Origin of the sequence: Terrabacter sp. 2YAF2 (genome assembly GCF_052114705.1) — a bacterium.
In the GTDB taxonomy this organism is placed as follows: Bacteria; Actinomycetota; Actinomycetes; order Actinomycetales; family Dermatophilaceae; genus Terrabacter.
This window is the reverse complement of sequence record NZ_JBFRFG010000015.1, coordinates 1-57,671: the sequence shown is the minus strand read 5'-3', so window position 1 is coordinate 57,671 and position 57,671 is coordinate 1. Positions and strand designations below refer to the sequence as shown.

Below are 57,671 nucleotides of genomic sequence, written 5' to 3'. Positions count from 1 at the left end.
CCAGCACGGCCTCGAGGACCTCGACGCCGTGCTCGGTCAGCGCGAGGAGCACCCGGCTGCGGCTGTGCGGATCCCCCGTCCGGGTGACGTGGCCGGACGTCACGAGCCTGTCGGCCAGCCGCGTCACCGACGAGTTGCTCACGCCGAGCACGTGCGCCAGCTCGGTGCAGGACGCCTGGCCCTCGTCGCGCAGCGCGAAGAGCAGGCGCATCTGGGGCAGCGACACCTCCCCCACCTCGTCGACGCTGCGCACGGCCAGACCGAGCAGGTCGCGGGTCACCTGCTGCAGCGCCTCCACCGCGGTCGGGAAGGATCGGGATCTTTGCATGCGACAAGTCTTGCATGCGACAACACGTTGGCGAAAACGTCGAATGACGAACAGGCCCGCCCACCGAGCGGCCCTGAGGCCGGTCAGTCGTCGGCCGCCGCGGCGAAGGCCTGCTTGGCGTCGCGGTACCAGTCCATGGACTTCTTCGGGTGCCGCCAGCGGCTCTTCATCGCATCGCGGGCGTCCTGGTGGGTGGCGTCCCCGGCCGTCTCCGCATCACGGAGGTGGCGGTCCTGGGCCTTGATGACGTCGTCGGCGGTGTCGCCGTGGTGCTCGAGGTCGCAAGGCCCTCCGAGGGATCGGCAGGTCATGGTCTTCATGGTCGGCTCCTTGATCGTTGGGGTGTCCTGCCGTACTGACGATCGAGCCGGGCCGGATGTGACACGCACCCGCGACCGACTGCGACGTCACAGGGTTCACTCGCGCGATGACCCGGGTGGCGTCGGCGCGTTGAGGTCGAACCGGATCCCGATCAGTCGGATGGCGAAGCAGGCCAGCCCGGCCACCGACGCCGGGACCCAGCCGTGGAGGCCGATCTCGACGCTCACCACGGTGATCAGGGCGCCGACCAGGGCGGGGATGGCATACAAGCCGCTGCTCAGCACGGTCGGGACGCGCCCGATCAGCACGTCTCGAAGAGTGCCTCCGCCCACGGCGGTGACAGCGCCGAGGATGACGGCCTGCAGCGACCCCAGGCCGGCATCGAGCGCTTTGGTGGCTCCGGTGATGGCAAACAGGCTGAGGCCCACGGCGTCGAGGACCTCGATCGGCAGGGCCAGTCGGTCGAGCTTGCGCCCCCAGGCGAAGGCGATGAGGGCCCCGGCCGCAGCGACCACGAGGTAGCGCCAGTCCCTGAACGTCGCCGGCGGGAGGGAGTCGATGATGACATCGCGGATGATGCCGCCGCCCACGGCCGTGACCATGCCGAGGGCGAGCACCCCGACGATGTCCAGCCGCGCCTTTCGGATCGCCGTCAGCGCGCCGTTGAGCGCGAAGACGGCGGTTCCAGCGAGGTCGAGCAGCAGCAGAGCGCTACCGGCGGTCACTCGGGCTCCCACCGGACAACTGCGCTCGCCATGCGGACACGGTACGCCGAAGGCGTGCGCCAGGGGTCCGTCGCCGGGACAGCCCCGGGCGGCGCCCGGACGGCCTCACTCAGGGCTTCGTCACAGCGCGGCTGGGTACGGTCAACTCGGCGGTCGAACAGGACTGGTGGATTTCACGAGGGGCGAGGCGATGACATCTGCTGACGCGGTGCTGGCCGGGTTGGACCGAACGCGCGGCTGGAGGGAGGACTTCTATCGCGACCTGCACGCCCATCCCGAGCTGAGCGGCCAGGAGTCCCGCACCTCTGCGGCCGCCGCTGCGCGACTGACCGCGTGGGGCTTCGATGTCCAGCGCGTGGGCGGGGGCGTCGTCGGCGTCCTGGCGAACGGGCCCGGGAACACCGTGCTCAGCCGCGCCGACATGGACGCGCTGCCCGTGACCGAGATGACCGAGCTACCGTACGCGTCGACCCAGACCGCGACCGACGAGACGGGGGCCACCACCGGGGTCTCCCACGCCTGCGGCCACGACGTCCACGTGACGTGCCTGCTCGGCGCCGCTGAGCTGCTCGCCGACCAGCGTCAGCACTGGAGTGGCACCTTTGTCGCCCTCTTCCAGCCGGCGGAGGAGACGGCAGCGGGAGCGCGGGGGATGCTCGATGACGGACTCGCACGACGCATACCGCGTCCCGACGTCGCCTTCGCCCAGCACGTCCTCGGACTCGACGCCGGCACGATCGGCACCCAGGTCGGGCCCGTCATGTCTGCCGGCGACAGCATCCGGATCACGGTCTTCGGCAAAGGCTCACACGGCTCGATGCCGCACCTCAGCGTCGACCCGGTGGTGCTCGCCGCCTCGATCGTCCTGCGGCTGCAGACGATCGTGGCCCGCGAGACCCGACCGGGAGAGTTCGCGGTCGTCACGGTCGGCAGCAGCGTGGCCGGGACGAAGAGCAACATCATTCCCGACCGGGCGGTGCTGCTGCTCAACGTGCGGACCTACGATGACGCCACACGTCGCCAGGTGCTGGAAGCGATCGAACGCATCGTTCGCGCCGAGTGCGACGGCGCCGGTTCCCCGCAACCGCCCACCTTCGAGTACTACGACCAGTACCCCCTCACCCACAACGACTCCGGCGTGGGTGACCGCGTCGACAGCGCGTTCCGAGAGCACTTCGGGGACCAGGTCGTCGAACTGGGCCGGGTCACGGCCAGCGAGGACTTCAGCCGCATCCCCGACGCGTTCGAGACACCCTACTTCTATTGGGGCGTCGGAGGATTCGCCGCGGGCACCTCAGCGCCACCGAACCACTCACCCTTCTTTGCACCCCTCATCCAACCGACCCTCGACACAGGTACGGAGGCGCTCGTCGTTGCCGCACTCGCCTACCTCGCCAAGGACCCCGGCTGACTGGTGTGCGTGAAACGCACCCCCGTCAGCCGGAGAGCCCGCGCGCGGCCTACTTCAGCCGGAAGAGCGTGTCGTCGCGGATGGAGGACTTGCCCGGGTCGCCGGCGTGGCCCAGCAGCTGGGTCTGACCGACCATCTGCTCCATGCCCTTGAGCACCGAGTAGTGGTCGACGGCGACTGAGGAGACGCCACCGGCAGTCGTGTACGGGGTGATCACGATCAGCGGCACGGTGTACGTGCTGCCGTTGCCCTCGTCCCAGGTGATGATGATGGCGGAGCGGCCGGCCTGGTACGTCGCCGAGTTCAACAGACCCGGAAGGTAGCCCTTCAGCCAGTTGTCGCCGTTCTGGATCCGTTGCGAGATGGTGCTGTTGGGCACCAGGTGCATGATGTCCTGCTTGTTCGGGATCACGAGGTTGAACTTCGCCGACAGCACGTCCGCGCTGTTCGCTGGGAACGGCTTGGCGTACTGCGGACACAGGTTGTTCTGGGTCCGCGTGTAGTACGGGAAGGGGGTGTGGGTGACCGTGAACAGGCCGGCGCCACCGGTGTAGCAGTTGCCCAGGCTGCCCTCAGCCCACTCCACCGCGCTGCCCGGCGCCGACGCATTCATCAGCTCGAAGATGCTCTTCGAGGCCTGCGGCCAGGAGCTCGGCGGCTTGTTCGCCGTGATCGGCAGCTCATGGCTGCAGATGCCGTTCGTGTCGGCCTTGTCGCAGCCGGTGTACCCAGAGGTGAGCGCGATGTAGTTGGCCAGGCTCGTGGTCGACAGGGAGAGGTCGTTCTTCGAGTAGCTGCACGCCTTGGCGATCGCGTTGATGTACGGCGCGTCCGCGGTGTTGCCGATGATCTTCTTCAACGGCTTGTTCTCGAACATGATCAGGGTGACGTGGTCCCACGTCGCCGGGGCGGTACCGGCCGCGGTGCCGCTGCAGGGAGCGGTCGCCGTCGTCGTCGCTGCTGCAGTTGCAACAGGGACGGAGCCGGTGACGGTGAGAGCGGAGGCAGCGAGCAACACCGCTGCAGAGATCGGGACGTACGTTCGCATCGGCATGCCTTCCCTGTGGTTTCAGTCGACGCAGGCACTGCACGCGCTGAGCCGCGTTGACACCGTCGGCGCCAAAGATACGGCGCAACCGTCGTCTCGAGAGGGGCTTCCGAGAACTTGGTCCACTCAGCTCGTCAGCAGTCCCGTCAGAGGCGATCGGCCGGGACTCGCAGGCGCTCAGTCGCGGAGCGGTCCCCCGTTCCGAACGGCTGCGACCACGTCGAGGATCGCCTGACTGGTCGCGTCCGAATCCTTCTCGTCGGCAGCGTGGGCGGGCACGCCCACACGTCTCGTACTAAGTACGCTAGATTGGCATACAAGGTACGAGACCGACCGGACGAGGGAGCACTGTGCACCAACCAGCCGCTGACAGCCGCGAGCGAAGGGCCCCGTTGAGCCGCGAACGGGTCCTGCTCGGCGCTGTGGCCGTCGCCGACTCCGGCGGCCTGCCCGCCCTGACGATCCGCTCCCTCGCGCAGCAGCTCGGCGTCAAGCCGATGTCGGTCTACCACTACGTGGCCAACAAGAGCGAGATCCTCGACGGCATCGTCGACATGGTCTTCGCCGAGATCGACCGCCCGCCGCGCGATGGGGACTGGCAGAACGAGATCCGACAAGGGGCCGCCTCGGCCAGGCGGGCGCTCCGGCGTCACCCCTGGGCACTCGGGCTGCTGGAGTCACGAAAGACCCCCGGCCCGGCGACGCTGCGCCACCACGACACGATGATCGGCACCTTGCGAGCCGCCGGATTCTCGGTCGAGATGACCGCCCACGCATACGCCCTCATCGACAGCTACGTGTACGGGTTCGCCCTGCAGGAGGCCGCCCTGCCCTTCGACGGACCGGAGACCGTCGCCGGCGTCGCGGAACCCATTCTGGGCGGCTTCGACGACGACGAGTACCCCCATCTGGCCGAGATGGCGACAGAGTTCATCCTCCAACCCGGCTACGACTTCGGCGACGAGTTCGAGATCGGACTCGAGGTCATCCTCCAAGCCCTCACCCGCTCCCTCCCTCCCGCCCGGCGACGGCGCACGCATCGACCGGACTGAAGGGGCGCCGCAAAGACGTCGCCACCGAGGGGATGGCCTGGACATACTTTGTACGCTAGCCTGAACGTACTTAGTACATCCACCGCCGGCGCGCGGGCCACACTCGCCCCGCCCATGAGATCCCCGCTCTTGAGGACTGTGTCGGTGCCGGTCCCGTGAGATCTCGATGCTCGCGATCCGCAATCGAAGGCGCGGTCACGTCGCCGCTCCAAGCGCAGTCCCGCTCCGGACGACCACGCGCTCGCGCGCCCGAAGCCTGAGGATCCCCACCGAGGAGCACCCATGTCCACCGCCTCGAACCCCGCCCTCCCTCAAGAAGCCGACAAGACCAGCGGGACAACGCCTTTCAGCTCCGGAAGCTCGATGCGAGCAGTCGTGCAGGACCGTTACGGGTCTGCCGACGTGCTGCACCTGGCCCGGATCCCGCGACCGAGTGCCGCCCCGCACGAGGTGCTGCTGCGGGTGTGTGCCGCCGGCGTGGCACGCGCGACCTGGCACGTGATGACGGGGCTGCCGTATGCCGGCCGGCTCGCGTTCGGGCTGCGCCGACCCAAAGAGCGGGTGCCTGGGATGGACGTCGCTGGGATCGTCGTGGCGGTGGGCTCAGCGGTGACCACCTTCGCCGAGGGCGACGAGGTCTTCGGTGTCGGCCGCGGATCCTTCGCCGACTACGCCGTCGCCCGCGAGGACAAGCTGGCCGTCAAACCCGCGAGCCTCACCTTCGCGCAGGCTGCGGTGGTCCCCATCTCGGCGTCGACCGCCCTGCAAGCCCTGACCGACGTCGGCAAACTCCAGCAGGGTCAGAGCGTGTTGGTCATCGGCGCCTCCGGCGCCGTCGGCGGGTATGCCGTCCAGCTGGCCAAGGCCCTCGGAGCGACGGTCACCGGAGTGGCCAGCGGCGCCAAGCTGGACTGGGTCCGATCCCTCGGGGCCGACCACGTCATCGACTACACCCAGCAGGACTACGCCGACGGCACGGCCCGCTACGACCTGATCCTCGACCTCGCCGGAAACCCGTCTGTGTCCCGGTTGCGACGGGCGCTCGCGCCTGCCGGCACGGCCGTGCTGGTCGGCGGCGAGGCGGGTGGCCACCTCACCGGCGGGATGAACCGGCAGCTGGGCGCACTGGCCCTGTCCGGGCTCGTCCGGCAGCGCCTCACCATGCTTCTCGCGAAGCAACGCTGCAGCGACCTGGAGCGACTCACCGACTTCATCCGGGCCGGGGTGGTGACCCCGCGCATCGACCGGACCTACCCTCTGGCGGACGCGGCGGACGCGATGCGCCACCTCACCGACGGCACGGCGCGCGGGCAGATCGCGATCACCATGGGGCTCCCGCGATGATCCGGGTCGAGTCCGTCACCAAGAGGTACGGCCCCTTCACCGCCGTCGACGACGTGACGTTCACCGCCGCGCCTGGCCGGGTCACCGGCTTCCTCGGCCCGAACGGAGCCGGCAAGTCGACGACGTTGCGGATCGTCGTCGGCTTGACCCCGGCCACCTCGGGTACTGCGACGGTGGTGGGTCGTCTTTTCGCCGACCTGCCCAACCCCGGCCTGGAGGTCGGCGTGCTGCTGGACGCCTCCGCGCAACATGCCGGACGTACCGGACGAGAGATCCTGACGTTGGCCCAGCGGACGATGGGCGTGCCCGCTGACCGCGTCGAGGAGATGCTCGACCTGGTCAGCCTCACCCCCACCGAGGCCGGACGCCGGGTGCGGAACTACTCCCTCGGGATGCGGCAGCGACTGGGCATCGCCGCAGCACTGCTCGGGCAACCGGAGGTGCTGATCCTGGACGAACCCGCCAACGGGCTCGACCCGGCCGGCATCCGCTGGATGCGGGACCTGCTGCGCGACTATGCAGACCGGGGTGCCACTGTGCTGCTCTCCTCACACCTGCTGCACGAGATCGAGGTCATCGCCGACGACCTCGTCGTCATCGGCAACGGTCGCATCGTCGCCAAGGGCACCAAGGCCGAGCTGCTGCAATCCGCCGGGACCCTCGTCAGAACGACCAGCGTGGACACCCTCGCCGGCGCGCTCAGCGCCGCCGGCGTCCTGTCCAGCCACAGCGGTGCAACCGGGCACGGCGACGCCCTTCGGGTGGAGGCCGAGCCCGACGTCGTCGGCCGGATCGCCCACACGGCCGGCGTGACGCTGCTCGAGCTCCGTCCCGCCGAGGGCGCCGGACTCGAGGACCTGTTCCTCGAGCTGACCGCCGACACGCAACGCGAAGGAGCAGTCGCATGACCGCCATCCCGCTCGAGCCAGTCCTCGCAGGTTCCCCCTCCGTCGAGACGGACCCCCGCCAGGACGTCGCACCCCGCTCGGCGCGCACTGTGGCGCCGGCGCGCATCCCCCTCGCACGGATCGTCTCCGTCGAGCTGCGCAAGTCCTTCGACACCCGGTCCGGGTTCTGGCTGCTCGCCAGCATCGGCATCGCCTCGTTCCTGGCCACGGCTGGGGTCGTCCTCTGGGCGGCCCGCGACCAGCTGACCTACAGCACCTTCACCCTCGCCGTCGGCTTCCCCATGGCCGTGATCCTGCCGGTCATCGCGATCCTGTCGGTCACCGCCGAATGGACCCAACGCAGCGGCCTGACCACCTTCACGCTCGTCCCGCACCGGGGCCGTATCGTCTTCGCCAAGGCCATCGTCGCCATCTCGATCGCCGTCGCCTCGATGCTCGTCGCCTTCGTCATCGGAGCGCTCGGCAACCTCCTGGCCGCGGCCCTCGCCGGCCGCGACGCCGTCTGGGACCAAGGCGTCGCCACTCTGGCCGCCATCGTGCTGGGCAACACGCTCGTCGTCCTCATCGGCTTCATGCTCGGGGTGCTGATCCGCAACTCCACGGCCGCCATCGTGGCCTACTTCGTCTACGCGTTCGTGGCCCCACCACTGTTGGAGCTGCTCGCCGCCAACCAGGCGTGGTTCCACGACCTCTACCCCTGGGTCGACCCCAACGTCACCCAGAACCTGCTGTTCCACGGTCCACTGGTCGGCCAGCAGTGGCTCCAGCTCGCGGTCACCACAGCCGTCTGGCTGGTCGCGCCCCTGCTCGTGGGCCTCTGGACGCTGCAGCGCTCGGAAGTCAAGTAGCCGACTCCGGGGTCTGAACCCGACACAGGGAAAGCAGGAAGCCATGTCACCGCGAACACGCACCGTGCCGCCGCCTCTGCAGGGCGAGCCGATCCCGCCGCCGCAACGGACGGCCGACGCGGCCGACCCCGCCCGGGCCCTGCGCACGGCCAGCCTGGTCGCCGGGATCGGACTGGCCCTGCTCACCGTCCTGGCAGTCTTCGGCAACTTCGTCGTCCTGCAACGACTCATCACGCCGGGCGACGCGACCACCACGACAACCGCCATCGCGAACTCCGCGGCGCTCTTCCGATGGGGCGTCGCCAGCCTGCTCGCGGTCGCCGCGCTCGACGTCGTCGTGGCCGCCGCGTTGCTGCGGCTGTTCACCCCGGTGAACCCGGACGTCTCCCGCCTCGCCGCCTGGTTCAGACTCGCCTACGCGGGCGTGTTCGTCGTCGCGGTGAGCCAGCTGGCCGGCATACGGCCCCAGCTCGACACCCCTGACCAGGTCCAGCGGTCCATCGACTCCTTCGATGACATCTGGCACGCCGGCCTCATCCTGTTCGGCGTCCACCTGCTGCTGATCGGCTACCTGGCCCACCGGTCCGGCTTCATCGCCAGGGTCATCGCGGTCCTGCTCCTCATCGCCGGGATCGGCTACCTCGTCGACGGTTTCGGCACCGTGATCGTCGCCGGCTACTCCCTCGAGGTCGCGCGCGTCACCTTCGTCGGCGAAGCGGTGCTCATCTTCTGGTTGCTCATCCAGGGCCGACGCCTCACCGTTCGCGGCGACGGCACGATCACGTCCCGGCCCTCACGGGCGCCTCGATCCTGACGCGTCAGGATCGGGGCTCCCCTCTCCCGCGCCGCCTCCGGAGACGCGTCGCAGTTCCACCTCGATCAAAGAAGCCACCATGTCAACAGCAACGATCGACCCCGTCTCCCCCGCTCCAGCGGGCACCCCGGCGCGAGCCCCGATGACCTCAGTGCGCAAGACCGCGCTCGCCGCGGGTGTGCTCTACCTGATCAGCTTCGTCTCGATCCCGACCCTCGCCCTCTACAGCGGGGTCAAGGACCCGAACTACCTCCTCGGCTCCGGGCCGGACACCCCCGCCCTCGTCGGCGGACTCCTGGAGGTCATCGTCGCCCTCGCGGGCGTCGGCACCGCGGTCATCCTGTATCCCGTGGTCAAGCGCCAGCACCAAGGGATCGCACTGGGCTTCGTCGGCACGCGGACCCTCGAGGGCGCCGGCATCATCGCCGGCGTCGTCGCCCTGATGACGGTGGTGTCCCTGCGGCAGGCCGGAGTCGGAGCCGCTGGACTGGTCACTGCCCACGCCTTGACCAGCATGTACGGATGGGCGTTCCTCTTCTCGCAGTCCCTGATGCCCGCTCTGAACGCGATGCTGCTCGGCTCCCTGCTGTATCGGTCCCGCCTCGTGCCGCGGGCCCTTCCCACCATCGGGCTCATCGGAGCCCCGCTGCTGCTGGCCTCCGTCATCGGGGTCCTGTTCGGCGCCTTCAGCGCCGTCTCCGCCCCAGCCTTGCTCCTCGCGATCCCGATCGCTGTCTGGGAGTTCTCCCTCGGCGTCTACCTCGTCGTCAAGGGCTTCAGGCCCTCCCCTCTCACGATCGGAATGACCACAGCCGGCGCAGAACCCGCGACCGTGTGACCCACCGCTCGAGCCCGGAGTTGAGAGCACCCCTCTCAGCCGGCCCACCACCCCTGGAGGACACCGTGACCAGCAGCCCTGCGCGCTACATCGCCCCGTCCGGATGGGGTGACATCGCCTTCATGAAGGCGGTCCGGTGGCTCACCGAGCGCGGGATCAGCCTGCTCGGGTCACGTGTCCTCACCGTGGCCGGGCGCACCTCCGGCACGCCGCGCAGCGTCCCCGTGAACCTGCTCGCGCTGGGCGGCGAGCGCTACCTCGTCGCCCCCCGGGGCAACACCCAGTGGGTCCGCAACGTCCGCGCCGCGGTCGGCGCCGAGCTCCGCGTGGGGCGTCGGGTCGAGCAGGTCCGGCTCATCGAGCTTCCCGTCGCGGACCGGGTCCCCGTGCTGCGCGCCTATCTGCAGCGCTGGGGCTGGGAAGTCGGACGGTTCGTCGAGGGCCTGACAAAGCGGTCCACCGACGCCGAGCTCGCTGATGCGGCACCAGGCATGCCTGTGTTCCGGGTCGAGCCGACCACCGGGCCCAGCGTGAGTTGAACGAGGCATGGCGCCCCCGACGATGTCGAGGCAGTCGATGACGGGGTGAAACGTGGCCGCAATGACCGCTCCCCACGCGAGTCGCTCCGCTGACAGGGACGTCGTCGTCGACACCCCGGTGCAGTTGCATGAGCTCGCGCAGACGACGACCGTCTCGCGCTGGTTGGCGATGCCGCAGGCGGACAGGTCGGCAGCCTGCAGGCCGGCCTGGCCGAGCGCCGCCTCGACGACGCGCACGTTGTTGCCCGGGGCGGCGGTCACCAGGCGAGGAGTCCCTTGACGACGGTGAAGACGGCACCGGCCAGGGCGAGACCGATGGCGAGTCGTCGGGCGACCTCGTGGTCGACCCGCCGCGAGAGCACCTCTCCGCCGACGAGCCCCACGGCGAGGGCGCCGAACGAGACGATGAGCGCAGCCGGCGAGACGTGGGGCAGCCCGCCCTTGGCGGTGAGCGAGGCGAGGTTGACGAAGATCGAGTAGAACTGGAACGTCGCGACGAACTTGCGGTGCTCCCAGGCGGTGCTCACGGCATACAGCACGATGGCAGGCCCGCCGACGCCGGCGGTCACGTTCATGAAGCCGCTCGCCCCACCCGCGACCACGGCGCCGCCCGTGCCGCGGAGCACCCTCGCGCGGTCGCTCAGCACGACCGCCGACAGCGCGACGATCACGGTGAGACCGATGATGACCATGAGGGGCGCGGGCGGCACGTTGCGAGCCACCCACGCGCCCAAGGGAATCGTGGCGAGGGCCGGCACGACGAGCAGCAGGGCCTTGCGCCACTCGGTGTCACGCCACAGGGTCACGAAGACGACGCAGCTCACGACCAGTCCGAGGAGGTTCGACAGGACGACCCCCTCGAAGGGCCCGGCGACGAGCACGAGCAGGGGTGCGCACACGAGGGCGAAGCCGACCCCCGTGACGCGTTGGGTCAGGGCGCCGGCCACCACTCCCAGTGGTAGCAGCACGAGCTCGGTCGTCATGTCCTCGGTCTCCCCGCATCTCGTCTTCGGGTCAGAGACCGACCGACAGGTAGCGCACGTCCTCGAACTCCTCGAGGCCGACGGACGCCCCCTCACGGCCGAGCCCGGACTGCTTGACCCCGCCCATGGGGGCGAAGGCGACCGACGGCAGGGCGTTGTTGACGCCGACGATGCCGGCCTCGAGTCGCTCCGCCGTGCGCCAGCACCGCGACAGGTCGCCCGACCACACATAGGCCGCGAGCCCCATCTCGGTGCGGTTGGCGCGTGCGACCGCCTCGTCGAGGTCGCGGAAACGGAAGACCGCGGCCGCGGGTCCGAAGACCTCCTCGGTGGCGATGGCGGCCGAGTCGGGCACGTCGGCGAGCAGGGTGGGCGCGACGAAGGTGCCGCCCTGCGGCAGCTCCCGCTCGCGGGTGAGTCTCCGCGCCCCCTGTGAGATCGCCTCGTCGACAAGGGAGTTCACGGCCTCGACCCTCGCGGAGTCGATGACCGGACCGAGGTCGGGGCAGTGGTCGGCCAGGCCGTCGCCGATGCTCATGGCGTCGATCCTGGCCACGAGCCGCTCGACGAACTCGTCGTGCACGTCCTCGTGCACGACAAAGCGGTTGGCGGCGATGCACGACTGACCGGTGTTGCGGAACTTGGCGAGCATCGCCCCCTCGACGGCGGCGTCGAGATCGGCGTCGTCGAGCACGACGAAGGCCGCGTCACCGCCGAGCTCGAGCAGCGGTCGCACGACCCGACGGGCTGCGCTCGCCATGATCTCGCGACCGACGAGGGTCGACCCCGTGAAGGTCACGGCCCGGACGGCGTCGTGGTCGAGCAGGGTCTGAGTGATCTCGCGCGCAGGTCCGTGCACGAGGTTGACGACACCCGCGGGAACCCCGGCGTCGTCGAGCGCGCGGATCATCTCGGTCGCCGCGAGGGGCGCCTTCTCGGAGACACGGGCCACGACGGTGCAGCCAGCCGCCAGCGCGGGCGCGAGCTTCCGGGCCTGGATCGAGCACGGGAAGTTCCACGGCGTCAGGGACGCGACGACGCCGACGGGTCGGCGCACGGTGACGTGCCGTCGGTCGCCCGCCTCGTGCGGAATGACCTCGCCGTTGGGACGCCGCGCCTGCTCGGCGAACCACCGGAAGTACTCGGCGCTGAAGGCCAGCTCGCCGACCGCCTCCGGCAGGCGCTTGCCGGCTTCACGGGCGAGCAGGGCGCCCAGGGTGTCGGCGCGCTCGGCGATGAGCCTGGAGGCGTCGAGCAGGATGTCGGACCGGCGCCGGGCCGGCAGGTCGGACCACGCGCCGAAGGCGCGCGCGGCAGCGTCGGCGGCGCGCTGCGCGGCCTTCGGGCCTGACCATGCGACGTGGCCGACCACCGACCCGTCGACAGGGTTGGTGACCTCGAGGGCGGAGTCTCCGTCCTCCCAGGCGCCGTCGATGAGCTGGCTGGGCATGGTGGTCACTGCGTCTCCTTGATGGGTCTGCTTGTGGAGCAAGCGGATCGGCTTTGTCGGCTGGGAGTGAGTCAGGGCACGAGCACGTCGGGGCGGCTGCGACCCCCGACCTCGAGGCTGGGCCAGAGCTCGTCCGTGACCAAGGTTCGTGGGCCGTCCGGCAGCACGAGCGTCGTGTCCTCGACCTTCCAGCCGGCGGCGCTGGGATTCCAGGCGACGACGGCGCCGTCACCGAGCACGACGTCGCTCGATGGGTGCGCCGGGAACTCCCGTGGCTGGAAGCCGCTCAGGCCGCCCTGGTGGTGCCGGTGCCACTCCTCGGGAGCGAACCCCTGTCGGGCGTATGCCGCACAGCCGTCCGACACGACGTCGCCGAGCCGAGCCCCGACCCGTGTGGCATCGAGGAAGGCCTGCTCCACCCGCAGCAGCCGGGCGTAGGTGTCGCGCTGCTCGTCCTCGAACGGCGTGAACGAGACGATGCGGGTGACGCTCGCGACGAGCCCGTGCCGTCGGCCGCAGGCGACGAGCATCGCCCGCTCGCCGACCGCCTCGGCCAGCGGCAGCGGGTGGCGGTGGGTGTCGAGGTGGTCTGCGCCCCCGACGAGGAGGACGATCGGGTCGAGCTCTCGCTCGAGCAGCTGACGAGCGAGCTCACCGGCAGCGGCATAGCCGGTCGTGCCCGGCGACAGCGTGAGCGCGGCGGCGGTCGCTGCGGCGGCCGTGTCGCGGCACACGGCGGCGAGCAGGTCCTGCTGGCGCTGCGTCAGCTGTCGCCGCAATGCGGCGAGATCCGCACCCACCCCGGTGCCGTCGGCGAGCGGACGGTCGCTCCCGACCCGATGGCCTGTGGGCAGCTTGCCGTCGCGCGACTCCCACCAGGGCACGACCTCCCAGCGGAGATCACACACGGTGTCGAGCCCGGCCAGCTCGCTGTCGCGCAATCGAGGGGCCTCGATGGCGTTCGTGACTACGGTCAGGCCAGGCCGCACGCTCGCGCCGTCGACGTCGTCACCGAGGTGCACGACGACGTCAAGGCACGCGGAGTCTAGGGTCTGCGGCACGTTGACGCGCGCCCCGAGCAGCCAGGTGAGGGTGGCCGGCTCGCGCAGGACGAGCGTGTCGAGGTCCAGGGCCCGCGCGAGGCCGCGCAGCCGGGCGAGCTTCTCGCCCAAGTCGATCCAGCGGTCGGCCGCGGCACCGGAGGGCGGTCGCACGTCGAACCCGACCTCAGGCGCCATGGCGGATCACCTCGTCCGCGATGACCGCCGGCTGAGAGTCGAAACCGACGAGGGTGGTCCCGGCAGCCTCGGCTGCGCCGTAGGCGTGCAGGGTCCACGGGCGACCGTGGAGGTCCTGCACGGAGCGGACGCCCTCGTCGACCTCGACCCGGGGGATGACGGCACCGCCGCGCACGAGGACCGGCATGCGCTCCAGCGGGACGTCGACGGTGTGGAAGCCGGGACCGGCATACCGGGTGTCGTCGTGCAGGTCGAACCACTCGCCCTCGGGCACGTAGAACGTGCGTCGCACCGGTGCGGCGCCGTCGTCGAAGACCGGCACGACGAGCAGGTCGCTCCCGAGGAGGAAGCTGTCGTCGACACTGCGGGCCACTCGGTCGTCGGCGTGGTGCAGGCCCAGGGGGCGCAGCACCGGCCAGCCCTGCGCCGCCGACTCGAGCGCCACCTGCCACAGGTAGGGCAGCAGCGAGTAGCGCAGACGCACCCACTCGCGGCAGATCTCGAGGGCCTCGTCGCCGAAGGCCCACGGCTCACGGGGACGCAGGCCGTGCGCCCGCATGAGCGGTGACAGCGCGCCGAGCTGAGTCCAGCGCACGTAGAGCGCCGGCGTGAGCTCGGGTCCGAAGAACCCGCCGATGTCGTGGCTCCAGAAGCCCGGCGCACTCATGGCGTAGGAAAGGCCGCCCCGCACCGTGGCCTGCATGCCGACGACCGTCGACTCCGCATCGCCGGCCCACTGGCCGGGGTAGCGGTGCGAGCCCGCCCATCCACTGCGTCCCCACACGAGCGGGGGCCGGTCGGTGAACTCGGCGATCGCCTCGGAGACCGCACCGTTGTAGCGCAGGGGGTAGAGGTTGTGGGCCTGGTTGGCCGGGGTGCCGTCGAAGAACGCCACGTCATCGGGCAACGCCTCGCCGAAGTCGGTCTTGAAGACGGCCACGCCGTCGTCGAGGAAGTCCTGGTGCATCTGCTGCCACCACCGCTTGGCCGCCGGGTTGGTGAAGTCGATGAGCGCGCGCATCCGGCCGTCCGGGGTCGGCGTCTTCTGGATGGCGGCCAGGCTGCCGTCGGTGCGGCGGACGAGATAGCCCTCCCGCTCGGCCTCCTCGAAGATCGGGGAGGCCGGGTCCAGATAGGGCAGCTCCCAGACCGACAGCCGCAGGCCGAGCTCGGCGAGGTCGTCGACGAACTGCTTGCGCTCGCCGAAGCGGCTCGTGTTCCAGATGAAGTCCGTGTTGAGCCGGTCGACGACGAGCCAGTCGGGGTCGAGGTGGAGCACGTCCATCGGCACGCCGTGCGCGCGGGCGGAGCGCCCGACCTCGAGCATCTCCTCGCTCGTGTGGTAGCGGCATCGCCCCATCCAGTAGCCGAACGCCCACGGCTGCGGCGCCTTCGCACGTCCCGTCAGGGCCGTGTATGCCGTGAGGCGGGTTCTCGGGTCGGCGCCGGCGAAGACATAGAGGTCGATCGCGGAGTCGTCGAGCCCGAGGGAGAGCACGGACGGCATCGAGTGGCCGACGTCGGCCGTGACCACCGCGCCCGTGTTGACGAAGCCGGTGTAGCCCTGCGACGAGTGCCACACGGGGACCGGCTTGTAGGCCAGTCCGGTCCCGGTGCCGCAGGCGTCCTCGCTGCGCAGGCGCAGTCGCTGGCCGTTCTTGACGAGCCGCCCGAACTGCTCGCCGAAGCCGAGCACGTCCTCGTCGGGGCCGAGCTCGAGGTTGAGCGTCGTCCCCCCGTCGTCGACCACGACTGAGGGAGCCGTCAGCAGACCGGCTACCTGCCGGAGGCGGTCGGCCGTGCGCAGGAGGGTCGCACCAGTGGCCCGCTCGACGAGGCGCAGGGTGAAGGGGGCACGGCCCACCTCGAGACGCAGGTCCGTGGTCGTCACGACGACATGGGTGTCGGTCTGCTCGACCTCGAGCGTCTCGGGTGCGGGTGACGGGTCGACGACGATGCCGAGGCCGGTGCCGTCGTCGCCCAGCACGGCCGCGCCTGCCGGGGCGAGGGTCAGTCGCAGGCACGAGGGCTGCGGCGCGCTGACCCGAAGCTCGAAGGCGGTGGCGTCGGTCGGGGGCAGCTCGATGTCGGGCAGGTTGGGCATCTGCGTTTCGATGCCCTGGGCCTCGAGGGGCTCCCCCGTGAGCCAGCCGGGCATGACCCCGAGCTTGACCCCGGGCAGGGCGTCGACCGAGAGCGTCACGCTCCGGCCGGTCGCGTCGGCTTGCGCGGCTCGCACCCGGCGCAGCAGCAGGGTCCCCGAGGCGGTGGGCGGGGTGGACGATGACGGGTGCACGGTCATCCCTTCACGGCGCCGGCGGTGATGCCGGCGACGAAGTAGCGCTGGAGGAAGACATAGGCGATGACGATGGGCGCGGATGCCACGACGACGCCGGTGAAGAGGAGCGGATAGTCGGTGAGGAACTCACCCTGGAAGGACAGCAGCGCCACAGGGATCGTGCGCTTGGCCGCGTCGCTGATGAAGAGGAGCGGGTAGAGCAGGTCGTTCCAGTGGATGACGAAGAGGAAGATCGCGGTCGCCGACAGTGACGGCACCGACACGGGCAGCACGACGGAGCGGTAGGTGCGCCACGGCCCGGACCCGTCGACGGCAGCCGCCTCGAAGAGCTCCTTGGGCAGCGTCTTGAGGAAGCCCGTCATGATGAAGACGGCGATCGGCAGCGTCGTCACGATGTTGATGAGGACGAGGCCGAGCAGCGAGTTGGTCAGGCCGAACGTCTCGAACTGGACGTACTGCGGGATCATGTTCGCCTGGGCCGGCACGGCCATGCCGAGGACGATGAAGCCGAAGAGCAGGGCGCTCTTCCAGCCCGTCGTCCGGGCGATCCCGTACGACGCGAGGCTCGCGACGAAGAGGGTCAGCGGCACCGAAAGGCCGGTGACGATGACGCTGTTGCGGAAGGCCACGCCGAGTCCGGACTCGCCGACGACCTTCTGGTAGTTGCCGCCCCGCCAGGTGGTGGGCGGCGCAAAGGGCGAGGCGAAGAGGTCCTGGCTGGTCTTGAAGCTGCCGAAGATCACGACGACGAGCGGCACGATCACGAGCACGGCATACACGGCGAGGACGGCGCGGCGGGTCAGTTGGTAGCTCATGGGGCTCTCCTCACGCGTCCGGGTTGCTGGCCTTGACGGCCCGACGCTGGATCCAGGTGATGGCGGCGATCAACGCCATGAAGACGAGCGACTCCGCTGCGGCGTAGCCGAACTGGGAGTTGGCGAAGCCCGAGTAGATGCGGGTCGACAGGATGTCGAGGGAGCTCTTGGGCGGGTTGCCGCCGAGACCGAGGATGAGGTCGAAGGCCTTGAACGACTGGACGGTCGTGTAAGCCATGACGATGGCGGTGGCGGGTGCGACCATCGGCAGGGTGATGTGGCGGAACTGCTGCCACCGGCTCGCGCCGTCGGTCTCGGCCGACTCGTAGAGCTCCTGCGGAATCTGCTGCAGGCCGGCGATGAAGATGATCATCATCTGGCCGACGTGGAACCAGACCTGCGTCAGCGCGACCCAGTAGATCGCCTGGTTGTCGTTGCCGAGGAAGGCACTCTGGAAGCGGCCGAGCCCGACGGCCTCGAGGACCGAGTTGATGAGCCCGAAGTTCGGGTCGTAGACGAACTTCCAGATGAAGGCGACCGAGACGCTGGACAGGATCGTCGGGAAGAAGAAGACCGAGCGCAGGGCCACCGAGGACTTCGAGTTCTTCGAGAGGAAGACGGCCAGCACCAGCGAGAAGATCGTCTGGAACACGACGACGACCAGCATGAACTTGATGTTGTTGCTCAGGGCGTTGCGGAAGAGGTCGTCACTGGTGAAGATCGTGACGAAGTTGTCGAGGCCGACGAACTGCGCGGTCGGGCTGAAGCCATCCCAGTCGGTGACGGAGTAGATCACTCCCTGGATCGTCGGGATGACGAAGAAGGTCACGTAGAGCACCAGAGCCGGCACGGGGAAGAGCCACAGCGCGGGGTGCGCCGCCATCGGGTTGCGGCCGGCCGGCTTCTCCGGCATCGGGAGGGTCGGCGCCTCGGGTGGGCTCGCTGACGTCAGGGTCGTCGACATGGGTCACTTCCGCTTCTGGTCGACGACGGCCTGGGCCTTCTCGGCCGCCTGGTCCGGAGAGGTGCCGCCCACGACCGCGACGCAGGCAGCCTCGACGGCAGCACGGATGTCGAGGTTGTTGAACTGGAACCGCGGCGCGAGGAGCGTCTTCTTGGCGAGCCACGGCGCGTTGTGCTTCAGGTCGGCGTTCGTGTAGTCGACGTTCTTGACGGTCACGTGCTGCGACGTCCCGTTGGCGTAGACGCCCGCGTTGACAGGGTCGGAAAGGAACTGCAGCCACTTGAGGGCGGCGTCCTGGCCGCTGCCTGCCGTGTTGACCCCGAGGATGAAGGTCGCGTTGTAGATGCCTTCGTACTTCGCCTTGTCGGCAGCGACAGTGATCGGGGCGATGAGTCCCACGGGGAACTTCGCCCCGAGCTTGCGCACGGCACCGATGTGGAAGGAGCCCGTCGCGAGCATGCCGGCCTTGCCGCTCGCGAAGAGCTGCTGCAGCGGCTCCGAGCTCGTGCCCGTCGAGTTGGCCTCGAAGTAGGGGGCGAGCTGCTGGTACTGCTTGAGGGTCGCGAGGAACCAGTCGTCGGTGACCTTCCGTGTGCCGGCCTCGATGTCGGCAAAGGCCGTGTCGGTCGGCATGTTGTTCATGACCATCGAGTTGATGAGTTGGCCGGAGTTGGCCGGCTCACCCCCCGGCCAGGCGATCGGGGTGAGGCCCTTGGACTTCAGCTTGTCGCAGAGCGAGAGGAAGCCGTCCCAGTCGGTGGGCGCCGAGCTCACGCCGGCGGACTCGAAGGCGTCCTCGTTGAAGATCGGCATGTTGAAGACGAGCTGGTAGGGCAGGCCCATCTGGGCCCGACTCGTCGCCTGTCCCGCCTTGATGAGTTCTGCGTAGTAGCCGTCGACGAAGGGCTGGGCGCCCAGACCGGCATACAGCCCGGCCTTGTTCATGTTGACGAACTGCGCGCCGCGGAAGGCGACGAAGGCGGTGCCGATCGTGCCGCCCTTGATCTTCTGCAGGGCGGTGCTCTGGTAGTCGTTCGAGGGCGAGATGTCCTGGACGACGGTGGCCTGCGGGTTGGCCTTGACGAACGTGGCGATCAGGGTGTCGAAGACCGCCTTGTCCTCGGCTCGCCAGTGGGCGAAGGACACCTTCCCCGTGGCGGGCGAGGCTTTGACGGCAGGGAGCACCTGCGCCGCCGCGCCGCCCGCGGCGGAGCCGCTGCCTCGCGAGGTGATCGTGGGTCCCACACAGGCGCTGAGCGCGCCTCCGAGGCCGACAGCACCGAGTCCGTGCAGGAGTCGGCGTCGGCTGATGGTGCTGTGCTGGTCAGACATCGTTGTCTCTCCTTCAGATCCTGCGGAACTACCAGTCGACGACCGCGATCCCCAGCAGGTCGGCGGCAGCACGCAGCTGCGGGCGCACGTCGGACCACGCGAGGACGGTGTGGTGCGGGAAGCCGCCGGTGACGAGACCGGTGACGAACTGCGTCGCGTCGCCGTCGAGGCGGACGGCGGCGGTGTTGCCCTGGAAGCGGTTGGGCTCGGGCACGGACTCGCCGGAGGCGAGCAGGAGCCGGAGGTTGCTCGGCCGTGCCGGGTCCTCCGTGAGGCGGGCCATGACGACGGGCCCCGTGCGCAGCGGGAAGTTGCCCGCCACGCCGATCTTGCGGTTGCAGTGGGTGAACTGCGTTGCGTCCGAGGGATTCTCGGCCAGAGAGGTGGCCGCGGCACCGCAGTGCCAGAGGCGCACGACGTTGCGCTCGCCGTCCAGGTCGACGGTGTCGACGAGGTAGGTGGTGCCCGAACCGAGCGCCTCCATCAGGAGCATCGTGACGGCGCCGTAGACGTCGCGCTCACACGCGGTCGGCGTGCCCTCGTCCGCGACGCGGGAGAGCGAGGAGCACGGGCAGGCGCCGAGCTGGGTCGGGAACTCCGGCCAGCAGCGGATTGCCATGCCCGACAAGGACTCCCGGTCGCGCCAGCCGCGCATGGCGGTGGTGATCCGGGCCGAAGTGAGCGCCTGACCGCCGTCGACCGCAGCCAGCGACGGTTGGGCATCGACGGCAGCGGCGTGCTCGGCCTCGGCCTCGTCGTCGCTCACCGCGTCAACGCACTCGAACATCGACTCGACGGGGATCTCGTCGATCTCGATACCGAAGAGGCGCTGGAGGAGCTCACCGTCGTACTGGCTCGGGGTGAAACCGGGAGGCGCGTCGCCGACGAGCCCGAGCCGGCGGCCGCGCAGCGAACCGAGGGCCACCTTCACACCGTCAGCGTCGGCTCGGGGCCCGTGCGTGGTGGGCGCCGGCACGACCGCGGGCAGCTGACCGGCGAGCGCCGCCTCGAGGGCGCGCCGCGTAGCGGGCTCGTCGGGGTTGCCGTAGACCAGCCGCGGGGTGCGCTGTGCGTGCACGACGAGGGCGTGGCCGAAGAGGTTGGCGCCGCACATCGAGTTGAGCCAGAGTCGGTCACCGACAGGGCCGGGCTCACGGAAGGACCAGAGCAGGACGGGCTGGTCGAGCTCGCCGTAGAGCTCGAGGGCAGGGGTGGCGTCGGAGAAGGACGCACAGACGTTGATGACGAGGTCGGCGTCACCCGAGACGAAGGTCTTGGCGGCCGCGACGTCGTCGGGCGTCATGACCAGCTCCTCCGGCCCGGTCACGTCGGCGCCGAGCTCGACGAGCAGGGCGCGTGCCTCGTCGGCCAGGCGGCGCGCCACGTCGACGGCGAAGGTGGGCCGCGCAGTGGGCACGAGGACGACGCGCGGTGCAGTGGCGGCGGCGCTCACGACTGCACGACCTCGTCGACGATCTGGCCGAGCCGCTGCAGGCGCGGGATCGAGACCTCGTGGAGGTCACGCTCGACGTCGTCACTGCCGATGACAGACGCCCACACGGCACGGCCGGCCAGGAAGCCCGAGGCGCCCTCGCGGCAGGCGAGCTCGACGGACCGCGGGAAGAGGTCGGCCGGCACCCCGGACGACAGGACGACCCACGGGGAGGAGACCGCTTCGGTGATCTGGGCGCAGGCGCGGCGGATCTCCTCCTCGCTGCCCTGTCCCTTGAACGGCACCTCCGCCTTGTAGAGGTCCGCGCCGAGGGAGCCGAGCTCGCGCGCGGCCTCGATGATGCAGGCTTCCGCGTCCCAGTTCCCACCGGAGCGGGGCGCCTTGGCGACCGGCTCGATGATGCTGACCAGGCCCGCCGCCCGGCAGCGGTCGACGAACTCCTCGACCATCTCGATGCGGCCGGAGGCGGCCTCGTCGGGGCGGTGGATGACGAGCAGCTTCATGGCCATGGCGCCCTGCTCGCGCACCGCGGCCGGGTCGACGGCGCGGTCGATCTCGACGGCGGTGACGAACTCGCCGTTGCCCGCGATGAAGTGGTCTGCGGCCGCGATGAGGCCGCAGGTCGGCGCGACGGCACCGGCCTCGACGACGGCGTCGAAGGCGAACTGCTTGTCGACGAGCACCGCGGAGGCGAACGGCGAGAGCACCCGCGTCGCGGCGAGCTTGAAGTCGGTCAGCTGGGCGTCCGTCACCGGGGCGCTCTGGTGCTCCGCGAACATGGCTCGCATCGCCTCGCGTTGGTCGACGGCGAGCATGGCGAAGCCACCACTGGGCCGTGCCACGTCCGCCAGCCCGAAGCGCCTGCTCGTCGGTGTCTCGTCGGTGATGTCGGTCATGCCTGCTCCTGGGTGAGGTGGTCGACCCACGGCGGGTCGAGGGGTGGTCGGAGATTCAGTGGGTGTCGGACGGCGCGGGCGCGGCCGCGCCTGCCGTCGACCCGATCGCCTGGTCGGCGCCGGTGTCGCGCGCCGGGTCGCGAGCCATGGTCGCGAGGACCTCGGCCGGACGGGGGATGCGCGAGCGTCCGTCGAGGCCGCGGCAGGACAGTGCCGCCGTGACGTTGGCGAAAGCCAGCTGCTCGGCGAGCGGCAGGCCCCGCACCACGGCTGCGACGAGCGCGCCGTGGAAGACGTCCCCGGCGCCGAGGGTGCTCAGCACCCGGACGGCGAGGGCGGGCGCGTGTGCGCCCTGCCCGGACGACGTGCGGCCGTAGGATCCCTTCGACCCGTCCGTGGCGACGACGGTGCGGCAGCCGAGGGCGATGCTCGCCTCGAGTAGCTCGTCGACCGAGCGGGCCTCACCGTGGATGCGGCGCAGCGCCTCGACGGTCGGCACGTAGAGGCCGACCCCTCGGGCGTCGAAGCCGGGGATGGGGTTGCCGGCGTCGACGCACAGCCGCGCGCCGTCGCGGACGAGACCGGCACGATGCACCGGCTCCCACCCTGCGTGGTCGACGTGGACGAGGGGGGCGGAGGCGATGAGGTCGGCGCCAGCCGAGACGTCGATGCGCGGCGCCGGTCGGTTGCAGATCGCCCGGGTGCCGCGGCTGCGGTCGACGATGACGACACTCGCCGCGGTGGACTCCCCCGCGGCGACGGAAACGCCCGTGACATCGACACCCTCGGCCTCGAGGCCGCTGATCACGGCGCGACCGTTGGCGTCGTCCCCCACCGTGCCGACGAAGGCACTGCGCACCCCGAGCCGAGCGGCGGTTACGGCAGCGGTCGCGGCGGGGCCCCCACCGGCATACGACACCTCGTCAGCCACGATGCGTTCGTCGGCGCCCGGGAAACCGGGGACCAACGCTATGGCGTCCAGCGTGGCCACTCCGACGAAGACCGCCTCGATGTCACGTGAGGTCATGCGCTCCAGCACTCCTTCGGGCTGCTTCGGTGGGGATGTTGATACGCTAACAGTCGATGTTGGAAAGTCAACAGTTTCGCGGTGAGAAGTCCACGAATTCCCGTATGCTGGGCGCGTGAGAGAAACGGTCGGGGATGCCCTCAGCGAGGTTTCGGCGCTGCGCTACGACACGGCTCCCGAGCGCCGGCAGAGCATCCTCGACGCGGTGGAGGGCGCCGGGTTCGTGTCCGTCACCGAGCTGACCCGCACCCTCGGGGTCTCCGACATGACCGTGCGACGCGACCTGCGCAAGCTGGCCCACGACGGCCGGGTGCGCATCGTGCACGGTGGAGTGAGCGCACTGCGACCGGCGCTGCACTCGCCGGAGTTCACCGGTCGCGCCGAGGAGCACGCCGAGGGCAAGCAGGCGATCGGCGAGACCGCCGTGGCGGCCCTCGACAGCCGGGCGACGGTGGCCATCGACGCAGGCACGACCACGTATGCCGCCATGCAGGCGCTCCCCGCGGACTTCCTCGGCACGGTGGTGACGCACTCGGTGCCCGTCATGCAGCTCGCCCTGACCCGCGGGCTCGGCCGAGTCGTCGGTCTCGGTGGTGAGCTGCTGCCGAGCAGCCAGGCGTTCGTCGGTCCGCGCACGGTCGAGGCCACGAAGGGACTGCGCGTCGACACCCTCCTGCTCGGCGCCGCCGCCGTCGGCAAGCACGGCATCTACGTGTCGACGGACAACGAGCGACCCACCAAGCTCGCCCTCATGGGCATCGCCGAGCGCATCGTGCTGCTGGTCGACGCCAGCAAGTTCACGACCTCGGCGCCCGTGCTGCTCTGCGGCTGGGACGCCATCACCGGCGTCATCAGCGACGCTGCCCCGCCACCCGAGATGGCCAAGCGCCTGGGCAAGCTCCCCGAGGGCATCCGCGTCGTCGGCTGATCACGCCACGAGTACCTCGATCGCCATCTCGACAATGGTTTCGAACGGCAGACCACCAACGATGATCGACCCCACCGCCTCGTCGTCGTGAACGACTCACGCCGACGTCCGGCGGTTGCTCAGCTGAACGTCCGCTGGTTACTCGTCGTGGGGGAACGGGCGGCTGAACACCTTCCGGGCTCGGCTGGGCGCGTCGAGGAGCAGGTCGACCACCAGCGCCGTCCATCCGGTCTGGTGGCTGGCGCCGAGTCCGGCGCCGTTGTCGCCGTGGAAGTACTCGTGGAAGAGCAGGTTGTTCCTCCACGCAGGGTCGTCGGCGAGGAGTGGCTGACCGCCGAAGACCGGGCGCCGTCCGGACGCGTCGGGCAGCCAGATGCCGATGAGGCGGTCGGCGAGGTCGGCAGCGACCTCGCGGAGCGTCTGTTGGCGGCCGGAGCCGGTGGGGTGCTCGACGGTGAACTCGGAGCCCAGCAGTTCGTCGTAGAGCAACAACGATCGCACCACCGGGCCTCGCCAGTTCGAGTTCCCGCCGTACATCGGGGTGGTGGACTCGGCCGGTTCGTAGTCGATGGCGGCGCCGGGAAGCCCGGGAACGACGTACGTCTCGCGGTGCCTGCGGGACAGGGAGCGCAGCCCGTGTGGCGACAGGAAGGCGTCCTCGTCGAGGAGATGGGTCAGGGTGCGGCGGGCCTGGTCCGGGGTCACCAGGGAGACGACGGCACGGTGCACTCCCCCGGACTCGCGGATCGGGAAGACCCGTCCCTGGTCGCTTTCGGATGCATCGAGGCGGCGAGCCGCGGCCTTGCGCACGGTGGCGAGCCGCTGCACCTGGTCGAGGGGCACGCCGACGGTGGCCAAGATGGGGATGACACCGACGAGGGTCTGCACCTTGATCGGGGTGCTGTTGCCGTCGGCGTCGATGAGACGGTCGTAGAAGAACCCGTCGTCTGCGTCGTAGAGCCCGGACCTCGCGAGCGCCTCGGAGATCATGACGAACTGCTCGAGGAACTTGACGACCATGTCGTCGTAGACGGGCTTCTCGGCCGCGAGCAGCAGGGCCAGGATCGACATCGCCAGCGAGTAGGCCGCCATCCAGGCGGTACCGTCTGCCTGCTCGATCCGGACGCCGTCGGGGAGGTGGGACCGGTCCACCGGGCTGATGTTGTCCAGGCCGAGGAAGCCGCCGCCGAAGAGGTTGTTGCCGTCCGGGTCCTGGCGGTTGAGCCACCACGTGAAGTTGAGCAGCAACTTCTGGAAGACCCGCTCCAGGAACGCCGTGTCGGTGGACCCGTCGATGACGAAGACGCGCAGGGCCGCGAGCGCGTGCACGGGCGGGTTGACGTCGTCGAAGTTCCACTCGTAGGCCGGGAGCGCGCCGTTGGGGTGCTGGAACCACTCACGCAGGAGCACGGTCAGCTGGTACTTGGCGAACGCCGGGTCGAGATGCGCCCAGGCGATCGCGTGGAAGGCCAGGTCCCATGCGGCGAACCACGGGTACTCCCACGGGTCCGGCATCGCGAGCACGTCGAAGGCGTCGAGGTGGCGCCAGCCGGCATTGCGGATGTGCCGGTGCGACTCCGGTGGGGGCGGGCCGGCCGGGTCGCCGTCGAGCCACCGGCTCACCCGGTAGGGGTACATCTGCTTGCTCCACACCAGACCGGCGGCCGCCTGCCGGAGTACGCGCCTTCGCTCCTCGTCGAGGTCGGGCCCGAGTGCGGCGTAGAACTCGTCGGCGTCGCTGCGCCGGGCAGAGAGCACCCGGTCGCATGCCTGCTCCTCCCAGGGCGACGCGGCCGGCGGCCGGTGGAGCCGGAGGCGAACCTGTCGCGTCTCCCCAGCTGGAACCGTCAGTCGGTACCAGAAGGCTGCCTTGGTGCCCTGCTGGCTCGGGTTGACGGTGTCGGCCCCGCCGACGACGTGGTCGTTGATCCCGTCCTTCGGGAACGCGGTGACGCCGGGAGCTCCGTACAGTCGCGCCAGATTGGTTTCGTTGTCGCAGAAGAGCGCTCGCGGACTCGTGCCGTCGGCCGCCGGCGCGGCCTGCAGCCGGTAACCACCGAGCCGAGGATGCTCGACCGCGATCGAGTCCGCGTCGAGCGACAGGCTGGGCAGGTCGGTGCGCTGTGACCAGCGCCAGGTGTTCCGGAACCAGAGGGTGGGAAGGACGTGCAGGGACGCCTCCTCGGGCCCGTGGTTCGTGGCCACGATCGACATGTAGAGGTCGGTGGCCGAGGCCTTGGCATAGGTCACGTCGACGGACCAGTAGCGCCCCTCGTCGAAGACGCCGGTGTCGATGAGCTCGAACTCGAGATCCCGGAGACCGCGGCGCGCGTTCTCCTCGACGAGACGCTGGTAGGGGAACTCCGCCTGCGGGTAGTGGTAGCGCCACTGGAGCAGAGCGTGGCTAGGCAGCCCCTCCAGATACCACCAGCACTCCTTGGCATCCTCGCCGTGGTTGCCCTGCGGCCCCGTGAGCCCGAACATGCGCTCCTTGAGGATCGGGTCGCGCCCGTTCCACAAGGCGAGGCCGAGGCACAGTTCGTGGCGGATGTCGGAGATCCCCGCCATGCCGTCCTCGTTCCAGCGGTATGCCCGCGACCTGGCGTGGTCGTGCGGGAACGACGACCACGCGTCACCGTCCCCGCTGTAGTCCTCGCGCACCGTGCCCCAGGCCCGCTCGGCGAGGTAGGGGCCCCACTCGTACCACGGATTCGCTGTGAACAGGTCGTCGTCGGCTCTGCCCGAGGCCTCGGCCAGACGGCGGTGTTCGGCGGTGTCGTCGCGAGTCATGAAACTTCTCCTCCGATGCCGCGGGGCGCACGCGACGCGGAGCAGGTGCGGGCCCCAGGCGGCAGCTTGACGCGAATCGTAGAAACGCTGGTGGACTTTCGTCCGGCGAATGCCGGTTCCCGGGGCCCAGCGGCTGCACTGGGCTAGACGACGTCGACGTAGTGAACCTCTACGGCGTTGTTGCCGTAGCCGAGGCGATTCCAGGGAGGGACGTCGGGCTGGACGTTGTCAGCGGCGTCGGTGGCTCGCGCGCGCAATGAGTGCCGCCCCGGGGTTGCCTCCCAGGTGAAGGTCCAGCTCTGCCACTGGTAGGGCCCGCTCGGCTGATCCAGCTGTGCGGGCTGCCACTCGCCGGCGCCGGTGAGGCTGACCCCGACGGCGATGATGGGGCCGTTTCCGGACCAGGCCCGGCCGCGAATGGTGTAGGTGCCGGCGGGGATGGTGGCTGCGGGCGCAGGGTCGGTGATGCGGGCGCGGACCCGCATGTGGGTGACTGGCTCATGGGGACGGTCTGGCCACTGGTAGATGTAGTGGCCTGTCTGGAACTCACCGTGGAAGGGCTCGGTGAGCACGTCGATGCTGCGCAGCCACTTCACCGAGGCCACCGCGAACCAGTGCGGCACGACCAGTCGGAACGGGCTGCCGTGGTCTGGCCCGAGCGGCTCGCCGTTCATGTCGTAGGCGATGAGGATGTCGTGGGCGGGGTCGGCCGCGTGAGTGAGGGTGAGCGACCGGACGAAGTCGAGGTGGTCGCCTGTCTCGGGCAGCACCGGGGTCAGGTGGTAGGTGCCGCTGTCGGCGCCGGTGAAGCGCACCTCGACGCCCTCGGCCCGGGGGCGGGCCCGGGCCAACACGTCGCTGAGCCGGGCCCCCCGCCACACGGCGGTGGAGACGGCATTGCCGCCCCATGGCTCGCCGGTGGGAAGCGGCCGGGTGTCGAGGCGCCCGTTACCGGCGCACTCCAGCGTGACGGCGTGCTCGACGGCGGGCAGCGCACGAAGTTCTGCCAAAGTCAGTGACAACGGGTTCTCGACGGCGCCACCGATGCTGAGTGTGCCGTCGTGTGCGGGCAGGGGGAAGTTGCTGCGCACGTAGTGCTGTCTGGTGGGAGTGATCTCGGAGTCCAGCGCTTGGGGCGGGGCCTCCGCGTTGTAGGGCTGAGGGTTGATCATGACGAGCTGTTGGCGGGCCTGCTCGATGTCGATGTCGGTTGTCACGGGGTCCTCCTGCGGGTCGTCGACGTGCCTCGGTGTGGGAGAGGAGTCAGTAGTCCGCGTCGCGGAAGACCGGGTCACGATTGTCGTTGAACGCCCCGATTCCCTCGACGCGGTCGGGATGGACCGCGGAGCGCCAGTGGGCCTCCATCATGATCGCGATCGCCTGCTCGATCGGCTCACCCAGTCCCGCTCGAACGGCATGCTTCACGGCCTGCACCGCGGTCGGTGAGTTGCTCGCAATCTTCGCAGCGACGCGGAGCGCGGCGTCCATGAGGCCGCTCGGTTCGTGAAGTTCGGTGACCATGCCGAGACGGTGGGCCTCGGCGGCGTCGATGGGCTCGCCGGTCATGAGCATCTGCAGTGCTTTCCCGGGCGGAAGTGCGCGGGGCAGGAAGACGGGCGAGCCACCACCGGCAGCGAGTCCGAGCATCGCCTCGGGCTGTCCGAACACGGCGTTGGTGCTGGCGATGATGAAGTCCGTGCTCTGCGCGATCTCGCAGCCGCCCCCGTAGGCGATCCCGTTGACGGCGGCAAAGACCGGCTTGCGCAGCTGGCGCAGTGTATACAGCGTGCGGTCGAAGTCCTGGCGCTGCCGCAACCACTGCTCCTTCGACATGTTCTTGCGCTGGCGCAGGTCGCTGCCGACCGAGAAGGCGCGGTCTCCGGCACCTGTGACGACGACGACGCGGACGGCGCTCGTCACTGCGATCGTCTCGAGCGCCTCTGTCAGGAGCACTCCCATCTCCGTGGAGATGGCGTTGTCAGCATGCGGTCGGTTGAGCGTGACCACCGCCACGCGGCCGTCGTCGAAGTGGTCGACCAGCACGGCGGGCTCGCTGTCCTCGACACCGGAAGGTGGTCCGAAGCCGAGGGCAGCCCACCGGTTCGTGGTCCCTCTCGGGTTCGAGCTCTGATGGTCGGTCATGGCTCCTCCTCAGGTGTCCAGCTCGCCCAGCCACTTCAAGGCCCGCAGTCCGGGCGCGAAGCAGTACTCACCACCACGGGTCGTGACGAACGACGGCAGTTGGCGCAGCCGTCGCCGGATCGGCACGTGCGGGATCGTGAAGTCGGTCGGCGTGTGTGCGCCGCCGACCAATGGGTCGCTCTCGTCAGAGGCGCCGATGAACACGCCGTCGTTGATCCACTGGGTCTTGACGAACTCGAACTGTCTCTTCAGGTGGGAGCCCGCGAAGACGAAGATGATCCCGCGGTCGAGGCCGTCGTCGTCGAGGACTCCCTCCGCGAGCATGGGACCGTAGCTCGTCCCTCGACGGATCATCCGATGCAGCCGCACGTCTACGCTGTTCTCGTCCTCGAGAGCGTCGCGGGGGTTCGCCCGGCGTGCGTGAGCGCCCGCAGGGCACTTGAAGCCGCGCAGGTCCTCGCGGTAGCCGAACGAGTTGTTGCGTGTCGGGTCCGCGCCCAGCTCGGGGTCGTCCGTTTCGGGTGCCAGTGCCAGCGGAGCACCACTCGGCCAACGACCAACCATCTTCGCGGCGAGAAGACGCTCCTCCTCGCGGCTTCGGGCGGCCTCCCTCAGGTAGCGGCGGTATGCCGCCACATCGGTCCGCAGCTTTCGCAACACCAGGAACGTCCCGTTGCGGCCGAGGACCTCTGGGGCCGGCATGGGCGGAAGCGCCCCCGTCTCGTCGGGGTAGCCGAGGATGAACTCTCCGGCCTTGATAGGCCTCTCATGCCGGTTGCGCACCGGCTGTCCGCTTCCTTCGACGTCGGGGTTGCCGATGCCGTCCTTGAACCCGAAGGACGTGCGGCCGGAGGGCAGCTGGTAGCAGTCCTGCCGCCAGACCACCTCGATGGAGGAGAGATCCGCGTAGCGTTGGCGCGCAAGCTCCGCCACGATCTGCAGGTGCCTCTCGTCCCGGGCCAGCACCGAGACCGCCACGTGGACAGCATCCGTCCCGAGTGGCCACTCCCAGTGCTCCGGGCCGCTCGGCCCCAGATCACCCAGTTCCTGCGCGCGACGCGCCATACCCTCGCGGAACTCGGCCGGGAAGGTGTCCAGCATCGACTGCGGCACGCCCAGGGCGGCCAGTCCGGCACAGGTGAAGGCGACCGTGGCCCAAGCCTGTGTCTCGTCTTCCGGAGCCTCCTTCTCGGCGGCGAGCAGGGCGTGCAGGCGCCGAACCAGTTCTCGCCCCTCTCCGGCGTCGTGGAGCTGAAGCAGGAGGTAGCGGCCCACGTACGGCGACGGGCGCTCGCGCAGCGCTCCGGCTTGGATGTCGTCGAGCTCGAGGACGGTCTTCGGCTCGACGCTCATGTCGGCTCCTGCACGGCTCGGTCCGCCTGCGTGCTCATAGGTGCTCGGGCGGTGTCGGTGGGTCTGGGTTGGGTGTCGAAAGGTAGGGAAAGACCGCCGAGGCAGGGCGGCTCGCGGCGTCCACGCCATCCGTGATCACGGGGCCTTGGCCGCCGTTGATCCAGAAGGTGTAAAGGGTGTCGATGACGTCGTCGTTGAGCGCCCGACCGCCGCAGGTGAGCGGCGCGTGGCCCGCCATCACGGCACGCTCGATCTCGAGGAAGGAGCCTTGCTCCGCGTAGGGACGCGACGGGTCGACCACGAGGTAGTCAGCCAGGACAAGCTCGGTCAGCGGGTGCGCACCGGAGGCGTCCAGCGGCCACTGGGCGACGCCGTCCAGCCTGTCCCAGAAGGCGAGGTTCGCGTGCAGCCGCGCCCGGTAGGCACCGGTGTACGAGCTGCCCAGCTGAAACGCGTCCTCCATGTTGTAAAGGTCTCGAATCTCCAAGTCACGGTTGACCTGATCGAACTGCTTCGGCCCCAGGAGGAGGTTCTTGACCTCGGGCCGGCCGACCCGTTCGATGCGGACTGAAAGCGTGCCGCGGGTTCGTGTCTCGGCGACCACGGCGACCGGCCCGACGTGTCCCAGCACTCTGTCGCAGTCCAGCTCGATGACAAGGGCCAGGACGTTCTTGCCGTCCATGAAGATCGACCCGGGGTCGGTGAACGAGAGTCGCTGCTCGGCAATCGTCCGCAGGCCTGCTGGCGCGTCCATGATGAACGGGTCCCACCGAGGCCCGGCGAAGACCCGCACCCCGGACCCGTCGTCCATGGAGTGTCCGAGTGTCTCGAAGGAGCTCACCCCACCGTCGGGCAGGGCGAGGCGACCGATCTGAGCGCCGGCCCCGGCACGGTCGTCGAACACGCAGTCCAGGACCCACTCAGGCGACACGGCCACTCCGACGCGGCGCTCGGCGGGGTTGAGGTCGACCGGGCGAAGGCGGAAACGGTAGATCAGCCCGTCGGAGAACCGCCCGTCCACGGGCGCGAACGGCAGCGTGTTCATGACCAGCACGAGGCGGCCTGGGCGCTCAGGACTCGGAAACGCGTAGACATCGGTGATGTCTGCGATTGGGTCCGCGAGCGCACGTGGGCCTGAGATGTGGTCTGACACGAAGTCCCCTATCCGACTTCTGAGCGGCTCACGCGTCCGCTGCCTCGTCGAGCAACGGCTTGAGCGTCGGGTCGCTCAGCGCGGCCTCGGCATCGGGGTCATCCAGGACCTGCTCGAACGCGACCCTGAGTCGGTGCGCCCTCCGGAGTTCCTTGACGGTGCCCGGGTAGTTGCGGGCGTACGCCCCGGCGGTCTCCTGGGCGCCCAGGATGAAGGACTTGACCGCCGCCACGTCCGGCAGCCCGTTGTAGCCCTCTGTGTGGCGGAAGATCGCGTCGAACAGCTTCAGCGGTCCAGCAGACGCGAAGTCCTCCATGTAGGCGTCCCATGAGCCGTCGAAGCTTGTCGCGAAAAGCAGCCGCGTGTCATCGTCGAACATCACGAATCTGGCCTCGTGGATGTTGGCGATCGCCATCTCGTAGTCCCCCGGGCGATAGCCCGGGGAGTCCATCAGCGCGTCCAGTGCCTTGCGCAGTTCCTCGGCGTGGCCTGGAATGACGCGGAAGAACAGGCTGAACTCGCTGGTCGACCCCACCCGGAGGCCCGGCCGGTCACGGGCCACCTCGCTGGCTGCGGTCATCTCGGGGCCTCCTGGTCTCGGTGGCGCACCTGAGACGCCGACAGCCCTCAATCTCCCCGGGCGTACACCGCCCGGCATCACCCCGCGGGAGTGATACGCCGTAACGCGGAGTCCCGCCCGTCAGAGCCATCACCCCCCGTGGGGGATGCCGGCACCCGACCGCGCCGGGCACAGTGAGGCGACCGGTGCCTGAGGTGCCGAACCGACCCAGGGGACGGCGCGATGACCACAGCTTGCTGTTTCAGCTTCTCATCGGTACGCCGGCGCAGATCAGGGCTGCGCCTGGCTAGACGCCCGGCGCGGGAAGGGTCTCGCCGTGGACGGGTTGCGGGTGACTCTCCCGGCGGCGGACCGGCCCCTGCACGAACTGGGACGTCCGCTCGAGAGGAAGGGGACTCGTGGTCGGTCCACGTCACGCGCGTATGACCCCGCCCGTGACTTCCGCAGGGCTCATCGACCGTCCACACCTCATGCAGGTACTGGACGTTCGGCCGGTGACCGTCCTGGCGGGGATGGCGGGGTTCGGCAAGTCGACGTTGTTGGCAGCGGCTGCTGCCCGACACCAACTCCACGGTGCGGCGCTGTGGCTGACCATCGACGACTCGGACCGCGACCCGGTGCGCTTGGTGTCGGACCTGATGTCGGCCGCCGGCCTCGCCGGGATCGACGACCTCACCACCGCGATCGCCCCCGTGCGCACCTCCTCGCTGCGCGCCGAACCGCTCACCCTCGTCGACGCGCTGCTCGAAGCGCTCTACGACACCGCCGAGCCCCTCCTCCTCGTCCTGGACGACGTACACCACCTCGCCGGATCGAGGGCGTCGGTGGACGTGCTCGACCACCTGCTCCGCTGGGCACCCGGCGACATGCGCATCGCCATCGGCGCGCGGGTCGTGCCGCCCCTGCGACTGCAGCGCCTCCGGCTCGACGGGCGTCTCTCCTATCTCGCGCATGACCAGCTCGCGTTCAGTCCGCACGAGACGGCTCTGACGGTCAAGGCGTCCGGACTGGATCTGGGCCAGGAGGCCGTCGACTCCATCCACGACGCGACGGTGGGCTGGCCCGCCGGGGTACGGATGGCGATCTTGGCGGCCCGCCAGAGCGACCGCGTTGGCAACCTGCCGTCGCAGCTGCGGCGCGACTGGGCGCTCGCCGACTACCTCGCGACCGAGGTGCTCGCCTCCCTGCCGGAGGAGCTGCGCGACTTCGTCCTCGACAGCTGCCTGGACGAACAGGTCTGCCCGTCGCTCCTGGACAGCATCCGGGGAACGACGACCGCGGAGACGCTGCTCGAGCAGTGCCTTTCGGACGGCATCTTCCTCTCCCGGGGCACCGCCGCGACTGACGAGCCCTGGTTCAGCTGGCATCCCCTTTTCGCCTCGCACGTCCAACGGCGTGTGTCGAGCGATCGGCCCGCGCGCGCTGCCGAGCTGCACGCCGCCGCTGCCGCGTGGTGGGTCTCCGTCGACGTACCGACGGCGATCGAGCACGCGGCAGCCGCCAGCGACGAGATGGCTGCTCGGATCTTCTCGGAGCACTGGCTGCAGCTCTTCCTCGAGGGTCGGGTCGACGCAGTGATGGGTGCGATCGAACACCATCCACACGGCCTGACCGCCCACGGCGACGCACACCTGGCCAGGGCGCTGGTGCTTGTGCGTCGAGGGCGGTTCGACGCCGCGCGCGCCGAGGTCGCCGCGGCCCACGAGGTGGCCTCCACTGTGCGGGACGAGGCCAGCGCGCGCCTCGATGAACGCACCGCCGTCGTCGAGCTCGTGCTGACCGGCTACGACAAGGGGCTCGGGGTCGCCGTCGAGACGGGTGAGGCCCTGCTCGAGCAGCTGGCGCGGGCAGAGCGTGTCCCCGACCCTACGATCACGGCATCCCTGCAGGTTGTAGTCGGCATGGGCGAAGCCCGTCTGCAGAGCCACCTCGAGCTCGCTCTTCACATGCTGCGGGCCTCGGCCGCGACCGCGCACGACCACGGGCTGGTCGCCCTTGAACTGACCGCTCTGGCGGAGTCGTGCATTCCTGCGATTGCCGAAGGCCGGCTCACCGAGGTCCACGACGTCGCCGTCGACGTGCTGGAGCGGGCCTCCGAACGAGGCTGGGCCGGCCTCGTGACGCTGGCACCGGCCGTCGCCTACCTCGGCTGGCTCGACTACTGGAGGGGTGACCTGACCCAAGCCCGGTCACAGCTCGAGCGAAGCCTGTCGATGGTGCTGCCCTTCGACAGGGAGCTGCGCGGGCTCACGCTGAACTTCCACGTCACGACATGCCTGGCGCTTGGTGACGCCAGAGCGGCTCGAGCCAGCATCACCGCCATCAGGGCGATGTCCGGGTCCGGGACGGTACCACCATGGTGGCCGTCGATGCTCGACGGGCTGGAGGGACTGGCCCTCATCGCCGAGGGCAAGCCGCGCGAGGCAGCCGCGCTCGCCTCGTCCGCCCTGGCGGGGCCCGAGTACGGACTCGCCCAAGCCCACCGGGCCAAGGTCCTGCTGCTCGCGGGGGATCCTGCGGCGGCGCTGGCGGAACTGGACCGGGTGCCCATCAGCACCACGTTGGTGCACATCACCTGCCTGTCGCGCTGCATCGAGGCAGAAGCCCGGGCGATGCTGGGTCAGGCCGACGCCCACGCCTCACTCGAACACGCGCTGGCCGCGGCTGAACCCGACCAGCTCTACGGGCCGTTCATCGCCGGGGGCAACCGGATGGTGGACTTGCTCCGGGCCCACCTGCGGCACGGGACCGGCCACCACGCTGCACTCACTCAGGTGCTCTCGCGCCTTTCGAGGCCGCGCGAGAACCACGGTCTCGGGTCGAGTGCGCGCCTCACCGACCGCGAACGCGTGATCCTGCAGTACCTCGCAACCACCCTCACCAACGCCGAGATCGCCGAGGCCGAGTTCATCTCGCTGCACACCACCAAGACGCACGTAGCGCACATCTACCAGAAGCTCGGCGTCAACAGCCGCCGCGCCGCCATCCGCCGGGCGACAGAGTTGGGGCTCTACTAAGGACGCGACGTCACCGCCCCATCTGCCGTCTCCCGCGACAGACTCGGTTTCGAGGTGCTGATGGACACCGACTCGCAGAGGGCAACTCCGAGATCAGCCCCAAGCCACCTCCATGCCCGCGAAACCGCAGGTAGGGGCCCTGTTGCTCGATCTGAGCACGGAGCTGGCGAGGGGACTCGAACCCCTAACCGCCTGTTTACAAGACAGGTGCGCTACCAATTGCGCCACGCCAGCACGCCCGGGCGCGAGCGCCGCGGACGGGCGAAAGCGTAACCGAGCCCAGCGGCATACATGCAAACCGACGGGCCTCGGACGCGCTTCGCGCCTGCGACGGGCTCGCCGTCCGGGAACGAGAGAACGGCCCCGCGCAACCCAGGGGTTGGTGGCGCGGGGCCGTCCGGCTCAGTTGTATCAAAAACTCACGGAAGACGCAGCGTCTGACCCACGAAGATCAGGTTCGGGTTGGTGACGCGCGCTCCGTTCGCCTTCCAGAGGGCCTGCCAGCCACCGGCCACGTGGTAGCGCTGGGCGAGCTTGCCGAGGGTGTCACCGCTGTGCACGGTGATCTGGGCGCCCTTGGCCGTGTTCCTCGCGACCGGCGCGGCGGCGTACGTCTTCTTCTTGCTGACCGACTTCTTGACGGTCGACGTCGTGACCTTCTTCGTCGTCGTCAGCGGCGCGCGCGTGGTGGAACGCGAGACCGCGATCTGGCTCGACGTCGCGCCGCCGTTGGCACGCGTCAGACCGGCGCGGACCGAGCACACCGGCCAGGCGCCGGGGCCCTGGGTGGCGAGGACGCGCTGGGCGATCGCGATCTGCTGGTCCCGCGTGGCGAGGTCGGCGCGCGGGGCGTAGGCCGTGCCGCCGAAGCCGCTCCACGTGCTCGGCGTGAACTGGAGGCCTCCGTAGAAGCCGTTGCCCGTGTTGATGGCCCAGTTGCCGCTGGACTCACACGCGGCGACGGCGTCCCAGACCGAGGATGCCTTGGCCGATCCGGCCGTGGCCAGGCCGCCGATGATGGTGGCCGCTCCGGCAATGCCGACTCCCGCGATGCGCTGCTTGACCGAGATCTTCTTGGCAGCAGCATGCTTGGACAGGTACTGCATGGTGGTGATTCCTTCCTGACGCGCGCCTGCGGGGTTAGCTGTCGGGTTGGGGCGTCAGGTGCCCTGTCGCAGAAGCGACTTCACCCCCAGGCCAGTTCTCGTCCTCATTGACACGTGCTTCGACACACATGCACTCACTGGCCACACTGGGTCCCCCGTCCTCGCCCGGCCCACGGGTGTGGGCTACATCCCTGGCTGGCGAGGCTCGGCGCGCTCAGGGAACGGATTTGATGGGTGTCCATGTGAAGTTGTGGGAGCGTACGTGTGGAGCCGGACGCGACGAAGCGAGCCGGGAACCAAGTGGTGAAGTTCCCGTTCCGGCCGAGGCCGGGTTCCGCCGAGCACTGACGGTACGTGACGTTGTCACCTCGCACAACCCAAGCCGAGACACTTCCGTGATCTTTTTCGGAGCCGCTGCCGAACCTGGTGCGCTACGGGGACACAGGAGTGGCACAGAGGTTCCTGGCGGGCCCCACAGGCAGCTCCGGAACGCCTCAGGCTCGCAGCGTTCCGGTCGTCACGGCCCGAAGGGACTGCCGGAGAAGGGTTTCCACGTGAGGCTCGCGCCGTGTCGCAACGCCACCAGCGCAGCGACGAGACCCAGGACGACGAAGAGCCCTCCCACGATCTGAGACGCCAGGCCGACGGGCACGAGGCGTCGCACCATCGAGCGCGACCCACGCCGCAGCGAGGCGCCACCTGGACCCCACCACAGCATGAGCAGGCCCAGGACGCCGCCGACGGCGAGGGTGATCGGTGCGCCGGGGCCGAGCTCCGTGCCTTGCGTGCCGGCGAGGAGCAGGGCGGTGGCGAACACACCGGCCAGCGCCACGGCGACGGGCAGCAGCAGCCCCACCACGGTCGCGATGGTGCCGACGACGAGGTGCCACGGACTCGAGACGACGGCGAACGGCACGTCGCTGCGCCGCCGCCCGAAGTCGTAGCGCCGCAGCACCAGGGCGGTGACGGAGCGGTCGGTGGCGCGGGCGAGCGCGGACAGGGCCACGAGCGCGACGAGCGCGATGCCCGGCCACGCCATGAGGGCACCGATCCACGCGGCGCTGACCGCGGCCAGCAGCCCGGTGCGCATCGGCAGGCCGATGCGCGGGTCGCCCTCGCGCGGGGCGGGCTCCTCCTCGTCCCACTCCTCCTCGGGCCAGTAGCCGCCCCCCGGGCCGTCATCGACGTCCCCGTGGTCGTATGCCGTGAGGTCGGGTGCCGGGGCACGCGGGCCGGTCGGGGGCGGGGCCCACCGCGCCGCCGTGTCGGCCCCGCGGTGCGCCGTCGGGAGCGCGACGGGCGGCCCGGCCGGGGGCGGGAGGGGCGGCATGACCGCCGTGCTGCCGCCCTGGACGACCTGGGTGTCGCCCGGGACCGCACCCGAGCCACCCGGGCCGCCCGACCGGCCGTCGTCCCAGAGGCCGCCGCTCGGCGTCGGGACCGTCGCGGCCCGTCCTGCGGCGTAGAGCTCGAGGGCGGCGATCACCTCGTCGGCGTGCGGACGCAACCTCGGGTCCGGTGAGAGCGACGCGCGAAGGAGGGGCACGAGGCGCGGGTCGACCCCGTCGAGGTCGACGTCGCCGGCCCGGACGCGGGTGAGGACGGCGTCCATCCGGGCGCGGCCGAAGGGCGGTCGTCCCGACGCGGCATACGTGATCGTGGCGGCCCAGCCCCACCAGTCGGTGGCGTCGGTGATCGCGGCGCCCTCGACGAGCTCGGGCGAGAGGTAGCCCGGTGTTCCCATGACCAGCCCGCCGACGGTGTGGCGCACGTCGTCCTGCAGGTGGGCGATGCCGAAGTCGATGAGCACGGGTTCGCCGTCCTCGATGAGGACGTTGCCCGGCTTGATGTCACGGTGGACGACACCGCACGCGTGGATCGAGCGGATCGCCTCGGCGATGCCCCGGGCGAGGCGCAGCAGGTCGGCCGGTGCCAGGGGGCCGCGCTCCTCGACGACCTCGTCGAGCGCCGGGCCGGGGACGTAGCGGGTCACGATGTAGGGCCGCGGGGCCATGACGTCGGCGTCGATGACGCTCGCGACGCGGGCGTCGCGGATGCGCGAGAGGGTGTCGACCTCGCGGGAGAGCCGCTGGCGCGCGTCGGCGTCATGGGCGACGTGGGCGCGCAGCACCTTGATCGCGACGGCGCGACCACGCGGGTCGAGGGCGAGGTGCACGACCCCCATGCCCCCCTCGCCGATCTCCTCGATGAGGCGGTAGGGGCCGAGCCGCTGCTCGAAACCGGGGCCTCCGGACCGCGTCCCCGCGGGTCCGCCGGTGCGGGGACCGGTGCGCGCGCCGGGCCGAGGGGTGGGCACCCGCTCGGTCCGGTCGTACGCAGTCATGCCCCTACGGTATGCGACGAGCGGGCCGCCGCCGGAACGTTGCCGCCTCGTGCCGCGGAGTGTCCCGATGAGTCCGATTCACCCGGTTCGACCGGTTGGGTCGGTGCGGCCGTCGAGCCGTCCGTTCAGTGGGTGATGTAGTCGCGCAGCTGGTCGCGCTCGGACTGCAGCTCGGACAGCCGGTGCTTGACGATGTCGCCGATGCTGACGATGGCCGCCAGCTTGCCGTCGCGGTCGACGATCGGCACGTGGCGCACCCGCAGCTCGGTCATCGTGCCTGCCAGGTCGGCGATGTTGTCGTCGGCCGACCCCGTGGTGACATCGCTCGTCATGATCTGCGACACCGGAGCCTCGAGCACGCTCGTGCCGGTGCTGTGGAGGTGACGCACGATGTCGCGCTCGCTCACGATGCCCTCGACGCTCGACCCGTCGGTGCTCACCACGACCGCCCCGATACGGTGCTCGGCCAGGAGCGCGAGCAGGCCGGAGATCGTCTCGTCGGGCTTGATGGTGATGACCTCGCTGCCCTTGCTGCGCAGCACGTCAGAAACCTTCACGACGACTCCTTCGCCTCGGCGCGGTGCCCGCTGGCGGTCCATCCGAGCCACCAGAGATGCCTTGTCTCCGACCCTAGAACGGGACCGCACCGGGCGCCACTCTTCCCTCGTTAGAGTGAGACCCGTCCCTCCGTCCAGCCGCAGGAGTTGATTCCGTGCCGAACTCTCGGCCGACCTACGACCTCGTCATCGCCGCGAACCGGCTGCCCGTCGACAAGGTGATCACCGACGACGGTGAGGTCGAGTGGCGGCGCAGCCCGGGCGGCCTCGTCACGGCCATGGAGTCGGTGATGCGGGCCCAGCCCGGCGCCTGGGTCGGCTGGGCCGGGGACGCCGGCGACGCCCCGGAGCCCTTCGACGAGGACGGCATCCACCTGCACCCGGTCGCGCTGTCGACAGCCGAGGTGCGCGACTACTACGAGGGCTTCTCGAACGACACCCTCTGGCCGATCTACCACGACGTCATCGTGCCGGCGACCTTCCATCGCGAATGGTGGTCGAGCTACCAGACTGTCAACCAGCGCTTCGCCGAGGCTGTGGCCGAGGTCGCCGCCGAGGGTGCGACCGTCTGGGTGCAGGACTACCAGCTGCAGCTCGTGCCGACCTTGCTGCGCAAGCTCAGGCCCGACGTGCGGATCGGGTGGTTCAACCACATCCCCTTCCCGCCCGTCGAGCTCTTCGCGCAGCTGCCGTGGCGCGCCCAGCTGCTCGACGGTCTGCTCGGCGCCGACTTCCTCGGCTTCCAGCGCCAGGCCGACGCCCGCAACTTCGTCCGCGCCTGCCGACAGCTGCTCGGTGCGCGGACGAAGCGCGACCGCGTCACCGTCGAGGGCGCTAACCGCCAGGTCCGCGCCGCCGCCATCCCGATCTCGGTGGACTTCCGCGGTCTCGAGGAGCTCGCGAAGCGGCCCGATGTCATGGCGCGGGCCCGTGAGATCCGCCAGAGCCTCGGCGACCCCGAGGTCCTCATGCTCGGCGTCGACCGCCTCGACTACACCAAGGGCATCCGGCACCGACTCAAGGCCTACGAGGAGCTCCTCTCCGAGCGACGCATCGGTCCGCCCGAGGTCACCCTCGTGCAGGTCGCCACCCCCAGCCGCGAGCGCGTCGACGCCTACCGGATCCTGCGCGGCGAGATCGAGCAGACCGTCGGTCGCATCAACGGCGAGCTTGGCAAGATCGGGGCGCCGGCCGTGCACTACCTGCACCACTCCTACCCCCGTGAGGAGATGGCCGCGCTCTTCCAGGCCGCCGACGTCATGCTCGTCACGCCGCTGCGCGACGGCATGAACCTCGTGGCCAAGGAGTACGTCACGTGCCGCCACGACCTCGGTGGCGCGCTCGTCCTCTCCGAGTTCACCGGTGCCTGGCACGAGCTGCACCAGGCCTTCGCCTGCAACCCGCACGACATCGAGGGCCTCAAGCAGACGATCCTGCGCGCCATCAACACCCCGGCCAAGGACAAGCAGCGCATCATGAAGGCCCTGCGCCGCCGGGTGTCCGACCACGACGTCCAACGATGGGCGGCCCGCTACCTCGCGGCCCTCGCCGCGGCGCCCGACCTCCCGCAGGCCGAGCCCCAGAACCCGCCCACCCCGCACGCGGTGACGACGCCGCTCATGCCGGCCCCGAACGAGGCGCGGGCCACCTCGAGCGGATCGCGCTCGTGAGCGCCGTCGCACCCATCGGCGAGGCGCTCGAGCGCGCCGCCGAGGCCGCCACCCTGCTCGTGGCCACCGACTACGACGGGGTGCTCGCCCCCTTCGACGCCGACCCGATGAAGGCGACGCCGGTCCCCGGCACCATCGACACGCTGCGCTCGCTCGCGGGCCTGCCCGGCGTCCACGTCGCCGTCGTGTCGGGCCGTGACCTCGCGACGTTGCGCACCCTCACCGAGATCCGCGAGGACGAGCCGATCGTCCTCATCGGCAGCCATGGCGCCGAGTCGTCGAGCCCGGCCGTGCGCGAGGCCATGGAGGCCGCCGCCGTGACACCCGACGACGAGGCGACCCTGGCCGAGCTGCGCTCCGACATCGAGGCCCTCGTCAAGGAGCAGCATCCTGACGCCGGCATCGAGCACAAGTCGGCGGCCGTCGTCGTCCACGTGCGCGGTCTGCCGCGAGAGACGGGCGACGCGGCGATCGCCGATGCCCGACGCGTGGCTCTCGACCACCCGGGGGTCAAGGTGCTCAAGGGCAAGTCGGTGCTCGAGCTCTCGGTCTCGCACGCCGACAAGGGCTCTGCCGTCACCGCGCTGGGTCGCCACGTCGACGCCGGCGCGCGCATCTACCTCGGCGACGACGTCACCGACGAGGACGCCTTCACACGCATGCGCCGCCCCGACGACCTCACCGTGAAGGTCGGCACCGGATCGACAGCCGCCCGTTACCGCGTCGACGACGAACCCGCAGCCGCGGCCCTCCTCCAGCGCCTCTGGCAGCTCTGCTCAGCCACCCGCGTCGCGCGCTGACCGCAGCGAACGCGCGACCCGGCATACGCCCCACCTGGCGACAACAACAACTCCGCCCCGGCGGACCTGGCGCAACCCCCGACCCCGAATCCCCCTCAACAACTCCACCCCGGCGGACCTAGGGCAGTCTCCGACCCCGAATCCCCCTCCACAACTCCACCCCGGCGGACCTGGGGCAGCCCCCGACACCAGATCCCCCTCCACAACTCCGCCCCGGCGGAGTTGTGGAGGGTTGCTGGCGGCCGGAGTTGCCGGCGCGTGCCCGGATGGGACGACCGAGAGCGTATGCCGCCCGTGGCGCCCGCGTGGTCAGTGGCGCCGGACGGCGCCTGTCGAACCGCGGACGACGAGCTCGGGGCGGAAGACGTACTCCGCACGGGGAGAAGGCTGCCCAGCGATCTCGTCGAGCAGCGCGCGCACCGTCGCAGCACTCATGGCGTTGACGCTCTGGCGCACCGTCGTGAGCGGCGGGTCCGTGAAGGCGATGAGGGTCGAGTCGTCGTAGCCCACGACGGAGAAGTCGCGCGGCACGCTGAGCCCACGCTTGCGGGCCTCGCGGATCGCGCCGAGGGCCATGAGGTCCGAGCCGCACACGACGGCCGTCGCGCCGCGGTCGAGCAGGCGGCCGGCCGCGGTCGCGCCGCCCTCGACGGAGAAGAGCGAACGCTCGATGAGGTCGTCGACGTCGGACCGGCCGGTCAGCTCCTGCATGGAGTGGCGGAAGCCTGCGATCTTGCGGATGACCGGCACGTAGCGGTCAGGCCCGACGGCCAGGCCGATCTCACGGTGCCCCAGGCTCACGAGGTGGTCGAGCGCGAGGCCCATCGAGGCGACGTCGTCGTTGCTGATGAAGGGCGCGTCGACGCCCTCGATGTAGCCGTTGACGAGGACGAGCGGGAGGTTGCGCTCGCGCAGTGCGATGTAGCGGTCCGGGAGCGTCGTGGTGTCCGCGTGCAGCCCGGAGATGAAGATGATGCCGGCCACACCCCGCTCGAGCAGCATCTGGACGTAGTCGTCCTCGTGCACTCCCCCGGCGACCTGGGTGCAAAGCACCGGCGTGTAGCCGTTCTGCGCGAGGGAGTTCTCGATGATCTGCGCGAAGGCCGGGAAGATCGGGTTGGTCAGCTCGGGCACGATGAGGCCGACGAGACCGGCGCTCTTGCGGCGCAGGCGACTCGGGCGGTCGTAGCCGAGGACGTCGAGCGCCGTCAGCACCGCCTGGCGGGTCGACTCGGCGACCCCCGGCTTGCCGTTGAGCACCCGGGACACCGTGGCCTCGGACACGTTCGCCTGGTCCGCGATGTCGCGCAGTCGTGCCTTCACGTCACCTCCCCCTTCGTCGCACGTGCCTGGAACCGCCGTCGGTGGGTCGCCACGTCCAGATGGTCACCCCGGGCCCCGAGGCGCTCAGTGTGACAGCCCGCTTGCCGATCTTGGGAGCACGTCCGTAGAGCGACGAGCCGGACTCGATCCCCGAGAGGTGCCGGGGCTCGAGGACGACCGGCTCGTGCGCGGCCCTGGCGACGTGGACGAGTGCCACCTCGTCGAGGGTCTCGCGCAGGTAGACCATCGCGTCACCCTCGGCGTGCACCCAGCGCAGCCCACCGCGCCGCAGGGCGACCGAGCGCTGGCGAGCCTTGATGAGGCCGCGGTAGACCGCGAGAGTGGCTGCGTCCCAGACGTGCTCGTCCCACGGCATCGGACGTCGACCGTCCTCGCCGAACGTGCCCTCCATCCCGATCTCGTCGCCGTAGGTCATCATCGGCATCGACGGGAACGTCAGGAGCAGGCCGGCGGCGGCCTCGACGGACTCGGGTCCGACGAGCGTCCGGATGCGCGGCACGTCGTGCGACCCGACGAGGTTGAAGGAGTGGACGAGCGACTGCCAGGCCAGGCGTGAGGTGAAGTCGCGCATCGTGTCGACGACCGCACGGGCGTCGAGCAGCGGCAGCGGGACCGGGGCGCCGAGGAAGCGCGGGTCCTTGGGCTCCTGGCGCAGCCAGGTCCACGCCGGCTTGCAGAAACCGGCGTAGTTCATGACGCCGTGCCAGCCGTCACCGGGCATGTCGGGCGTGTAGTCGTGGAAGTGCTCCCCCACGAGCAGCGCGTCCGGGGCCACCCTGCCCATCACGTCGCGCATCTGGCGGGCGACGTCGTGGTTGACGTCGGTGTCGCGCCAGCGGCCCGTCATGTTGGCGACGTCGACGCGCCAACCGTCGAGGCCGCCCGAGCGGCCCAGCCACTTGCGGACGACCCCTCGCGGGTCCTCGAAGATGCGGTGGCGCAGCGCGGCGTTGAGGTGGTTGAGCTTGGGCAGGGACGGGACGCCGAGCCAGGCGACGTAGGTGCCGTCCTCCCAGATGTAGTAGTCCCGTTCGGGCGCGTTCTTCCCGCCCGGGCCGGCCGCCTTGAGGAACCACTCGTGGGCGTTGCCCGTGTGGTTCGTCGTGAAGTCGCCCAACACCTTCATGCCACGCTCGTGCGCGGCCTTGGTCAGCCGGCGCAGCGCAGGAGCGCCCCCGAGCAGCGGGTCGATCTGCTCGAAGGACGACGCGTCGTAGCGGTGGTTGGAGCGGGCCGGGAAGAAGGGCGTCAGGTAGACGACGTCGATGCCGAGGGACTCGAGGTGCTCGAGGTGCTCGGTGATGCCGTCGAGGTCACCGCCGTAGAGCTGGTGCGCCACCCCCTTGGGGCTGACGTCGACCGGGTCGGACCACGCCGCCGGGATCGCCCAGTCGGGCGTCGCGTGCTTGTCGGCCTGCGCCGAGCGGGCGAAGCGGTCGGGGAAGATCTGGTAGACGACCGAACCCAGCGCCCACTCCGGCGGCGGGCTCGCGTGCGCGACGAGGCGGAAGTCGCTGGCGTCCGGCACGTCCCGCTCGTGGACGCCGGTCCCGTTGAGCCACTGGTACTTCGTCGGCCCGCCGGTGAGCAGGAAACGGTAGTTGGTGACGGGGTTGTGGCACGTCAGCGTCGCACGCCACCACGCGTCGACCGAGGTCGTACGCACCTGGCGGGCAACCGTGAACGTGGCCTCGCCGTCCGGTGCGGTGCGCACGTGCACCGCCTCGACCCCGGCCTCGAGCGGCACCCGGACGAGCACGTCGACCTGGTCGCCGAGGCGAGGGGCCTGGTTGGAGACGTACCGCCCCGACCCGTCGTGGTGCGGCTGGCTCAGCCACGTCTGCTGGCGGGTCGGGGCAGGGCTCACTTGACGGATCCCGTGGTGAGGCCGCCGACGAGCTGACGCTGGAAGGCCAGGTAGAGCAGCATGACGGGGATCGAGCCGAGCAGCGCGCCGGCCGTGAACCGCCCGAAGAGGGTGTTCGCGTCGTTGCCGAGCGTCATGCCGTAGAGACCCACGCCCAGCGTCTGCTGGTCGACGTCGGTGAGGAAGACGCTGGCCAGCATGAACTCGCCGTAGAGCCCGACGAAGACGAGCATGAAGACCGTCACGAGGATCGGCATGACGAGGCGCAGGGTCATCGTGAAGAAGATGCGGGCATGGCTCGCGCCGTCGACGATCGCCGCCTCGTCGAGCTCCTTCGGGACGGTGTCGAAGTAGCCCTTGAGCAGCCACACATTGGCCCCGAGCGCGCCACCGAGATAGGCGAGGATCAGCCCGGCGGTGGTGTTGAGGCCGAAGGCAGGGATCACGTCACCGATGCCGGCGAAGATGATGTACGTCGCGACGATGGCGAGCAGCGCCGGGAAGAACGTCGTCAGCAGCAGGAACATCATGCCGGGACGGCGGCCCTTGAACCGCAGTCGCGAGAACGCGAACGCCGCGCACGCACCGATGAAGACCGCCATCAGCGCCCCGACGAGCGAGATGACCATGGAGTTCTTGTACCAGGTCCAGAACGGCCGCGAGCTGTCGTTGAAGAGGTCGGTGAAGTTCTTCGTCGAGAACCCGGAGGGCCACAGGCTCGCGGTGTTGAGCGTGCCACTGGGGTTCGTCGCAGCCGAGTAGATGAAGAGGATCGGAAAGAGCGCCCACATCAGGGCGAGGATGCCCAGGGCATGACGCCACCACACGGAACCACCGAAGCCACCGCGCTTCGGGGAGGCCGGCGTCGTGGCGTCCGGAGGCTCCAGCTCGGCGTGGGCGTCCAGCCGCGGATCGGCGGGGACGGGAGTGTTGAGGGTCGACATCAGTTGACCTCCTCGAGGGCCTTGGTACGACGGAAGCCCGGGATGCTCATCAGCGCCACGAGCAAGAAGATGATGACGGACACTGCTGCGGCGAAGCCGTAGTTGGGCGCGCTGCCGGAGAAGGCCAGGCGGAACGCATACGTGATGAGCAGGTCGCTGGACCCGATGCTCGTGTCGGCGCCGTTGAACGGGCCACCCTTGGTGAGCAGGTAGATGAGCCCGAAGTTGTTGAAGTTGAAGGCAAAGGATGCGAGCAGCAGTGGCCCGACCGCGACGAGGAGCAGCGGCATGATGATCGAGCGCAGCGTCCGGAAGGCATTGGCGCCGTCGATGGTCGCCGCCTCACGCACGTCCTGCGGGATGGACTGGAGAGCGCCGGTGCAGACGATGAACATGTAGGGGAAGCCGAGCCAGAGGTTCGTGATGAGGATCGCGGCCTTGGCTCCGGCGGAGGTTCCGAGCCAGTCGACGCTCAGGCCCAGCGTCTGGTTGATGATGCCGTAGTCCTGGTTGAACATGCCCTTCCAGACCAGCGCCGTCACGAAGCCGGGCAACGCATACGGCAGGATCAGCAGGGACCGGTAGACCGCCTTGCCGCGCAGCCTCGGATCGTTGAAGAGCAGCGCGATGAGCATGCCGAGCAGGAACGTCGAGAGCACCGACACGATGGCGAAGACGACGTTCCAGACGAAGATGCCGAAGAAGCCGCTGCGGATCGTGGGGTCGGTGAAGATGCGCGTGTAGTTCGCCAACCCGACGCTCTCCTTCCAGCCCTGGGGATACGACTGGGTCGGGTCGGCGACGTTGACCCAACGGGCGTCCTTCGGCGCGTACACCGTTGGTGGTGTCGTGGCCTTGTCGGTGAGCTTGTCGGCGGCTGCGTCGTAGGTGACGGTCGGCCTGCCCTCGTACGCCTCGGAGAGGCCGACCGGCTTGATGCCACCACCGTCGCCGGTCGGGACCGCGATCGTCGAGAGGTCCTTGCTGCGGGCGTTGGCCTGTCGGGCGTTGAGGATGGTGTAGCCCGGCGCCTTGATGATCTTGCCGATCGGCGTCTTCTCGACACCGGTCGCGGGCAGCGACTGGAGGCCCTTCTTGTCACCGACGTACATCGAGCCGTCGGGCTTGGTCAGAAGCAGGACGAGGTCGGCCGTGGCGGGGTCGCCGCCCTCTGCGATGGCGACCGACATCTTGTAGCGCGGGGTGTCAGGGACCTCGCGGACCGACTGGGCGATGATGTCGGTGACCGACTCCTGCTTGCTGTAGAGGTGCCCGTCACCGTAGTTGGTCGTCGACAGGCTCGCGGTGTAGAGCACCGGCCACAGCTGGAAGAGGGCCATGAAGATCAGACCCGGCACGAGGTACTTCAGGGGCACGGCCCGGCGCGTGGCATAGACGGCGAGGATCCCCATCCCGACGAGTCCGGCGATGACGACGGCCATCGTGTTGCCTGCCTGGGCGAGCCTGGTGGCGATCCACAGGATGCCGACCATCGTCGCGACGATGAGAACCCACTTGATCGCGAGCGCGAGTGGCTTGGTCATGTGACACGTCCTTTTGCGCCGGGCCGGCGCCGTTGCCGTAGATGCACGAAGGGGAGCCCCTGAGGAGCTCCCGGGCGGCCCGTGCCCGGGCCGGTTCCTGCCGGGGTCCCGGGGTCCGCCACGGCGGCGGACCCCGAAACCCCTGTCGAACCGAGGGAGCTCAGCCCTTGGCGATGTTGGCGGCGATCTCCTTGGCAGCGGCGTCGAGACGCTCCTGGGCGCCCGCCTTGCCGGAGATGATGTCCGCGGTGGCCTGGCCGAAGGGGCCCCAGACCGAGTTCATCGCCGGGATGTTCGGCATCGGCTTGCCGCCGGTTCCGGCCTCGTACCACGCCTTGACGTCGGGGTCGCTCGCGGCGACCTGGTCGTACGCCTCCTTGAGGGCCGGCGGACGCTTGCCGACCTCGAAGAGCGCCAGCTGGACGTCCTTGCGCGGGATGTAGTTCGTGACGAACTCCTGCGCGAGGGTGGCGTTCTTGGCCTTGCTGGAGACGTAGAACATCTGCACACCGAGGAACGGCTGCATGGCGCCGCCACCGGTGAGGCTGGGCAGCGGGGCGATGCCGTAGTTGATGCCGGCTTCCTTGGCCTTCGCGACGCTCCACGGGCCGGAGATCATGAACGGTGCGGCCTTCGTGTCGAAGAGCGCGTCCTGGTTCGTGTCGTCGACGTTGGTCGAGAGGACCTTCTCCTGGCCGAGCTTGGCGAGGACCTCGCCACCCTTGACGGACCCGGCGCTGTTGACGATCAGCTTGTTGGGGTCGTAGTCGCCGTTGGGCTTCGTGCCGAAGATGCCGCCCTCGGGGAAGGCCGAGAGGTACGGGTAGGCGAAGTACGCGTTGCCGACCTTGGAGACGAACTGGCTGAGGACCTGCTTGGCCTTGCCCTCCTTGATCAGCTTCTGACCGTCGGCCACGAGCTCGTCCATGGTCTTGGGCGCATTCGGGACGAGGTCCTTGTTGTACATGAGGCCGATGTTCTCGACGGCGTAGGGCACGCCGTAGGACTGGCCGTTGAACTTGGTCGCCGCGATGGCGCTCGGCAGGAACTTCGCCGCTACGTCGGGCGAGAGGTTGACGGGGGCGACCGTCGAGTTCTGGACGAGCTCGCCCAGCCAGTCGTGGGCGCCGACGATGACATCGGGGCCCTTGCCGACCTTGGTCGCGTCCTTGAACTGGGCGCGGGTGTCGGTCGAGATCTGGACCTTCACCGTGACGCCGTTCTCGGCGGCGAACTGGTCGGCGTACTTCTGCACGGCCTTGGAGCGGTCGGCGTCGGTCCAGATGACGAGGTCGACGTTCGCGTCACGGACGGGAGCAGCGGTGCCGCTCGGCGTCTCGGGAACACCGGTGGTCGTCGCCTTGCTCGTGCCGGCGGCACCAGTGTTGGACGGGGTGGTGGGGCTGGACCCACCGCAGGCGCTGAGGGCCAGGGCGGCAACACCCGTGACAGCAGCAGCGCCGAGCGCACGCTTGTGCATGGATTCTCCTTTGAAGCCAGGTGGCACACGCCGCCACCGGTGACCCGGAATGTAGCAAGAAGTTGCAGAGAGCGGCCACTTGCTTGCAGCAAGTTTTTGCAACGTTCTGGACACGACGCCGCGCCGACGGCGTCGGCCCAGTCGGGTCCGCTGGGGCGCCCCGTGCTGGGCCGGGGCTGGTCAAGCCGCTGCGCATGGGACATGATGACGATGCCTGCTCAGCCGGGCAGGCACCTTTACAACGGATCGTCCGGCACGTTCCTGCCGGTGAAGGAAGGCAATGAAGCCATGGCAACAGTGACGTTCGACAACGCGACGAGGCAGTACCCGGGCAACCCGGTCCCCTCCGTCGACAAGCTCAACATCGAGATCGCGGACGGGGAGTTCCTCGTCCTCGTCGGTCCCTCCGGGTGTGGCAAGTCCACCTCCCTGCGCATGCTCGCCGGCCTCGAGGAGGTCAACGGCGGACGCATCCTCATCGGGGACCGCGACGTGACGAACCTGTCCCCCAAGGACCGCGACGTCGCGATGGTGTTCCAGAACTACGCGCTCTACCCGCACATGACGGTCGCCGACAACATGGGCTTCGCGCTCAAGATCGCCGGCGTCGACAAGGGCGAGATCCGCAAGCGCGTCGAGGAGGCCGCCAAGATCCTCGACCTCACGCCGTACCTCGACCGCAAGCCGAAGGCCCTCTCCGGTGGCCAGCGTCAGCGTGTGGCCATGGGCCGCGCCATCGTGCGCTCGCCCCAGGTCTTCCTCATGGACGAGCCACTGTCGAACCTCGACGCCAAGCTCCGCGTCCAGACGCGCACGCAGATCGCCTCGCTCCAGCGCCGCCTCGGCGTCACGACGGTCTACGTCACGCACGACCAGGTCGAGGCCATGACGATGGGTGACCGGGTCGCGGTGCTCAAGGACGGCATCCTCCAGCAGTGCGACAGCCCGCGCCGCATGTACGACCACCCGGCCAACGTCTTCGTCGCCGGCTTCATCGGCTCCCCCGCCATGAACCTCATGAACGTCCCCGTCACCGACGGCGGCGTCGACCTGCACGGCCACACGGTGCCGATCGCACGTGAGGACCTCTCCGGCGTCGGCAAGGACGTGACGCTGGGCGTCCGTCCCGAGGACCTCGAGCTGTCGTCCGACGCCTCGGGCATCCCCGTCACGGTCGACGTCGTCGAGGAGCTCGGCGCCGACGCCTACATCTACGGCTCCACCGAGCAGAAGCTGCTCGAGGCCACCGGTGAGAACGCCGGCGCCGTGCCGTTCATCGCGCGCGTCGACGGTCGCCGCCCCCCGGAGAAGGGCGAGAAGATCTACCTCAAGCCGAAGCCGGGCCACGTGCACGTCTTCAACTCGGAATCGGGTCTGCGCGTCGGCGACTGACCGAAAGCGCCTCGTGCGCAACGCTTTTCGTATGCCGCTGGGCCGGCACCCCTTCCCGGGTGCCGGCCCAGCGGCATACCCGGCCCACCTCGGGACAGCTCTGCTCACGGCTCGTGCGCTGGGCGTCGATCGACGGTTGTCGGCGGGCGTGCCACGATGATCGCGTGACGCTCGAGATCACCACCGCCCGGCCGGAGTCCGCCCTGCTCGACCTGCCGTGGTCGACACCGCTCGAGGAGTGGCCCGAGGCCCACCTCGCTGCGCTCCCCCGCGGCATCTCGCGCCACGTCGTGCGCTTCGTCAAGCTCGGGCCGCGCGTGCTCGCCGTCAAGGAGATCAAGGACGACATCGCCGACCGCGAGTACGCCATGCTGCGCAGCCTGCGCCGCCTCGACGTGCCCAGCGTCGAGCCGTTCGGGGTCGTGCACGGTCGCACCGCTGCCGACGGGGAGCCGCTCGACGCCTGCCTCATCACGCGTCACCTCCAGTTCTCGCTGCCCTACCGCGCCCTCTACAGCCAGAACCTCCGGCCCGACACCGCCGTGCGCCTCATGGACGCCCTCGCCGTGCTCCTCGTGCGCCTGCACCTCGAAGGCTTCTGGTGGGGCGACGTGTCGCTGTCCAACACCCTCTTCCGCCGCGACGCGGGGGCCTTCGCGGCCTACCTCGTCGACGCCGAGACCGGTGAGCTGCACACCAGGCTGTCCGACGGCCAGCGCGAGCACGACCTCGACATCGCCCGGGTCAACATCGCCGGCGAGCTGATGGACCTCGCTGCCGGCGGCTTCCTCGAGGAGCACGCCGACCCGTTCGAGGTCTCCGCCTCGATCATCGAGCGCTACCACACGCTGTGGGACGCCCTCACCGGCACCGAGCGGTTCGAGCTCGGCGACCGCTGGCGCGTCGACGAGCGCATCCGCCGGCTCAACGAGCTCGGCTTCGACGTCGACGAGCTCTCGATCACGACCGACATCGGCGGCACCGAGATCGTCATCACCCCCAAGGTCGTCGACGCCGGCCACCACTCCCGACGCCTGCTGCGCCTCACTGGTCTCGACGTCGGCGAGAACCAGGCCCGCCGCCTGCTCAACGACCTCGACGCATATGCCGCCGCGACCGACCGTCAGGGCGACGACGAGGAGATCGTCGCGCACGACTGGCTGGCCAAGGTCTACGAGCCCGTGACCCGTGCGGTGCCGCGCGACCTCACCGGCCGACTCGAGCCGGCCGAGATCTTCCACGAGGTGCTCGAGCACCGGTGGTACATGAGCGAGCGTGCCGGACACGACACGCCCATAAAGGACGCGCTACGCGACTACGTCGCGACCGTCCTGCCGGCCAAGCCCGAGGAGAAGTCGGTGCTCGGTGTCGACACCGAGGAGATGCCGGTCATCAGCCGCTTCGACTGAGGCCAGACGGCTCAGTCCGCGAGGGGCTCCTCGGCGGGTGCCGAGAGGATCTGGCCGAAGAGGACGACGATCCACAGCAGGAACGTCACGACGTGGACCGCCGTGCACCACAGGCAGATCGCGTGGACGCGGTAGAGCTCGGCCCAGACCAGGTAGAGCACCATCCCGATCCCGACGGTCAGCCATCCGAGGCGGACCGCGTCGAGCCAGCGCTCCGGCCGACGCCACACGCGGGGCAGGGTGAGCCCCAGCGCGACGACGAAGAAGACGAGTCCGAGCAGGGCCACCGGCACACCCAGGAACGTGCTCCAGGCGCTCGTGGTCACCTTGGCGCAGTCGACGATCCCGTTGATGCTGCACGCGAGCGTCGCGTTGGCGGTGAAGTGCTCGAAGGTGAGGTATGCCGACACGGCGAGACCCGCGAGGGCGAGGACCAACGACACCGGCGCCAGCCACACCGGGCGCGCGCGTCCGGCGGCCGCGGCCGTGTGGCCGGCAGCGAGGTCGTCGCGCAACGAGCTCACGAGGTCACCGCTTGAGCAGCACGGAGGCGGACTGGACGCCCTGGCTCGTGCAGACGTTGGCCGGCTTGCCCTTGGTCTGGTCGCAGATCTGGGCCGTGATCATGTTGATGGCCGGGGTGACCGTCTTGCCGATGTCGGAGGTCGGGTCCTGGATGCCGGCGATGATCTGGTCGTAGGTCTTGCCCTCGAAGGCATTGGCATCAACCGTTGCACCGTTCGTGGCGGTGGTCCCCCCGTAGGTGATCCACGGGATGCCGCCGCCGGGGTTGAACTTCTGGAAGAGCGCGAGGTTGTCGCCCTCGAGGGTCTGCAGCGGCTTGCCGTCGCGGTCCTGGGTCTCGACGGCCTGGAAGGCCACGACGTCGCTGGTGTACTTCGCGTCCTTGAACGAGAACGTCGGGGTGTCGGGGTGCACGTCGGTGCTCGAGCTCCTCGTCTCCGTGATCCCGGAGAAGGTGCCGAAGCGCGACAGCGCGCCGATGAGCGCCCAGCGCTCCATGGCGCAGAACGGGCAGTACTCGGCGCCGATGTAGAGCACCTTGGGCTTGCCGTCCTGCGTGAGGGGCGTGCCGCCCTGGAGCTTGGCCGGAGCCTGCGCGGGCGAGGGCGCCGGCGCCTTGTCGAAGAGGGATGCCGGGAGCTTCTCGAGCGTGGCGAGGGCCGCCGCTCCCCCGCTGCCCGCCGTTGCGGTGGGCGCGTCCTTGGGTCGGTTGGAGATGACGACCCCGAGGACGACGGCGATGATGACGACGACGACCGCCACCGACGCGGCGATGACCTGCGTGCGCTGACGGTCCTTGCGCGCGGCCTCGGCGCGCAGCTGCGCCGCTCGGGCGGCCGTCTCGGCACGGGTGCTCTTCGCCACGAATACGTCCTTCGGTCCGGCTGCTCGTCGGCAGCGCTTGCGTGACGCCCCAGTGTTACTACAGGGCGTAGTCGTTCCTCAGCACTCTATCGAGCGCCACTTTGACCAGCGTGGGAGGTCCGTCCGAAGTTCCCGAGCCCCCTGCCGTTCGCCTCGCACGGTGGCCGCGCCGCCGGTGCCGGCCGGACGGCATACGTCAGCGGCGGCGCTGGCGGGCGATCTCGTAGAGGGTGACGCCCGTGGCGAGGCCGGCGTTGAGCGACTCGACGGCCGAGCTCATCGGGATCGAGACGATCTGGTCGCACGTCTCGCGCACGAGGCGCGAGAGGCCCTTGCCCTCGGAGCCGGTGACGATGACGAGCGGCTCCGTGGCGAGCGCGAGGTCGGGCAGCTCGACGTCGCCGTCCATGTCGAGGCCGAGGATGAAGAAGCCCGCCTTCTTGAACTCCTCGAGCGTGCGGGTCAGGTTGCTCGCGCGGGCCACGGGGATGCGGGCCGCGGCACCGGCCGACGTCTTCCAGGCCGACGCGGTCATGCCGACCGAGCGGCGCTCGGGCACGACGACGCCGTGGCCGCCGAATGCCGCGACGGAGCGCACGATGGCGCCGAGGTTGCGCGGGTCGGTGATGCCGTCGAGGGCGACGACGAGCGGGATGCCGGGCATCTCGGGGTCGATGAGGTCGTTCGGGTGGGCGTAGTCGTAGGGCGGCACCTGCAGCGCCAACCCCTGGTGCACGCCGCCGTCGGTGAGGCGGTCGAGCTCGCCACGTGGCGTCTCGAGGATGGCGAGGCCGCGTTCCGTGGCGAGCTTGAGCGCCTCGCGCACGCGGTCGTCGGTGTCGATGCGGGTCGCGACGTACATCGTCGCCACGGGAACGTCGGCACGCAGGGCCTCGACGACCGAGTTGCGGCCGTAGACCATCTCGCTCGAGGCCTTGCTGCGGCTCTTGGACCGGGCCTGGCCGCGGCCACCCGGACCGGACGCACCGGAGCGCTTCGCCACGACCTTGGCGCGCTTGTGGGCAGGGTGGTACTCGCGGTCCGCGGCCTTGGGCGTCGGGCCCTTGCCCTCGAGCCCGCGGCGACGCTGGCCGCCCGAGCCGACGGTCGCGCCCTTGCTGCTCTTGCGGATGGCGCCGCGCCTCTGGGAGTTGCCTGGCATGTCAGCCCTGTGCCTTCTCGGCCCCGGGGGCCGCGGTGGTGACGTCGGTGGTGAGGTCGGTGGTGTCGGTGGGGGTGCCCGCGTCGCCGCGCGGGGGGCGGGCGAGCGACCACTGGGCCCCGGACGGGGTGTCGGTGATCTCGATGCCGACGGCCGTCAGGGTGTCTCGGATCTCGTCGGCGCGCTCGAAGTCGCGCTCCTGACGGGCGACCTGACGCGCGTCGAGCTGGGCCCGCACGAGCGCCTCGAGCGCGAGCTCGGCGGCGGCGTCCTCGCGGCTGCCGCCCGAACCCCAGTGGGCCGCGAGCGGGTTGACGCCGAGCACGTCCGTCATGGCGACGACGGCGCCGGCGGCCTCGAGGGCTGCCTCGTCGTCGTCCTCGTCGAGCGCGCTGTTGCCGGCCCGCACCGTGTCGTGCACGACGGCGAGCGCGCCGCTGACGCCGAGGTCGTCGTCCATCGACGCGACGAACGCCGCCGGCAGGTCCGCCGCGGCCACGGGCTCGATCGCCCCGCGGCGGGCTGCCCGCTCGAGGAAGCCCTCGATGCGCTCGACGGCGCCGGCGGCCTCGGCGAGCGAGCCCTCGTGGTACTCGATCGTCGAGCGGTAGTGGGCGGCGGTGAGGTAGTAGCGCAGCACGATCGGCCGCGTCACCTCGAGGAGGTGGCGCACCTCGAGGGCGTTGCCGAGGGACTTGCCCATCTTCTGGCCCTTGACCGTGACCCAGGCGTTGTGGAGCCAGTAGCGGGCGAAACCGAGACCCGCCGCGCGTGACTGCGCCTGCTCGTTCTCGTGGTGCGGGAAGCGCAGGTCGATGCCGCCGCCGTGGATGTCGAACTCGTCGCCGAGCCAGCGACGCGCCATCGCCGAGCACTCGAGGTGCCACCCCGGGCGGCCCGGACCGAACGGGGTCGGCCACGAGGCGCTCTCGGGCTCGTCGGCCTTGCGGCCCTTCCACAGCGCGAAGTCACGGGGGTCCCGCTTGCCGCGGGGGTCGGCGTCGTCGGCGTTCGCCATGTCGTCGAGCGACTGGCCGGTCAGCGAGCCGTACTCCGGCCACGAGCGCACGTCGAAGTACACGTCGCCGCTGCCGTCAGGGGCGGCATACGCGTGCCCCTTCTCGACGAGCGTCTCCATGAGCGAGACCATGTCGGGCACGTGCCCGGTCGCGCGGGGCTCGTAGGTCGCCGGCTCGACACCGAGCGCGTCCAGCGCCTGCGACGTGAGGCGCTCGTTGCGGTAGGTCAGGGCGAACCACGGCTCACCCGCCTCGGCGGCCTTGCGCAGCACCTTGTCGTCGATGTCGGTGACGTTGCGCACGAGGGTGACGTCGTAGCCGTGGCCGGTCTCGAGCCAGCGGCGCAGCACGTCGAACGCGACGGCGAAACGGATGTGGCCGATGTGCGGCGCGCCCTGCGTCGTGAGGCCACAGATGTACATGCCGACCTTGCCCGTCTCGCGCGGCGTGAAGTCGCGCAGCTCCCGGGTTGCGGTGTCGAACAGTCGTAGGCTCACCCGCCGAAGTCTATCGGCGCGTCGCCACGCACCCGACCAGCGCCGAACGGCCCCACCCGGACACCGATCGAAAGAGCAGTTCGTCGGCCGACGAACTGCTCTTTCGATCAGGTATGCCGGGTGCCCGGCTCGCGCTGCACCCTCGCTGGGCGCTCAGTGGCCGCGGCGGACCCACTCCTCGACGTCCGGCGACTCGTCGCCGATCGTCGTCGAGTCGCCGTGGCCGGTGAGGACCACGGTCTCCGGCGGCAGCGAGAGCAGCTGTTCCGTGATGGACTCCACGATGGTCGGGAAGTCGGAGAACGACCGGCCCGTCGCTCCCGGGCCGCCCGAGAAGAGCGTGTCGCCGGTGAAGACGACGCCGAGGTCGGCGGCGTAGAAGCAGCAGGCGCCCGGCGCGTGCCCGGGGGTGTGCAGCACCGTCAGCTCGACGTCGCCCACCGGCACGACGTCGCCGTCGGCGAGGTCGCGCGTCGGGGCCAGGTCGGGATGGGTCCGGTCCCACAGCACCCGGTCGTCCGGGTGCAGCGCCACGACTGCGTCCGGGTGGGCCTCGAGCAGCTCGGGCACGACGGTGACGTGGTCGTCGTGCGCGTGCGTCAGCAGCACGTGCGTGAGGCGCCGGTCGCCGACGAGGTCGAGGATCGGCGCAGCGTCGTGCGGGGCGTCGATGACGACGCACTCCTTGTCGTCCCCGACGACCCAGACGTTGTTCTCGACCTCCCAGGTCCCGCCGTCGAGGCTGAACGTGCCCTCGGTGGTGGTGTGCTCGATGCGGACGCCGCCGTCCGAGGCCTGGGACACGTCGGCCTCGTCGCCGCTCACAGCTCGACCACCGATCGCAGCACCTCGCCCGCGTGCATCTTCTCGAACGCGGCCTCGATGTCACCAAGGCCGATCCGCTCGCTGACGAAGGCGTCGAGGTCGAAGCGGCCCTGCTTGTAGAGCTCGACGAGCATCGGGAAGTCGCGGCTCGGGAGGCAGTCGCCGTACCAGCTCGACTTGAGCGCCCCGCCACGGCCGAAGATGTCGATCATCGGCAGCGCCACCTGCTGGTCGGGCGTGGGGACGCCGACGAGGACGACCGTGCCGGCGAGGTCGCGGGCGTAGAACGCCTGCTCGTAGGTCTCGGGGCGCCCGACCGCCTCGACGACGACGTCGGCTCCGTTGCCGCCGGTCAGGCCGCGGATCGCCTCGACCGCGTCGGTCTCCTTGCTGTTGACGGTGTGCGTCGCGCCGAAGTGCTTCGCCTGCTCGAGCTTGGCGTCGCTGACGTCGACGGCGATGATCGTCGTCGCCCCCGCCACCTGGGCGCCGGCGATCGCGGCGTTGCCGACGCCGCCGCAGCCGATGACGGCGACCGAGTCGCCACGGGTCACGCCGCCGGTGTTGACGGACGCGCCGAAGCCGGCCATGACGCCGCAGCCGAGGAGGCCGACCGCGGCGGCGTCGGCCTCGGGGACCTTGGTGCACTGGCCGGCGGCGACGAGGGTCTTCTCGATGAAGGCGCCGATCCCGAGCGCCGGTGTCAGCTCGGTGCCGTCGGTCAGCGTCATCTTCTGCGTCGCGTTGTGGGTGTTGAAGCAGTACCACGGCTTGCCCTTGGCGCACGCGCGGCACTGGCCGCACACGGCGCGCCAGTTGAGGATGACGAAGTCGCCGGGAGCCACGTCGGTGACGCCCTCGCCCACGGCCTCGACGTAGCCGGCCGCCTCGTGCCCGAGCAGGAACGGGTAGTCGTCGTTGATGCCGCCCTCGCGGTAGTGCAGATCGGTGTGGCACACGCCGCACGTCTCGATCTTGACGACCGCCTCACCTGGCCCCGGGTCGGGCACGACGACGTCGACGACCTCGACGTCGGCCCCCTTGCTGCGGCTGATGACACCCTTGACGGTCTGCGGCATGACTACTCCTCGTGATCGGTGGCCGTGGTCCGGCGGTCCCGGGTCCACCCTGCCACCGCGGGCCTCGGCCCGGATGCCCCACCCCTCCCGTCGAGTGCCCACTTCCCGACGGGGCGGGTTCTAGTCAACGTCGCAACATGGACGGACTTTCGGAGGCTAGCAGTGCAGTGAAGAGGTGGGCTGGGGTGTGGTCATGCAGGACCATCCTGGGTCGGTTGTTGAGCTCGTTCTCGACGGCGAGCAGGTGCGCCTCGGTGTGCACGCTCAGGTCGGTTCCCTTCGGAAAGTAGTCGCGCAGCAGGCCGTTGGTGTTCTCGTTCGAGCCGCGCTGCCACGGGAGTGGGAGTCACAGAAGTAGACCGGTGTCCCCTAGGACCGCGTGATGCTCAGATGCGCCGCCATCTCGGTTCCCTGGTCCCAGGTGATCGAGCGCAGCAGCGCCGGCGGCAGGTCGCCCATCCGCGCTGTCAACGCTGCATGCAAGGCGTCGCTGTCCCGGTACGGAAGGTGCAGCAGCCGAAGGACCCGGGTCGTGCGCTCCACGAGCGTGCCGATCGCCGAGCGCTGGTCCTTTCCGATGATCAGGTCTCCTTCCCAGTGCCCAGCCTCGGACCGGTCCTCAGGCGGAAACGGTCGCTCGTGGACCG

General features: G+C 70.0%; 48 protein-coding genes, 1 tRNA gene, 1 pseudogene and 1 riboswitch (1 of these 51 running past the window's edge). Of the genes and pseudogenes, 14 read left to right on the top strand and 36 right to left on the bottom strand.

From position 1 onward, the window contains the following. From AB4030_RS15945 to AB4030_RS15935, 3 genes are all read right to left on the bottom strand, one after another. Window positions 1-328 carry the 5' portion of a MarR family winged helix-turn-helix transcriptional regulator gene (locus AB4030_RS15945; RefSeq protein WP_442280193.1) on the bottom strand. 140 nt of this gene lie to the left of the window's left edge, so 328 of the gene's 468 nt are visible here — the first part of the coding sequence; it begins with the start codon at window positions 326-328; its stop codon lies beyond the left edge, outside the window. Window positions 329-411: 83 nt separating this feature from the next. Then, window positions 412-648 (bottom strand): DUF1059 domain-containing protein, encoded by a 237-nt coding sequence (locus AB4030_RS15940; protein WP_442280192.1) that lies wholly within the window; start codon window positions 646-648, stop codon window positions 412-414. A gap of 96 nt (window positions 649-744) precedes the next feature. Further along, entirely contained in the window at window positions 745-1,374 is a 630-nt protein-coding gene (locus AB4030_RS15935) for a trimeric intracellular cation channel family protein (RefSeq protein ID WP_442280191.1), read from the bottom strand. A 190-nt stretch (window positions 1,375-1,564) separates the two neighbouring features. Between AB4030_RS15935 and AB4030_RS15930 the strand changes: the two genes are divergently transcribed. After that, window positions 1,565-2,785 carry an amidohydrolase gene (locus AB4030_RS15930; RefSeq protein ID WP_442280190.1) on the top strand — a complete coding sequence of 407 codons (1,221 nt, stop codon included), beginning with the start codon at window positions 1,565-1,567 and terminating at the stop codon, window positions 2,783-2,785. Window positions 2,786-2,834: 49 nt separating this feature from the next. Here AB4030_RS15930 and AB4030_RS15925 read toward each other — a convergent pair whose 3' ends face one another. Continuing rightward, window positions 2,835-3,839, bottom strand: coding sequence for an alkaline phosphatase family protein (locus AB4030_RS15925; protein WP_442280189.1), 1,005 nt, complete (start codon window positions 3,837-3,839; stop codon window positions 2,835-2,837). Window positions 3,840-4,225: 386 nt separating this feature from the next. On the opposite strand from AB4030_RS15925, the gene AB4030_RS15920 reads away from it, so the two are divergent. From AB4030_RS15920 to AB4030_RS15890, 7 genes are all read left to right on the top strand, one after another. Next, a complete protein-coding gene (locus tag AB4030_RS15920; RefSeq protein ID WP_442280188.1) occupies window positions 4,226-4,885 on the top strand; it encodes a TetR/AcrR family transcriptional regulator in 660 nt (219 codons plus the stop codon). A gap of 282 nt (window positions 4,886-5,167) precedes the next feature. Beyond that, window positions 5,168-6,229, top strand: a complete 1,062-nt coding sequence (locus AB4030_RS15915) for an NAD(P)-dependent alcohol dehydrogenase (RefSeq protein WP_442280187.1) — start codon at window positions 5,168-5,170, stop codon at window positions 6,227-6,229. Then, window positions 6,226-7,137 (top strand): ABC transporter ATP-binding protein, encoded by a 912-nt coding sequence (locus AB4030_RS15910; RefSeq protein ID WP_442280186.1) that lies wholly within the window; start codon window positions 6,226-6,228, stop codon window positions 7,135-7,137. Before AB4030_RS15915 ends, AB4030_RS15910 begins: the two co-directional genes overlap by 4 nt. Continuing rightward, window positions 7,134-7,985: an ABC transporter permease gene (locus AB4030_RS15905; RefSeq protein WP_442280185.1), complete on the top strand. Its 852-nt coding sequence runs from the start codon at window positions 7,134-7,136 to the stop codon at window positions 7,983-7,985. The genes AB4030_RS15910 and AB4030_RS15905 overlap by 4 nt, the downstream gene beginning before the upstream one ends. A gap of 43 nt (window positions 7,986-8,028) precedes the next feature. Next, a complete protein-coding gene (locus AB4030_RS15900; RefSeq protein ID WP_442280184.1) occupies window positions 8,029-8,799 on the top strand; it encodes a DUF4386 domain-containing protein in 771 nt (256 codons plus the stop codon). 79 nt (window positions 8,800-8,878) lie between these two features. Beyond that, window positions 8,879-9,637, top strand: coding sequence for a DUF4386 domain-containing protein (locus tag AB4030_RS15895; RefSeq protein ID WP_442280183.1), 759 nt, complete (start codon window positions 8,879-8,881; stop codon window positions 9,635-9,637). Between the two features lie 65 nt (window positions 9,638-9,702). Continuing rightward, window positions 9,703-10,176: a nitroreductase/quinone reductase family protein gene (locus tag AB4030_RS15890; protein ID WP_442280182.1), complete on the top strand. Its 474-nt coding sequence runs from the start codon at window positions 9,703-9,705 to the stop codon at window positions 10,174-10,176. 257 nt (window positions 10,177-10,433) lie between these two features. On the opposite strand, the gene AB4030_RS15885 is transcribed toward AB4030_RS15890, so the two are convergent. The 10 genes from AB4030_RS15885 to AB4030_RS15840 form a co-directional block, all read right to left on the bottom strand. Beyond that, window positions 10,434-11,159: a TSUP family transporter gene (locus AB4030_RS15885; protein WP_442280181.1), complete on the bottom strand. Its 726-nt coding sequence runs from the start codon at window positions 11,157-11,159 to the stop codon at window positions 10,434-10,436. A 31-nt stretch (window positions 11,160-11,190) separates the two neighbouring features. Next, window positions 11,191-12,609 (bottom strand): NAD-dependent succinate-semialdehyde dehydrogenase, encoded by a 1,419-nt coding sequence (locus tag AB4030_RS15880; protein WP_442280263.1) that lies wholly within the window; start codon window positions 12,607-12,609, stop codon window positions 11,191-11,193. Between the two features lie 71 nt (window positions 12,610-12,680). Beyond that, entirely contained in the window at window positions 12,681-13,847 is a 1,167-nt protein-coding gene (locus tag AB4030_RS15875) for a M24 family metallopeptidase (RefSeq protein ID WP_442280180.1), read from the bottom strand. Then, on the bottom strand, window positions 13,837-16,149 hold the full coding sequence (locus AB4030_RS15870; RefSeq protein ID WP_442280179.1) for a glycoside hydrolase family 31 protein: 2,313 nt from the start codon (window positions 16,147-16,149) through the stop codon (window positions 13,837-13,839). Before AB4030_RS15870 ends, AB4030_RS15875 begins: the two co-directional genes overlap by 11 nt. Then, on the bottom strand, window positions 16,146-16,961 hold the full coding sequence (locus tag AB4030_RS15865; RefSeq protein WP_442280178.1) for a carbohydrate ABC transporter permease: 816 nt from the start codon (window positions 16,959-16,961) through the stop codon (window positions 16,146-16,148). The genes AB4030_RS15870 and AB4030_RS15865 overlap by 4 nt, the downstream gene beginning before the upstream one ends. Before the next feature lie 10 nt (window positions 16,962-16,971). Next, window positions 16,972-17,925: a carbohydrate ABC transporter permease gene (locus tag AB4030_RS15860; RefSeq protein ID WP_442280177.1), complete on the bottom strand. Its 954-nt coding sequence runs from the start codon at window positions 17,923-17,925 to the stop codon at window positions 16,972-16,974. A 3-nt stretch (window positions 17,926-17,928) separates the two neighbouring features. Then, window positions 17,929-19,257, bottom strand: a complete 1,329-nt coding sequence (locus AB4030_RS15855) for an ABC transporter substrate-binding protein (RefSeq protein WP_442280176.1) — start codon at window positions 19,255-19,257, stop codon at window positions 17,929-17,931. 28 nt (window positions 19,258-19,285) lie between these two features. Next, on the bottom strand, window positions 19,286-20,710 hold the full coding sequence (locus AB4030_RS15850; RefSeq protein WP_442280175.1) for a hypothetical protein: 1,425 nt from the start codon (window positions 20,708-20,710) through the stop codon (window positions 19,286-19,288). Beyond that, window positions 20,707-21,606, bottom strand: coding sequence for an aldolase (locus tag AB4030_RS15845; RefSeq protein WP_442280174.1), 900 nt, complete (start codon window positions 21,604-21,606; stop codon window positions 20,707-20,709). Before AB4030_RS15845 ends, AB4030_RS15850 begins: the two co-directional genes overlap by 4 nt. Before the next feature lie 55 nt (window positions 21,607-21,661). Beyond that, complete coding sequence (locus tag AB4030_RS15840; protein ID WP_442280173.1) at window positions 21,662-22,633, bottom strand: PfkB family carbohydrate kinase; 972 nt, start codon at window positions 22,631-22,633, stop codon at window positions 21,662-21,664. 115 nt (window positions 22,634-22,748) lie between these two features. Between AB4030_RS15840 and AB4030_RS15835 the strand changes: the two genes are divergently transcribed. After that, window positions 22,749-23,561 carry a DeoR/GlpR family DNA-binding transcription regulator gene (locus AB4030_RS15835; protein WP_442280172.1) on the top strand — a complete coding sequence of 271 codons (813 nt, stop codon included), beginning with the start codon at window positions 22,749-22,751 and terminating at the stop codon, window positions 23,559-23,561. A 138-nt stretch (window positions 23,562-23,699) separates the two neighbouring features. On the opposite strand, the gene AB4030_RS15830 is transcribed toward AB4030_RS15835, so the two are convergent. From AB4030_RS15830 to AB4030_RS15805, 6 genes are all read right to left on the bottom strand, one after another. After that, window positions 23,700-26,351: an MGH1-like glycoside hydrolase domain-containing protein gene (locus AB4030_RS15830; protein WP_442280171.1), complete on the bottom strand. Its 2,652-nt coding sequence runs from the start codon at window positions 26,349-26,351 to the stop codon at window positions 23,700-23,702. A 143-nt stretch (window positions 26,352-26,494) separates the two neighbouring features. After that, window positions 26,495-27,568 carry a sulfite oxidase gene (locus tag AB4030_RS15825; RefSeq protein ID WP_442280170.1) on the bottom strand — a complete coding sequence of 358 codons (1,074 nt, stop codon included), beginning with the start codon at window positions 27,566-27,568 and terminating at the stop codon, window positions 26,495-26,497. Window positions 27,569-27,614: 46 nt separating this feature from the next. Next, window positions 27,615-28,493, bottom strand: a complete 879-nt coding sequence (locus AB4030_RS15820; RefSeq protein ID WP_442280169.1) for an enoyl-CoA hydratase/isomerase family protein — start codon at window positions 28,491-28,493, stop codon at window positions 27,615-27,617. Window positions 28,494-28,502: 9 nt separating this feature from the next. Beyond that, window positions 28,503-29,846, bottom strand: a complete 1,344-nt coding sequence (locus tag AB4030_RS15815; protein WP_442280168.1) for a Dyp-type peroxidase — start codon at window positions 29,844-29,846, stop codon at window positions 28,503-28,505. A 34-nt stretch (window positions 29,847-29,880) separates the two neighbouring features. Continuing rightward, window positions 29,881-30,999 (bottom strand): DUF4331 family protein, encoded by a 1,119-nt coding sequence (locus AB4030_RS15810; protein WP_442280167.1) that lies wholly within the window; start codon window positions 30,997-30,999, stop codon window positions 29,881-29,883. A 28-nt stretch (window positions 31,000-31,027) separates the two neighbouring features. Beyond that, window positions 31,028-31,579, bottom strand: coding sequence for a hypothetical protein (locus tag AB4030_RS15805; RefSeq protein ID WP_442280166.1), 552 nt, complete (start codon window positions 31,577-31,579; stop codon window positions 31,028-31,030). Between the two features lie 494 nt (window positions 31,580-32,073). Here AB4030_RS15805 and AB4030_RS15800 point away from each other — a divergent pair, with 494 nt between their 5' ends. Then, complete coding sequence (locus AB4030_RS15800; protein ID WP_442280165.1) at window positions 32,074-34,596, top strand: LuxR C-terminal-related transcriptional regulator; 2,523 nt, start codon at window positions 32,074-32,076, stop codon at window positions 34,594-34,596. Between the two features lie 161 nt (window positions 34,597-34,757). Here AB4030_RS15800 and AB4030_RS15795 read toward each other — a convergent pair. From AB4030_RS15795 to AB4030_RS15780, 4 genes are all read right to left on the bottom strand, one after another. Further along, window positions 34,758-34,830: transfer RNA gene (locus AB4030_RS15795), tRNA-Thr, on the bottom strand. A 185-nt stretch (window positions 34,831-35,015) separates the two neighbouring features. Next, entirely contained in the window at window positions 35,016-35,702 is a 687-nt protein-coding gene (locus AB4030_RS15790; protein WP_442280164.1) for a transglycosylase family protein, read from the bottom strand. A 6-nt stretch (window positions 35,703-35,708) separates the two neighbouring features. Then, window positions 35,709-35,897: riboswitch (cyclic di-AMP (ydaO/yuaA leader) on the bottom strand. 322 nt (window positions 35,898-36,219) lie between these two features. Continuing rightward, window positions 36,220-38,046, bottom strand: coding sequence for a protein kinase domain-containing protein (locus AB4030_RS15785; protein WP_442280163.1), 1,827 nt, complete (start codon window positions 38,044-38,046; stop codon window positions 36,220-36,222). 125 nt (window positions 38,047-38,171) lie between these two features. Beyond that, on the bottom strand, window positions 38,172-38,603 hold the full coding sequence (locus tag AB4030_RS15780; protein WP_442280162.1) for a CBS domain-containing protein: 432 nt from the start codon (window positions 38,601-38,603) through the stop codon (window positions 38,172-38,174). 155 nt (window positions 38,604-38,758) lie between these two features. Here AB4030_RS15780 and AB4030_RS15775 point away from each other — a divergent pair, with 155 nt between their 5' ends. Both AB4030_RS15775 and otsB read left to right on the top strand, forming a co-directional pair. Next, window positions 38,759-40,273: an alpha,alpha-trehalose-phosphate synthase (UDP-forming) gene (locus tag AB4030_RS15775; RefSeq protein ID WP_442280161.1), complete on the top strand. Its 1,515-nt coding sequence runs from the start codon at window positions 38,759-38,761 to the stop codon at window positions 40,271-40,273. Beyond that, the gene (gene otsB, locus AB4030_RS15770) at window positions 40,270-41,073 is read left to right on the top strand and encodes a trehalose-phosphatase (protein ID WP_442280160.1); all 804 of its coding nucleotides are present in this window, start codon (window positions 40,270-40,272) and stop codon (window positions 41,071-41,073) included. Before AB4030_RS15775 ends, otsB begins: the two co-directional genes overlap by 4 nt. A gap of 309 nt (window positions 41,074-41,382) precedes the next feature. Here the strand turns inward: otsB and AB4030_RS15765 are convergent, their stop codons facing one another. The 5 genes from AB4030_RS15765 to AB4030_RS15745 all read right to left on the bottom strand — a co-directional run bounded on the left by AB4030_RS15765 (window position 41,383) and on the right by AB4030_RS15745 (window position 48,252). Further along, the gene (locus tag AB4030_RS15765) at window positions 41,383-42,396 is read right to left on the bottom strand and encodes a LacI family DNA-binding transcriptional regulator (RefSeq protein ID WP_442280159.1); all 1,014 of its coding nucleotides are present in this window, start codon (window positions 42,394-42,396) and stop codon (window positions 41,383-41,385) included. A gap of 1 nt (window position 42,397) precedes the next feature. Then, entirely contained in the window at window positions 42,398-44,284 is a 1,887-nt protein-coding gene (locus AB4030_RS15760; protein ID WP_442280158.1) for a glycoside hydrolase family 13 protein, read from the bottom strand. After that, window positions 44,281-45,228, bottom strand: coding sequence for a sugar ABC transporter permease (locus AB4030_RS15755; protein ID WP_442280157.1), 948 nt, complete (start codon window positions 45,226-45,228; stop codon window positions 44,281-44,283). The genes AB4030_RS15760 and AB4030_RS15755 overlap by 4 nt, the downstream gene beginning before the upstream one ends. Next, window positions 45,228-46,772, bottom strand: a complete 1,545-nt coding sequence (locus AB4030_RS15750; RefSeq protein ID WP_442280156.1) for an ABC transporter permease subunit — start codon at window positions 46,770-46,772, stop codon at window positions 45,228-45,230. The genes AB4030_RS15755 and AB4030_RS15750 overlap by 1 nt, the downstream gene beginning before the upstream one ends. A 160-nt stretch (window positions 46,773-46,932) precedes the next feature. Next, window positions 46,933-48,252: a sugar ABC transporter substrate-binding protein gene (locus tag AB4030_RS15745; protein ID WP_442280155.1), complete on the bottom strand. Its 1,320-nt coding sequence runs from the start codon at window positions 48,250-48,252 to the stop codon at window positions 46,933-46,935. 288 nt (window positions 48,253-48,540) lie between these two features. Between AB4030_RS15745 and AB4030_RS15740 the strand changes: the two genes are divergently transcribed. Next, a complete protein-coding gene (locus AB4030_RS15740) occupies window positions 48,541-49,644 on the top strand; it encodes an ABC transporter ATP-binding protein (RefSeq protein WP_442280154.1) in 1,104 nt (367 codons plus the stop codon). 164 nt (window positions 49,645-49,808) lie between these two features. Next, window positions 49,809-51,053: a DUF4032 domain-containing protein gene (locus AB4030_RS15735; protein WP_442280153.1), complete on the top strand. Its 1,245-nt coding sequence runs from the start codon at window positions 49,809-49,811 to the stop codon at window positions 51,051-51,053. Window positions 51,054-51,064: 11 nt separating this feature from the next. Here AB4030_RS15735 and AB4030_RS15730 read toward each other — a convergent pair whose 3' ends face one another. The 7 genes and pseudogenes from AB4030_RS15730 to AB4030_RS15700 form a co-directional block, all read right to left on the bottom strand. Then, entirely contained in the window at window positions 51,065-51,577 is a 513-nt protein-coding gene (locus AB4030_RS15730) for a vitamin K epoxide reductase family protein (protein ID WP_442280152.1), read from the bottom strand. Window positions 51,578-51,581: 4 nt separating this feature from the next. Beyond that, window positions 51,582-52,442, bottom strand: a complete 861-nt coding sequence (locus AB4030_RS15725; RefSeq protein WP_442280151.1) for a DUF929 family protein — start codon at window positions 52,440-52,442, stop codon at window positions 51,582-51,584. 196 nt (window positions 52,443-52,638) lie between these two features. Continuing rightward, window positions 52,639-53,604, bottom strand: coding sequence for a 23S rRNA (guanosine(2251)-2'-O)-methyltransferase RlmB (gene rlmB / locus AB4030_RS15720; protein ID WP_442280150.1), 966 nt, complete (start codon window positions 53,602-53,604; stop codon window positions 52,639-52,641). Between the two features lies 1 nt (window position 53,605). After that, complete coding sequence (gene cysS / locus AB4030_RS15715; RefSeq protein ID WP_442280149.1) at window positions 53,606-55,120, bottom strand: cysteine--tRNA ligase; 1,515 nt, start codon at window positions 55,118-55,120, stop codon at window positions 53,606-53,608. Between the two features lie 153 nt (window positions 55,121-55,273). Beyond that, complete coding sequence (locus AB4030_RS15710) at window positions 55,274-55,945, bottom strand: MBL fold metallo-hydrolase (RefSeq protein WP_442280148.1); 672 nt, start codon at window positions 55,943-55,945, stop codon at window positions 55,274-55,276. After that, on the bottom strand, window positions 55,942-57,024 hold the full coding sequence (locus AB4030_RS15705; RefSeq protein WP_442280147.1) for an S-(hydroxymethyl)mycothiol dehydrogenase: 1,083 nt from the start codon (window positions 57,022-57,024) through the stop codon (window positions 55,942-55,944). Before AB4030_RS15705 ends, AB4030_RS15710 begins: the two co-directional genes overlap by 4 nt. 124 nt (window positions 57,025-57,148) lie before the next feature. Further along, window positions 57,149-57,671 (bottom strand): annotated as a pseudogene (locus AB4030_RS15700) (IS30 family transposase); the annotation flags it as partial.

Coding starts and splice junctions, on each gene's coding strand:
- AB4030_RS15940 (WP_442280192.1), bottom strand. CDS start 648: ATGAAGACCATGACCTGCCGATCCCTCGGAGGGCCTTGCGACCTCGAG.
- AB4030_RS15930 (WP_442280190.1), top strand. CDS start 1,565: ATGACATCTGCTGACGCGGTGCTGGCCGGGTTGGACCGAACGCGCGGC.
- AB4030_RS15925 (WP_442280189.1), bottom strand. CDS start 3,839: ATGCCGATGCGAACGTACGTCCCGATCTCTGCAGCGGTGTTGCTCGCT.
- AB4030_RS15915 (WP_442280187.1), top strand. CDS start 5,168: ATGTCCACCGCCTCGAACCCCGCCCTCCCTCAAGAAGCCGACAAGACC.
- AB4030_RS15910 (WP_442280186.1), top strand. CDS start 6,226: ATGATCCGGGTCGAGTCCGTCACCAAGAGGTACGGCCCCTTCACCGCC.
- AB4030_RS15905 (WP_442280185.1), top strand. CDS start 7,134: ATGACCGCCATCCCGCTCGAGCCAGTCCTCGCAGGTTCCCCCTCCGTC.
- AB4030_RS15900 (WP_442280184.1), top strand. CDS start 8,029: ATGTCACCGCGAACACGCACCGTGCCGCCGCCTCTGCAGGGCGAGCCG.
- AB4030_RS15895 (WP_442280183.1), top strand. CDS start 8,879: ATGTCAACAGCAACGATCGACCCCGTCTCCCCCGCTCCAGCGGGCACC.
- AB4030_RS15885 (WP_442280181.1), bottom strand. CDS start 11,159: ATGACGACCGAGCTCGTGCTGCTACCACTGGGAGTGGTGGCCGGCGCC.
- AB4030_RS15880 (WP_442280263.1), bottom strand. CDS start 12,609: ATGCCCAGCCAGCTCATCGACGGCGCCTGGGAGGACGGAGACTCCGCC.
- AB4030_RS15875 (WP_442280180.1), bottom strand. CDS start 13,847: ATGGCGCCTGAGGTCGGGTTCGACGTGCGACCGCCCTCCGGTGCCGCG.
- AB4030_RS15870 (WP_442280179.1), bottom strand. CDS start 16,149: ATGACCGTGCACCCGTCATCGTCCACCCCGCCCACCGCCTCGGGGACC.
- AB4030_RS15865 (WP_442280178.1), bottom strand. CDS start 16,961: ATGAGCTACCAACTGACCCGCCGCGCCGTCCTCGCCGTGTATGCCGTG.
- AB4030_RS15860 (WP_442280177.1), bottom strand. CDS start 17,925: ATGTCGACGACCCTGACGTCAGCGAGCCCACCCGAGGCGCCGACCCTC.
- AB4030_RS15855 (WP_442280176.1), bottom strand. CDS start 19,257: ATGTCTGACCAGCACAGCACCATCAGCCGACGCCGACTCCTGCACGGA.
- AB4030_RS15845 (WP_442280174.1), bottom strand. CDS start 21,606: ATGACCGACATCACCGACGAGACACCGACGAGCAGGCGCTTCGGGCTG.
- AB4030_RS15840 (WP_442280173.1), bottom strand. CDS start 22,633: ATGACCTCACGTGACATCGAGGCGGTCTTCGTCGGAGTGGCCACGCTG.
- AB4030_RS15830 (WP_442280171.1), bottom strand. CDS start 26,351: ATGACTCGCGACGACACCGCCGAACACCGCCGTCTGGCCGAGGCCTCG.
- AB4030_RS15820 (WP_442280169.1), bottom strand. CDS start 28,493: ATGACCGACCATCAGAGCTCGAACCCGAGAGGGACCACGAACCGGTGG.
- AB4030_RS15815 (WP_442280168.1), bottom strand. CDS start 29,846: ATGAGCGTCGAGCCGAAGACCGTCCTCGAGCTCGACGACATCCAAGCC.
- AB4030_RS15805 (WP_442280166.1), bottom strand. CDS start 31,579: ATGACCGCAGCCAGCGAGGTGGCCCGTGACCGGCCGGGCCTCCGGGTG.
- AB4030_RS15790 (WP_442280164.1), bottom strand. CDS start 35,702: ATGCAGTACCTGTCCAAGCATGCTGCTGCCAAGAAGATCTCGGTCAAG.
- AB4030_RS15785 (WP_442280163.1), bottom strand. CDS start 38,046: ATGACTGCGTACGACCGGACCGAGCGGGTGCCCACCCCTCGGCCCGGC.
- AB4030_RS15755 (WP_442280157.1), bottom strand. CDS start 45,228: ATGTCGACCCTCAACACTCCCGTCCCCGCCGATCCGCGGCTGGACGCC.
- AB4030_RS15750 (WP_442280156.1), bottom strand. CDS start 46,772: ATGACCAAGCCACTCGCGCTCGCGATCAAGTGGGTTCTCATCGTCGCG.
- AB4030_RS15745 (WP_442280155.1), bottom strand. CDS start 48,252: ATGCACAAGCGTGCGCTCGGCGCTGCTGCTGTCACGGGTGTTGCCGCC.
- AB4030_RS15740 (WP_442280154.1), top strand. CDS start 48,541: ATGGCAACAGTGACGTTCGACAACGCGACGAGGCAGTACCCGGGCAAC.
- rlmB (WP_442280150.1), bottom strand. CDS start 53,604: ATGCCAGGCAACTCCCAGAGGCGCGGCGCCATCCGCAAGAGCAGCAAG.
- AB4030_RS15705 (WP_442280147.1), bottom strand. CDS start 57,024: ATGCCGCAGACCGTCAAGGGTGTCATCAGCCGCAGCAAGGGGGCCGAC.